The following is a 53865-nucleotide window of genomic DNA, read 5'->3' on the forward strand; positions in this document are numbered from 1 at the left end:
GAAAAGGTAAAAATGATGTCGAATAAACGCAAAAATTCAGCGATTGACATAGCTGATAAGCAGTCTGAAGCCACTTTCCGTAGCGGTGCTGCCGCGCGCTTATCGGGCGTACCTGTTGAAACTCTAAGTAAAAAGTTGAAAAGGTAAAAATGATGTCGAATAAACGCAAAAATTCAGCGATTGACATAGCTGATAAGCAGTCTGAAGCCACTTTCCGTAGCGGTGCTGCCGCGCGCTTATCGGGCGTACCTGTTGAAACTCTAAGGGTGTGGGAGCGACGCTATGGTGTCACCGATCCTCATCGCAGTGAGCAGGGGCAACGTCAATATTCTTTTGGTGACGTCCGGCGTTTGGGGTTGATTAAACAATTAGTCGATGCAGGCAATCCTATCGGGACAGTGGCTACTTTAGATGTGCCGCAATTGCTGGCCCAATTAGATGCCGCGTCTGGTTTGCCGTCAGCGCAATTGCAAGCTAGTTTGCTCGAGCAAGGAATCATCCGGATCGCTGTAGTCGGAACCTCCTTACGACATGCTTTACTCAATCTCGATCAGGGGCAGAGCAAACTTCAATTGAACGTGGTGCAGACCGCGTCCAATCTACAGCAGGCAAGCTCGCAGCTGCAGGATGCCGTGGTTGATGTTGTCGTCATTGAGTTGGGAGAGATTACCGAGCCTGCTGTGCAAATAGCACTTATCCGGCAAGTGCAGCAAAGCTGCCAGGCCAGAGCTGCGCTGGTCTTGTATCGTTTTTCTTCGAGTGATGCGATACGTCAATTACGGCAGGCTGATTGTTACGTCGCGCGTATTCCCACTGATATGCAGGAAATTGAAAGCCAGTGTCGTTCTGCCTTGGCGCAAGTGCAATTGAGCCAGTCAAAAAAAACACAGCAAGAAAAAAAATCTGTGGGGAGCGTACACGGTGGGAAGAGCAGAACGGCCAGTCAGTTGCCACCGCGATTATTAACGGATGATGCCCTAAGCCTGATCGCAAAATCGGCGGATGCTATCCATTGTGAATGTCCGCGTCACTTGGTGGACTTGCTGCAAATGCTAAGCAGTTTCGAGCGCTACAGCGCGCAATGCGAAAATCGAAACGACGACGATGCCTCACTTCATCGTGATTTGCACCACACGGCGGCGCACGCCCGTGCGTCCTTAGAGCAAGCTTTGCTGAGAGTGGCGCAGGCCGAAGGAATCATAGTGCAATAGAAACGGCTGAAGAAAAAAATGAAAATGCGTAAGAAAGCCGATCTCCCTTTTAAATTATGCAAGCGTTGTGGCCTGCAATTTATGTGGCGAAAAAAGTGGGAGAGGGTGTGGGACGAGGTGAAATATTGCTCCGCTCGTTGCCGTAAGCTTAATCCAACTCATGAATGACTAGCGAGGCCGCGATGAAGGAAAATCTAACTATGACTGCAGCAAAAACAGCAACGCTAAGATTAATTTTGGGTGACCAGTTAAATCCTGAACATAGCTGGTTTTCCCATCAGCACGACGATGTTTTATACGTCATGATGGAAGTACGGCAAGAGACCGATTATGTGTTACATCACGCCCAAAAAATCATCGCCATTTTTGCAGGAATGCGCGATCTGGCTCAGCAATTGCGCCAGGCTGGGCATCGGCTACATTATTTGTGCATTGATGACCCCGAAAATCAGCACAGCATCCCGGCGAATCTGAGTTTGCTGGCAGAGCGATACCAGGTTCAGGAGCTAGAATATCAAGCGCCCGATGAATGGCGCCTCGATCAACAATTGCATGACTACGCCAGCGTGTGTGGGCGACCATGCAGGATGGTCGATTCCGAACATTTTTATACTTCGCAGGACGAAGTCGGACGCATTTTTTCTGGCCGTAAAAAATGGTTGATGGAATACTTTTATCGCCAGATGCGTGTCAAACATCAAGTTCTGATGGGGGAGGCCAATCAACCCCTGGGCGGTGCATGGAACTACGATCATGACAATCGCAAAGCATGGCCGGGCTCTCCGTCCGAGCCATCGGATATTCGTGCAATGCATGATCACACTGCGCTCTGGCACAACATACAGATGGCTGGCATCAAGAGCTTTGGTGAACCGCAAGCGGAAAATTTTTGCTGGCCCTTGAACCGGCAAGAAGCCTTGTTGCAACTAGAGGCTTTTGTCAATGGCGTCCTGCCGCACTTTGGTGAGTTTCAAGATGCAATGAGTAGTAAGGCTTGGCGTCTATTTCATTCATTACTGTCGTTTGCGCTCAACTCCAAGATGCTCAATCCGCATGAAGTGGTGCAGCGTGTAGAGGCCGCATTTCATCAGGGTATAGCGCCATTGAGTGCGGTCGAAGGGTATGTTCGTCAAATCATTGGTTGGCGCGAATATATCCGTGGTGTGTACTGGCACCACATGCCAGGGTATGCACAAAAAAATGTGTTTGATCATCAGCGCGATTTGCCTTCCTGGTTCTGGACCGGCAAGACCAAGATGCGCTGCATGGCGCAGGCAATTGGCCAGTCTTTACAGCAAGCGCATGCACATCATATTCAACGCTTAATGGTCATAGGCAATTTTTCTTTGCTGGCCGGGCTTCATCCTGAGCGGCTACATGAGTGGTATCTCGGTGTCTACATCGATGCCTTTGAGTGGGTGGAGCTACCCAATACGCTAGGCATGAGTCAGTATGCCGATGGCGGCGTGTTAGCAACTAAACCGTATGTGTCGAGTGCCGCCTATATTGACCGTATGAGCGATTATTGTAAGGGCTGCCATTACGACAAAAAGTCACGGGTGGGAGACAAGGCATGTCCCTTCAATTCTTTGTATTGGGATTTTTTTGCGCGTAATGAAAGCACCCTGGGACATAATCCGCGAATAGGGATGGTGTACCCTCAATTACGCAAGATGACGCCAGAGGCAGTTCACTCTTTTAAAGAGCAAGCGATGTTCTATCGAAAAAATATTGAGACGATTTAATTTTATTCGCCAGACCGAATTGACCGAGATATTTGACCGAGATATAGACTATGACCCCATTGAATCCATTGAATCCACTGAACCCATTGAATCCACTGAACCCATTGAATCCCAAAAAACTGCTACTGACAAAGTGGACCTCCGTGCAGGTGACGGCGAAACAGAAGCATTTTTTGGTCAGTAAAGTGATACAACCCGATGATACTCAGGCGGCGATTGTCGAGGTGGAGATTGAAGCCATTTATTCGAAACAAAAACAGCTGATCGCATGGCGCGAATTACAAGACGCCAGCCTATGGAAACAAGGCTGGCTCTGATTAACACTGCCTGTGTTTGACTTTACTTGGGTGCCATTATGCTGAAATCATTTCCTAATCATTTTCGTGCCTGCGTGATCGGCGCTACTGGCGCAATCGGCGCCGCCTTTGTCGCACAACTACAAGCTGACCCGCGTTGCGACACCGTGCTTGCGCTGCACAGAAAATCCTCCCCACCCATCGATATGAATGATGAACGCAGTATCGAGGCAGCAGCAGAAGCGCTACAGTCAAGCGGGCCATTTCATTTAATCATTCATGCCGCGGGTGTTTTGCATAGCGACGATTTTATGCCTGAGAAGAAATTAGGCGATTTGCATTTCGCGCAGATGCAGACGACATTTATGGTCAATACTTTTGGTCCCGCGCTCGTGTTAAGGTACTTTTCAAAATTGCTAGACAAGCAACGCGGAGTGCTGGCGCTGCTTTCAGCCAAAGTGGGGAGCATAGAAGACAATCGACTGGGCGGCTGGTACAGTTATCGCGCCTCGAAAGCAGCTTTGAATATGATGATCAAAACCGCAGCGATCGAGATCAAGCGCACCCAGCCAAACAGCGTGATCGTAGCACTGCATCCCGGTACAGTGACTTCTGCTTTATCACAGCCATTTCGCGGTGCCGAAATTGGCCGGCCCGCATTGCAAGCCGCCAGCGAAATGCTGCAGGTATTGGACGCTTTGCAAGCCGAGGATACTGCCTCGTTTGTGACGTATCAAGGGCAGCGCTTGCCTTGGTGACGAGGCTAAGTTTGTAGGGCGTCTGTCTGAAGTTCTGGGTTTGGGACACCTAGTATTAGGGGCCTCAAGGTTTGGCATAGGATATGCAGATTTTTATTTGTAGCTAAAGGCCTACGCAAAATTGTTCCAGCAAACGAAGCGCAACAATGTTGCTGCACACTTGAACTTGCTTAAAATGGGACATTAATAATCGCTTTGGCCACCCAGCGGTCAGATGCAGAAGTGAGTCCGCGTCCTATTCCCAAGTTAAGATCCCATCCACGCACATTAAAGTCGACTACTGCAAATACGGTTTGACTCTGCTGATCAAGATGTCCCATATGGTGAATAGGACCAAACTCATTGTAACTCTCTAATCCTACTTCGAGATCATGATCGGTTTTATAGGCAATTTTTGAATCCAAATGGAAGCTGCTCGGGCTCTCTACCGGGCCGGAAATTTTCCAACCGATATTTGGATTGGTAGCAACGGTCCATCGATCACCTCGATACCCGAACATGCCTTTTAATTCTGCGTTCCATGGATTTTCGTCGATGCGATAAGCGACCCGGCCTATTTCCAGATTGGCACCCCAAAAAAAACCTTGATCGCTAGCCTTGGTCGCTAAGAATTTCAAACGAATTTTTTCTCCATCGACCGTGCTATTTTCGCTCGCTGCATGCGACATCAGAATGTACGCGCCTAGCTCCCAATTCGGAGTTAAACCATAAGAAAATTCTGGTGTTATTCGGAAAACTCGCCCAGGAGCTTGAGCACCGGGGTAGTCGGGAGTACGATTGCCAGACATGACGAAGTTGGTATGGATATCCAAGCCAAACTGTTTAGGGGCATTAATTTCGTCCATATACACTTGGATTTCTTCTGAGGCGGCCCATGCTTGGTTGTTGATAGCGCACAAAATTATCAGTGTTGCTGTGCAAATGTGAAGAAACTTAATCATGGTTTTGTCCTACTCTTTAGGAGAAAATTGGAGTGCCTGACGAACTCACGTCAGCCGTGGTGAGAATGTGCTTTCCAACTATTGGGTATCGTCAAGCTTGAATGCATGTACTTGTTGCGCCAGATTCTGCGCTCAGGCATCATCGGATTACCCTGATCAGAGCCACCTTCTACATAGGCGGCCGCTAGTTTTTTGCCTTGCTCGTAAAACTGTTGCCCCCGAGTTTTGATGCTCGCTAAAGCATACAGCTGAGTTTTATCGGATTTACCTTGATAATATTTTTGGAACTTGTCCAGGCCAGCCATGAAGTTATTGAAATGTGCGTCTGCTTCTTTCCAGCCGTCGTTGAGGCCATCTTTGGCACGAGTGGCCGATACATCGGTCAAAAACTGCTGCACTTGTGTGACGTCAAGCTCCATTTCTTTGGCCAGTAATGCGTACACGAGACTTTCATTTTTGACGACTTCTGTCTGACTTTTTATTGTCATCAAACTCTGCGTGAGAAACATCGCAAACCCGACAAACAGAATAATGGGAATGGCAAAGCCCAGTACGATGCGCAGTTTTACTGAGAGTTTATCTATGTGCATCTTTAGCCTCAAGCTGAACCAAGTGAGCGTTGCAAAGAATCGATGAATAAAGACAGTGAAGTGCGCTGATGAACTCAGTCAAAGAGGGGCTGAGCCGAACAAGCTATTTTTCACTGTAGCATATCTCGTTACTGCCTGTCGCGAAAATAGGGCGCCTAGTTCTAGCGATAGTTAGTCTGTGCAACGTGGCTGATCGATATGGGATGGCACGCACGTCCAAGCAATGCTGTCGTCCCTCTTTTGAATCACGGGAAAGTCCGTGCGTGTGCGGTTTGTGCCTGGGAACGGAATATTCGCGATACTTTAATTTTATATACTGGGGTAGGGTATATGATGTACGCAATAAATTGCGCACGTGGTATATGCGCTATTTGCTGGGAGAGAGCGATACTCCCTCATTAACTCTTGGTTTCGTCTTTATTCTTAGGTAATCTGACATGATTCTGTGTTGCAGTTTTCACCTGAGCGTAACTCTTGGATAGCCTCGATTTTTTGCTCTTTTGGTACCGCCGATTCGACCAATAACTGCCCTATCAGTGCACCTAGGCGCAAATCATCCAAGCGCCCAAAGTGATGAAGTCTAACCATGCCTAATCGGTCCAAAACGATCAAACTTGGCGTGCCGCGCATGCCATAGCTTTGCATCGTGATGGGAATCCCGTTCACCGCGTCCGGCGTATCGATGCCGATAGGAAAAGCAATTTTGTATTCATGGACAAATGCTCTAAGTGCATTCGCATTCATCACAGCGTGATGCTCAAACACGGTATGGATACCGATCACAGCGAGTTCTGACGGTGGAAATGCGGCGTGAATTGCACTCGCTTGCGGCAGACCGTGAGAGACACAGCCGGGACACAGCATTTGAAACGCATGTATGACAACCACGCGGCCTTTCAGTTCGGCGAGCGTGAGCGGCGCTTGGGTGTTGATCCATGCGAAAATGCTTAATTCTGGCGCTGGCGTATTCATCTTTAACATAGTGTCCTCTTGCATTGCGATGGGGGAGCGCTGCGGAGTGGGCGGTCTAGCCATACTCCGCAGACGATTGATGGATGCTGGGCTGTCGACCAAACTATTGATTTACTTTTCCCGGCAAGGAGAGATTGCCTGAGGCGACTTTGAATACATCGGCAACGCATAGCAAAGGTGCATGGACACTCGCGTTGACCCGCAAGGCAGCGGTTACGCCATCGAAATTGGCCGCAGTGACAACGCCGATGTCGTCAAAAGGGACTTTGACTTCCAGTGTGTTGCCGTTGAAAACCGGGTTCCAGCCCGGGCTATCAATCAAGATGGGCAAACCTGGCCAAGTTTTTGGCAGCTTAGGTTTGCTGCCCTCGGGTATGTCGACTACTTTTAACGTGTCTTTGCCACAGGCCGGATCGGCTTGCAGTACGACCCAATGGGAATGCCATTCGCCACCGCCACCGGCAAATAATGGCGTGTCGTTGAAATCCGGATGGGACGTGACCGTGAAGGCCAAGATGCCACTTTTTGCTTCGAAGCCGACGGCGGAAGGATCTATCGTCGTTGGCCAAACATAGGAGAACACCGTGCTACCGGCCAACTTGCCCACTTTGTTTGGTTTGCTTTTTCCTGCCTTGCCAGAGACGGCGATATGGAAAGTGGCGATATTGCCTTCTGTCGTGATCTTGGTATGAAAGATATCAAAAGCGGCCTTTACTGTTGGTGTCGCTGCTGTCGCGATGCCGCCGCTATGCTCATGCGCTGTGACTAACTGCGCTGCGGAGGCGAGAGTAAAGATTGCCGCCATCTGTGTAAATGTGTGTTTCATGTTGTGTCCTTTTTAATTGGTTGGTATTTCAAGCGTGGCTCGGGGTAGTGCGATGCGATGTATGAGCCAAAAAACATGCGCATTTAATATAGGAGTCCTAATTATTTGTCTTTTAAAAAAATGCCGAACTTGCGTTAGGCATAGCCATGCGAGTACCTATTTAAACGTCATTATCGACCTCAGTTACAGGGACATTTTTTCTAATTTCTTCCAATTTAATGTAGCCGTTGCAGGCTCTGCTGGCGCGTGCTCTTCGCAATCTAAGCGCAACAGCATGTGCGGCAGTGACGCATTGACCAAATTACAGTGGTGTGGTGCTTGGTCATTTTTATGTTTGTTGGCGACAAAATGCTGACACGTCACACAGGCGCGAATTTCGGGAAAACGTTCGCTTTGCTGAAGTTTTCCTATGTAGGCCAGCAGACCTTCAAACATGGCTTGCTGAGACGCCTCCGGTAATTCATTCACCGCATCAAAAGCGAAAGACATCGCGCTATTTATTTTTTTGGCCAGCAGTCGCCCCTCATTGGTTAGGTAGATCGCAATTGCACGTCCGTCATCCGAGGCCCGGCCTTTTTCGACCAGTTTTTTTGCCACAAGCGAAGCGACGGAATCGCTGGCGCTGGCAGCGGTGACGCCTATCTGTTGCGCTATCCAGGATAAGCGCACTCCTGCATCACGGCTCAACAGTATTTGCAAGATATCGACCTGCGTCGGATTTAAGCCTTCAGCGGTAGCAAACTGCCAGGCACCCGAACGCAGTACATTGGCGATGCGAGATATAGCGCTGACTATGCGTTCGCTGATCGCTGGTGTGGTGTCCCATGGAGATGGCGGTAGTGAGTTCATGCCGAATTGTAGCGTTCGTTAAATTATTTGTAAAGGAGTCCTAACTAAATTATTTCAAGTCTGAGTCGTGCTAAAAATTCAAATGCTGCTGCTGTGTTTGCCCGCACTATCCCTGGACTATCCTGCCTGACGACCTATCGTTAGCCCTGTTCGTCAGTGGGGGAGATAATCGCTGGCAAGGCATGGCGCATGGCGTGGATACCAAAATCATCTACATTATCTCCGGGATTATTACTGAATCTTATAGATACCAGGGGGGGTATCTGTTTTGATGCTAGGATTGCGCAGGTGGGATATGCGCAATCCTATAGGGGGGAGTGATACTCCCTCCTTTTTTATTTTTGCTTGGCTATTTCACCTAGCCATAATCTATTTTTTCGGCACACCGCCGATAGGTTTTACATCGCCACAATCAGCGGCTAGCCATTTGCCCTTGCTTTCCATATGCTGTGTCATCGGTTTACCGTGCGACATACCTTTAAAGTCGTAGCTGGAGCGTACGCTGTCGCTGCCGTTATAACTGCCCTTTACCATGCCTATGCCTTTTAGTTCAGGGCTGTCGCAAACTAGTTCCATCGAGTAATCATTGCCGCTTTGTTTCATGTTTTGCGGCGTGCATCCCGAGGCTTGTTTTTGCGCTAGCGGTGGCTGCTCTTGCTCCGCCATTTCTTTGCTGACACACACTTTTACGGCCATCCCTCCATCTTGCATGGTGGGCAGTTTGACTCCCATTTTTTTCATTTGCTCCATCTGTTCCGGCGAAATTTGCGGCATGTTTTTCATTTCATCGGATTGCATATGCATTTCCCATAATCCCGGCTTCATTTTTCCAGCGGCCTGGGCATCGCCAAAGGCGAGAGCTGCAATGAATGCCGAGAGAATAGAGAGGGGAATCATTTTGCGAGATAAGGACATGGCGAACTCCATAAAAGAAAAGGACGATGGCTTACTATAGAACGTGGCGTAGAGAAGTGTAAGGGTCTACAACAGTTTTTAAAAAAATAAGATTATTGCGTACTTGGCTGCTAGCGTGGCTGAACTGCTTATTAAACGGCTTATTAAACTGCTTGTCATTTAGTGCGGCAAGGCAAAAGCAGCGAGGCTGGGGGGGAGCTTGTGTCAGCCCCAGCCTCAGCGCGTCCTTATTGCGCGACCCAGCCGCCATCCATATTCCAGGCCACACCACGGATCTGATTGCCCGCCTCGCTGCAAAAAAATACCGCCAGCGCGCCTAGTTGTTCTGGCGTCACAAATTCTCCTGATGGCTGCTTTTCGGCAAGCAAGGATTTTTTCGCATCTTCATTGCTAATGCCTTCGGCCAGGGCGCGCGCATCGACTTGTTTTTGCACCAGTGGTGTCAATACCCAACCCGGGCAGATGGCATTGCAGGTGATGCCGGTGTGCGCGGTCTCGAGTGCAGTGCTTTTGGTAAAGCCGACCAGTCCGTGTTTGGCAGCGACATAGGCTGATTTCTGTGCTGAGGCGACCAGGCCATGCACCGAGGCTAAGTTAATAATGCGGCCCCAGTTCTTGGCCTTCATAGACGGCAGTGCCAAACGCGTCGTATGGAAGGCGGAGGTGAGATTGATGGCGATGATGGCATCCCATTTTTCAACCGGAAAATCCTCAATATTGGCAACATGTTGTATGCCAGCATTGTTGACCAGAATATCGACACCGCCGAATTCTTGCATGGCCACTTCCATCATCGCCGCGATCTGCGTAGGCTGACTCATATCGGCATTGTGGTAAGCGGTTTTGACGCCAAACTCTTTTTCTATATCGGCGCGGATCGCATTGATTTGATCGATTTCGCCAAAACCATTGAGCATGATGTTGGCGCCGGCGGCGGCCAGACTGCGGGCTATTCCCAATCCTATTCCCGAAGTAGATCCTGTAACTAATGCAGTTTTGTCTTTTAGTGTGAGAGCGGACATCGTGACTCCTGTAGAATTGTTGAAGAAATGAAAAATTTACTGCATGAAAACTGTTCCGTGATTTTAAGTCTAAGGGCCAGTAAAATGTCATATTAATAGCATATTAATAGCATATTTTTGCCCTAGTAAAACTACTAGCTTCTTTTCAACAAACCGATGAAAGCTTAACTATGCAAGCTACCCGCAAATCAGTGCAGTGTCTGTCGCCGGCAGGTTTGCACAGGATGTCGTATAAAGAATGGGGCGATCCAGCCAATTCCAAAGTCTTAATCTGCGTGCATGGGATTACCCGTGTGGCGGATGACTTTGATGTACTGGCTCCCGCCTTGGCTGACGTGTATCGCGTGATTTGTCCTGATGTGGTTGGACGCGGGCAATCAGACAGTCTGCGCAATCCTCTGCACTATCAAATCCCGCAGTACGTCAGCGATATGGTGACTTTGCTGGCGCGCGTTAATGCCGCGACGGTAGATTGGTTTGGTACCTCAATGGGCGGCTTGATCGGCATGGGTCTGGCGTCCTTGCCGGATACGCCAGTCACAAAATTGGTCTTAAATGATGTCGGGCCTGCGCTCAATTTAGAGGCGATCGTGCGGATAGGCGAGTACATAGGCCAGGATGTGCGCTTTGCTAGCTTTGATGAGGCGGCTGCCTATATTCGCGCCATTTCCCTGTCGTTTGGCCCGCATACTGAGCAGCAGTGGCATAAATTGGCGAGTGACGTGTTAAAGCAAAATGCCCAGGGCCAATGGATACGTCACTACGATCTAGGTTTGGCGATACCAGTGAAGAACACTACGCCTGAGCTGGCAGCGGCTGCACAAGCCATGCTGTGGCAGGCGTACGATGCGATACGCTGCCCGACCTTACTGGTGCGCGGTAGTGAATCTGATTTATTGACGGCCGAGGCGGCGCAGCAGATGACGCAGCGCGGCCCGCGTGCCCAATTAATCGAGTTGCCCGGGGTAGGGCATGCGCCGACTTTTGTGCAGGTCGATCAGATCGCACTGGTCAGAGAATTTTTACTAAAATAAATTAAATTTTATCGGGATAGAAATGAGTATTCAAAGGTTTCATGTAGGGGCGCGTTTGTCAGAGACCGCCATCTTTAATCGCACCGTGTATCTGGCTGGGCAGATCCCGGATGATGTGAGTCAAGACATCGTTGGTCAGACCGAACAAGTGCTGGCGCATGTGGATAGATTGCTGGCCGAGGCGGGTAGCGATAAAACGCAGATCTTGATGTGTCAGATTTTTTTGACCGACATCAATGATATAGGCGGCATGAATCAGGCATGGGATGCCTGGGTCGCGCCTGGCCATAGCCCGCCGCGTGCTACGGTGCAGGCCGCCTTGGCGAATGCCGCATGGCGCATCGAAGTGGTCGTGACGGCCGCGCAAAAATAGTCAGAAACATGCGAACATCAGCCCGGTGCTCGCCATCGTTGCAGTAGAATAATTTGCCATAATCCAGAAGTCGGGAGAGTGGCATTAGTAGGCTTAAGTAGGCCTAAGAATAGTTTGAAAAAATAATTATGGTATCGATCTCAGCGACATCCTCAGATTCTCCCTTGCTTGATGGCTTGTCCGCGCAAGAGTGTGAAAGGGTCATGACAGCCCTGGAATTTGTCACCCCTTACTACGCAAATTGCAAGGTCATCACCGAGCAAAACGCCTTACAATTTGTACAGGGCGTGGTCGCCACTCTGGCGATGCTCAAAACCGATGTCGATACCCGTATCGCCGGTCTGCTGTTTGAACTGCCCGAGCTTAATCCTCATGCTGCCGAGCAAATCGAGGCGCGCTTTGGTCACGAAATTGCCAATTTAGTCTCGAGTATTCGCCGCCTGATGCGCCTGCGTGATGCGGCGCTGACCCAGCACGAAGTCGGCAAAGGCAAAGACGCTGCCGAAAAAATGGCAACCCAAATGGAAACCCTGCGCAAGATGGTATTGGCGATGGCGACCGATATGCGGGTGGTACTGGTGCGCTTAGCTTCGCGTGTCACCACCTTGCGTTATTTTGCCGATTGCAAGCGTGAAGATGGTCTGGCCCAGCAATTTGCCAGTGAGACCATGGACTTGTATGCGCCATTGGCAAACCGCCTCGGGGTCTGGCAACTGAAATGGGAGCTGGAGGATTTATCCTTCCGTTTTCTGGAGCCGGTCCAGTACAAGCGGATTGCCAAAATGCTGGAAGAAAAACGCCTGGAGCGCGAGAGTTTCGTGGTCTCGGCGATTGCCAGACTAGAGACCGAGTTGGCAGCGGTCGGCGTCAAGGCCGAAGTCTCGGGCCGCCCCAAGCACATCTATAGTATCTGGAAAAAAATGCGCGGTAAGGATGTCAATTTTGATGAGTTGTACGATGTACGCGCGTTCCGTGTGATCGTCGATGATGTCAAGGATTGCTATGCCGTGCTGGGCATCGTGCATAACGCCTGGACCCCGATTCCGAAAGAATTTGACGACTATATTTCGCGTCCTAAAGCTAACGGCTACAAATCTCTGCATACCGTGGTGGTGGTCGAGGATGGCCGCCCGCTAGAGGTGCAAATCCGCACGCGCGAAATGCATCAGTTCGCCGAATATGGGGTGGCGGCGCATTGGCGCTATAAAGAAGCTGGTGGCTCCAACTTCTCGGCGCAAGAATACGATAGTAAGATCGCCTGGCTGCGCGAGCTATTGGCCTGGAAATCTGAAGTCGCCGATGTGGTGGTCGGGCAAGAAGAATTGCAGCGTGAATGGGTAGAGAAAATCAAGGCCGCCTCACTGGACGATCGCATTTACGTGCTAACGCCGCAGGCGCGTGTTATCGAACTGCCTAGTGGCGCGACGCCGGTCGATTTTGCCTATCATTTGCATACCGATGTCGGCCATCGTTGCCGTGGTGCGCGCGTCGATAATGTCATGGTGCCACTTAATACTGTCTTGAAAAATGGTCAGACAGTAGAGATCATCACACTCAAAGTTGGCTCGAATCAGACCGGGCCATCGCGCGATTGGATGGGACCAGATTATTCGGCCAGTAGCCGCACCCGTAGCAAAATCCGCGCATGGTTTAACCTGATCGACCAGCAAGAAACGCTAGGTAACGGCCGTGCCCTGGTCGAAAAAACCTTGCAGCGTGAGGGCAAAACCGCCGTCAATCTCGATGAGTTAGCGCGCAAACTGGCCTTTGCCAATGTCGATGATTTGTTTTTAGCGGTAGGCAAAGAAGAGTTTAGCCTGCGTCAGATAGAAAACGTCTTGCGCGATCAACCAGAGCCGGTGGTGCTCGATGAAATCAGTATCACCAATAAGAGTAAGGCATCGAGCGTAACACGGGGCGCTAAATCGGGCGTGCTGGTAGTTGGCACCGATGGCTTGATGACGCAATTGGCGCGCTGCTGTAAGCCAGCACCGCCGGACGATATCGTCGGTTTTGTGACGCGCGGTAAGGGCGTCTCTATCCACCGCTTAAATTGCAAAAATTTTGCCGAGATGCGCAATAAAGCACCGGAGCGGGTGATCCATACCACCTGGGGCGAGCACGGCAAAGAGACCGTTTATCCGGTGGATATTTTTGTGCTGGCACAAGACCGGCAGGGTTTACTCAGAGACATTTCTGAGGTGTTCTCACGTGAAAAAATCAATGTCATCGGGGTCAACACGCAAAGCGCCAAGTCGCAAGCCCGCATGTCATTTACCGCCGAAATCGGTGGTACCGCGCAACTGCAAAAAGCGCTGGCCGTGATACGTGAAGTGAGTGGGGTGCAAGAGGTTAGGCGCCAGTGATGGCTAGCTTCTTTTTGCATTGTGAGCGCCAGCGGACTGGGTTGATCACGTAGGCGCGATTAGCGCAGCGTAATCGGGCGGATTTTTCCTTGAGAGAATCTAAAATCGCAGCCTGCCAACGCGCATATGCCATGCGCTTCTTCAAGCATGCTGGCCTGCGAGGCGCGTGGGATATGCGTGTTGGCTTGGTGGTGTTTTTGTTGTCTGGTCTTGTTTTTACTTCTGTGGTTGTTGTGCGATTGCTGGCCGGTGGTAGACCGGCAACTACATACCTTTTTTGCTTCGCCAAAAAAGGTATGCCAAAAAAGGCGACGCAAAGTCGCTGTCCCTGCGGGATACCCAATTGTGCAAGTCGTAAAATGGGAAATGAAGCAAACTCGCTGCGCTCAGACAGCTTCACTTCTAATCCATTTTCCGCCCCGCACAATTGGCAGCGCCACATGCGAATTCGAGTCAAAAGCAGAGTCAAAACCAACGTCAAAATCCAAGTCAAAGGCGGAGTCAAAAACGGAGTCAAAAGCCAAGTCAAAACCCAGGTCAAACCCCAAATCAAAACCCAGGTCAAAAGCACCGGATTGCCGTAGCTCGATGTGCTTGGGCATTGCGTGTGTGGAGAGCTGAAAGTCGCACTACGGACGTGTTGACTTTCGCCCTCCGCATGTGGCGCTGCCGCTTGTGCATGGCAGAAAATGGATTAGAAATGAAGCTGTTTGAGCGTAGCGAGTTTGCTTCATTTTCCATTTTTTGACTTGCATAAGCGGGAATCCCGAAGGGACAGCGACTTTGCGCCGCCTTCTTTTGCTTCCTTTTCTTGGCGAAGCAAGAAAAGGGACTAGCCGCCGGTCTACCACCGGCCAGCAATCGCACAATAACGACAGAAGTACAAACAAGACCAGACCACAGCAAACCAAAAACAGCATGCCGCCATCACGCATATCCCATGCGGCTCGTGTAAAATCGCGCCGCATTTGGCACGGACTTACGATCTATTTGGAACGGAGTATTTAAACATATTTACGTCCTATTTGGCACTAGAACCGTTAAAGGCCGCGTCAAACGGCCTTCGATTAACGCATGATTAGAACAGACTATCCATGATGGTCGGCTCCCAGTTCATAATTACCAGCTCTTTGCTTGTTTCAGGCTGACCGTGGGTGTTTGATACGCTGTATTTGATGTCTAAGCCCATCATATGCAGACCGTTAAACGCCTCTCTGATGGCTGGATGGTCGTTGATACTGACCATAACCTTACCCTTGCAAGTACGCATGAAGTCGGCCATCTGTTGGTATTGCTCGAAACCGAAGTCGACCCCGTATCCTTCTGTCTCCCAGTATGGTGGATCGCAATAGAAGAAGGTATGCGGCCTGTCGTAGCGCTTCATACAGTCTTGCCAGCTCAGGTTTTCTACATAGGTGCCGGACAACCTTAGGTGGGCGGCGCTCAGGGCTTCTTCTATGCGGCACAGGTTGATCGGTGAGCCTGTGGTGGCGGTACCGAAGTTCTGGCCGCTGACTTTGCCGCCGAAGGCGTGCTGCTGCAAGTAATAGAATCGGGCAGCGCGCTGGATGTCGGTAAGGGTTTCCAGCGGTGTGTCTTTCTGCCACTTGAATATCTGGCGGCTGCTGATTGCCCATTTGAATTGTCTGACGAACTCTTCCAGGTGGTGCTGCACTACCCTGTATAGGTTCACCAGTTCGCCGTTGATGTCATTGATGACTTCGGTGGCCGCTTGGACGGGACGCAGGAAATATAGGGCTGCGCCACCACAGAAGACTTCTACATAGCACTCATGTTTAGGAAATAAAGGGATCAGTCTATCGGCTAAACGGCGCTTACCGCCCAGCCATGGGATGATGGGATTGGTCATTGTTAGATACTTCTATTGACGCTCCTGGGCGTTCTGGATAGGTGCTCACGGCACTCAGCTGATTGATGGTGCTGCAACGCGGGCACTTGATATTAAGCCTGCGATATTCACCTTCTGCTAATTTTTTATGACAATTGCCACATCGGATATCCTGCATTTAACGCCCCTGTGCTAAGATTCGCCGCCTCCGTACGGGGTGGCAGAGCCTTGGTTTGTGCGCAGGTCAGTCTGCAATCGAACGGCCAGGGCGATGTTGACGCATCACTTTGGTCGCTCTGTTCTTAGTTCTCAATATTTTCGCTTAGGCTCGAATTTCGAGTTTCAAGCGCAACAGGTCAGCCAGCTCACCAGGAGAGATGATCCGGCTATGTTCCTGCCAGCCTGCCTCTTCATAAATCGCAACGCAATAACCTGAACAGACAATGATTTTGCGCCAGTGAACAAAGGTTTTTAGTTTTAACAGACCAAGCAAGCCGATCATGAAAGCGGCGGCAAGACCGTATTTCACTTTGACCCGCAAGGATTCCAGGGCGGCCTTTCTGATATTCGATCTGGTTAGCTCTTGCGGCGGCAGGAACACGTCAAAATCATCTCCCTCAAGTTGTGACATGGGGATAGCATGATTTTTACCACCATTGATTTCGACCATCCATAAGCCTTCGTCTAGCCATACGGCGATGCCGTTGTGTGTGTAAATTTTACGGGTAAAGAATTGCGTCAGCTTTCCAAACAGGCTGTGGGCTGTTCGAACAGCGATGACATCGCCATCTTCGATTTGGCTGCGAGCGTCTTGATAGTTCATCGTAGCCTTATGAGAAAAACTGCTTACGCAATGCCAAGTTCTCGGCGAGCGTCGGCTGGATGGTCATCACACGTGAGGCAATTGCTGGTGTCACCTCTGGGACGATTGCAGCGATTGCAGCAACCGACTGCGCGACGATTGGCAATCTTAGATCGACCCACTTACGCACACTAAGATTGGCGCGAATCGCGACAATATCCGCATTGGTGCTTTTTAATACGGCCATCTGTGCAGAGCCAAAACGGTCATAGAATGGCCCCAGATCAAGATACCAAGTCCACTCAGGCTCGCCAGACGGTCTGCCGCTATCAACGACGATTAATTCAGGGGAGGCGCTCATTATGCGATCCTTAAATAGTTTAGAACAGGGGATGAAGCTATTAGTGCGATGCCAGTAGCAACGTAAGTCGCAGGACAAGACGCAATGAAGTTATCGATATAGGATGCAATCGCTGCATACGACGTTGCAGTGGTTGACATCGCGAATTGATACGTACCGTTTCCATAGACGCAAGGCAGTGAATTCGAGGGAGATCCCATCACGACCGATAGGGTAACGTTACGCCAATTGTTTCCGTCCACCGAGGTGGCGATCACCGCATTACTAGGGTATGCCGCAACGAATATGCCGTTTGCATACGAAATATAGACATGATTCAGCAATGTCGAGAATTGATTATTCACGCTAGCAGTCCATGTGATGCCATCGGCGGATCTGAAGCTGGTGCCGCCTGCTTGCGGAGCAGTCACAAACACACCTCCACCGAATGCGACTGGCCCTGCATTGGTTGCCAACCGCTGGAGCCACGCTACGCCATCAGTCGACGACCAGATTCCCGATGTGGTCGAAACGACGAACAGGCCTGCGCCGAATGCAATGCTATTTGGTGCAGTATTCCAACCGACAGCAGCGGCCCACGACGTGCCATTGATTGTCTTTCGTCCTATCGTGGATGCACCGCCAGAAATAGTGATCGTGCCATCTGTTGCTGCATACGTTGGATTAATAGTATCGGCGTTGGCTGCCCTGACAGTCCATGCCGTTCCGTTTGGCGATGTCCACATGCCGTGATAGCCGATGGCAATGAATACCGCCAGTACAGAACACCAAATAATGACATTGGGCGCATTCCACGTTGACCCGTTAGTGGCATCGCCTCTCGATGTCCAGGCGATCCCATCTGGCGAAGATTGAAATACATTACCCGCCAAACCGACGAAGACCCCAGCCGCGTACGCCAATGGTATGACCGCCGCCGAGCGCGTGACAGGTGTGGCTGTGCTGAAAGTAACGATAGCGGCGGTGGGGACGACAGGGTATGCCGCTTGTAACGCCAGGACACCTGTCCTTAAATAGGATCGGCCATTGATCGTGACCAGGTTGGGCGTAGTCGATGGAAAGCTAGCGATGCCACCAATTTCAACGCCGCCGCTACCGAATAATTCTGAAGCCTTCATTTAACTGCCCATCCTTTTACATTGCCTGTGTAGACGAAACGCACAGTGAGGTTTTTAATGTCCGCCACGAAGTTGGTGAGCAGAAAGTGAATCTTTAGGCCGTTGTTCAATGCCGTGAAATTTTTAGTATCAAACGTACCCGCCCAATCCGATACTTCAACCCAGTCACCCATCACAGCTACGGCAGGCAATGGAGCTGAAAATGCGCCAGCGCTGGTATCGACGTCATAGGCTGTATTGACTGCCAGCACAGTGGATGCAGTAATGGGAACACCCGCACCAGCCGTTTTAAGCAGTTGGCCTGCATTGGGTAATGTCGGCAAGCCTGCTGCTGTCTGCGCCGCCATTGCAGCACTTTGTGCGCTACTTGCGCTTGCCGCTGCATTGACTGCCTGGGCGGTGGTGGACGCCAATAGCGTTACAGCATCGACTGCCGCCTGGTAGGCGATGAGAGCGTTATTGTAGGCAACGAGGTTTGCCGCGTTTTGCTGCGGCACCATGTCCACTACATCCTGCACATGCTGATCCGCCCTGGCATTAAAATTGACGGGGTCGTTGATGGTGGGAGGTATGCCCAGTTCATCAATTGGGGTTGGTGCGACGGGTAGTGTCATTAGATTTCCTCAAGTTCTAGCGAAATTTTTGCTTTAGTCGGATGCTGTGCGTTGATGCCAAATTTTTTCCAGACACCGGCGATCAGGAACATTTCAAAATAGCCGTCATCCGAATCAACAAGACCCGCCCAAATCGCGGGGACAGCGTCAAGCAAATTCCTTACTTCACGGATTTTATTGACGTGTGATTTTTTGGCGAGCAATGTCTGCGCTGTTTTTGGCACACTACGGCGCGGCACCAGATTGGCGTCGCCCCACTTGTTGCGCTCAATCAGGCTGAAATTAAGCGGCTCGTCCTCCGCCCCATATTCAATATCGCCAATATCAACAGCTGTACCAATGACACATCCACCACATTTGACCGTGCCGGTGGTACTGACTAAGGTCACGGTGATCTGCGCTCCGGTAAAGGGTGGTAGGTCGAATAAAATCACGCTTGGTTTAGTAGAAAATTCACCAAAGTAATAGTCTGACCATGACAACGTGCGCCGGTTATCCAGATTGAGCACGCGGGTGTAGACCACGGTTGCACCCACACGCACTTCTATGGTGGCCGATGTGACTTGTGTCATGCCTGTCAAGGCCAACGAATCAACGCGCTTGCCGGGCGCTAACACTACGGTCAGCGGTGAAGCGGCCGATGTCTGGCTGTTGCGATATAAATCAAACATGGCTTTCTTGTTGCTGGCACCAATATCCTTCCAGTTGACCGGATCATCCTCAGGAGCGATCGCTCCGCCACCGGCAATGATCCGGCTGAAGGCTCTGCCGATGCTTGGCCGGATACGTTCGACATTCACTGCACAGACCTCGCCAGAGACCCATGCAGTCTCGCCAGCCCCTATATCTGGTACCGTGCTGCTAATCAACCGTGCGCTGGTAATTTCTAATGAAGGGATGACTTTCATGCCGTCACCGTTTCCAGGCGCATGCCTTCACCGTCGAGCGTGACACGCTGAACGTTGTCTTTTATTTTTCTCGTATTCTTCTCGTTTTCGACAGTGGGAGCCAGCAAAAGCGACATGGCTGCCTTTAACTCACGCACCTCTGTAATTAACGCGTTGACTAAGGCATCATTCGACCCGCCCAGCATAGATTTGGTCTGATTCGCGTTAAAGATGCGGGATGCACCTGTCGCCTCAATCTCTGGACCATGCTCACCGACAAGACGCAAGCCACCGCCAAAATCACCGCCGCTGGCAAAGCCGGGGATCTTGACACCGTACTTAGTTGTACCCTGTGCCGTTTGCTCCAGGCTCGCTGCCAGCAAGTTCCGGTTACGATTCAGTTCAGCGAGACTTCCAGCGCTTGCCTCGTACATCTTCTCCAGCGTCTGGGAAAGCTGCGGCAAGAGTTTGAATGCCTCTTGGTCACCGGCGCGTGCTTGTGCGGTGGTGATAGAAAACTGGCTCTGGGCATTGGCGAGACTCGCCGCGCTATTCCCGCCCACCAATCCACGAAGGCGATTGATCTCGCTAACCATCGAATTAACAGCAGACTGCCATGCGGAAGCAAGTTGCTGCGCCGCCTGCGCGGCCTTCTCGGCCGCTTGTGTCGATGCCTGTTGTGCTGCGAGAGCGCCTTTTTCCGCCTCTGCCTTGTCTTCCAATGCATAAATTTGCAGCTGGTAAGGGCGTAAAGAGGCATCCAAGCCATCCAACTCTTGCTTGCGCTTCATGTTTAACGCGCCAATCTTGTCGCCGCTTAACTCCATGATGCGGATCTCAAAACTTGTGCGCTGCTGTCCCAATGCTGCGGCCTTTGCGGCAGCATCCGCTTCATCGTTCAGAAGGTAGATGCGCTGTTGCAGAGGACGCAGTGATGCATCCATACCCGCCAATTCAATTGCACGCTTTGCAGTTAATGCCCCTGCCATGTTGCCCGTGAGTTCCATGATCTGGATCTCGAGATCCGCCCTTTGCTTGGCAGTACCGCTGGCGTTACTGTTGAAATCGGCGACCTCTTTAAACTGCGGGGCTAGTCCGATCAAGGTGGCATACAGTTTTGCACCGGCCTCGGTGCTCAAGTCTAAGCCCATCACGACACTCTTAAATTGATCCAGCGAGGTCACGCCAGAGAGGCCAAGATCTGCCATGACCTTGGTGACGTTATCTGAAACGGGCTTGATACGCTCTGCATCGGTCAAGAAGTTCTGTGCAAAATACTGCGTACCGGATGCCAGCTTATCGATACCGCCGACCAGCCCTATCAGGTTTTCTCGCGCTGCTACACTGGAGATGCCGACTGCGCCAAATTTCATGCCAACAGAGGTAAGAATGGCATCGACGCTGGAATAGTTGACGGCAATACGCACGACCGTCTCGGTGTAACCCTCGCCAACTTGTCTAAACTTTTCAAGCTCAGGGAAGACTGACTGCGCGACATTGTCCATCGCGCCAGAAATCACGCCGTTAATGGCGTTTTGCAGATCCGCGCCTTTTAGCCCCTGCAATGAAATTTTGGTGGTATCGATGACGAATAATTTAACGGCCTCACCCACCGCCTGACCATTGCCGCCCAAGGCCGTTGCTGCCGACGACAGGGTAGCTTGCAGGTTAGTGAAGATCGCGCTGAACTGCTGCGAGATCTCGCTTGATACTGCTTGTGTCTGAGTGCTGTTGGATGTGCTTTTCTTTAGACCAAACCAACTGCTAGTAGTGGTTGCCACATTGGCGTATTGATTGACTCCCTGCCCTTGTTGCAAGCTTCCAACAGAGCCGCCGATTTGCAAACCTCCATCTGTGATGGACTGCTTTGTACTTCCCCACACTCGCATTAATTGACCTAGAACTTTACTAATAGGATCAAAAAACATTAAGGCCCAACCTGTGGCACTGCCAGCACTGAAACCATTTTTTTCAAAGACATCGTTTCTTTTTATCGTTCCAGTCTTGATGCCCATGTTAGAGCCATCTGTCACTCCCGTAGTGCGGAAGATGATGTTTGTCAGCCCGACCATGCTACTTTCAATATTCCTCAGTGATGCTGCCATCTGCATGGTCGCCGGAACCATCAAGTCTGAATTATTGTTTAGCAGATCAAGACTTTGTTTAATTGAATCGCTTTTGGCATCCGAATCGCCAAATACCGTGCCGGTGCCTTGACGTTTCTGAACCGCTGCTGCACTCACGTCTGGGCCAGACGATCCACCGCCACCAGATACGGCGAACCCTAACGCCGCCATCGCTGCTGCCATGACTGCCATGCGTGCAAATGCTGAATAAGGGTCGCCTTGCGCCTGATTCGCAACACCTACCGCTGCCGCAGCAGTGCCTTTTGCTACAGACGCGGCGATGTCAGGCGCTATGCTGGCCGTTGTTGCCGCCGTCTCCGTGGCTTTGCTGGCGACAAACAGGCCGGTGAAGGCGGTCAATAAGCCGCTCTTGGTCAGCATGGTTTCAATCGACATCGCCAATTCAGCAGCGCGGAAAGCCTTCTCAGCGCCTTCCATAGCACGGTAGCCGGTCGAATTCTCTTTAAAGAAACCCTTGGCCGCACCGGCCATATTCGCGTAGTTTTTAATTTGTGCCTGGGCGGACTTGTCATTTAACGCGGCCATGTCTTTGGCGTACTTGGCCGGATCTGCCGATTTGGTTTTTTCGGCATTCTCGCGTTGCTTCGCGATCTCTAATTCAGAACGGCCATACTCTTGCAAACTGACGGAGAGTTTTTGTAAGGCATTGCCGGTGTTGCCCATTGCGCTGACCATCGCATCACCGAAGCTTTGCGCCTTGGACGGATCAAGGAAGGCATCGAGTTCCTTCCGTGCCTTTTGTATTTCTTCCGTATCGACCTGGACAATCACCGCCTCTTTACGCGATTCTGCCGCTGTAGTGGCTTTTTGGATCAGGCCTGGCTTGTCCGCCTCAAATGCACTCGATGCATTGATGGCCTTGATCTGCTTTCTTAATTCAAGCTCTACCTTAAACTGTTCCAGCGCGATTTTTCTTTCGCGCTCACTTTTCCCTGCCAACGTCGATTCAAGCTGTGTTTGCTCATTCAGGGCATCCATTGAAGTCACATAGTCTTCAATCGACCTGTTGATTTTGACGGTGGCTTCATACTGTTCTTTGAAGCCGTCAATGATTTTTTTGGTTCGGTTGAGTTGCTCTTTCTCAAACGCGGCCATCTGATTATTTATATCAAGCTGACCCGCCAGTGACCTGGCATAGTCTCTTTGTGCAGCGGTGGCAACAATCTTCCCTTCGCGTAGTTCAGTGTCAAACTTGATGCGCGCCTTTTGGCCTTCCGTTAAATTTTGGTCGCTAGCCAATTCAGCCTGGCTGACGGCGAGCTTTTCCTTGATGGATAAGATTAGGGTGTTATAGGCAGTGACTTCCTTGGCGGCGTTCTCATTTTTTGGCTTGAACCCTTCTTCAATTTTTTTATTGGCAATCGCGTTTGCTTCTAACGCCTGTCGATACTCTTGCGAATCCTTTGAAAATCCCTGCGTCGCTTTCTTAAACGCCTGGCCTTCTAGCTCAAGCGCTTTCGCTTTAGTCAAATGCTTATCAGAATCAAGGTATTTCGCAAGCTCGTCATTTCTTGTCTTGAGTTCTTTCTGCGCTTGACTCTGCCGTCCTGTTGCTTCAGCATCGCGATTTTTTGCGACTATCGCAGCCTCTAAACTTTTGACCAGTTTTTCCTGGTCGGCTATTTCTTTTGCCGCCCGCGAGTCAGGCGCAACATTGCCCGCAGTCTGGCGCATGCTGCCAAGCTGATTCCTCGCTACAGCCAGCTTTTCGCTATCTAATTTAACTCTACCGAACCCGAGGAAGGTATCTAGCGCAGACGCGCTTTCCTCTTTAATACCTTTCCATGCTTTCTCGATATAACCAAGATTTCCCAGCACCTCCGCATTACGTGTCTTTACCGTATCGGCATACACATTCATTGCCAATGCTGCGGCTTTTTCCACTTCGCCACGATCCTCTAATGCCTTGATTTGCTTATAGATATCAACCGTCAGGAAATTGTATTTTTCGTTCAATTCCGAGATGGCCTTGGTCGGCTCTGACTTAAGTTTCGCAAATTGAGATACTGTATCTTCAATACTCTTGCCAGTCAGATTCGAGCTAGCGACTACCGCACCGGATAGCGCTGATATTGCATTTGCCGAAAACTTGCCGGACTCTGCCAATGCAACGACCGCCTCTCGCGCCTCACCATATTTACCCGTCGCCGCGCCAACTTTCTGGGCGATAAGGTCAAGCTGGGAACCTGTGGTTCCCGCATAATTGCCCGTGGCAATAAGCGCAACCTGCATGCGCTTCGATTGCTCTGAGCCGTAATAATAAGCCGCGCCCAAACCAACTGCGGCAGCCGCCGCTACGGTGAAGGGATTAATCAATCCCATCACATAGCCGCCCAGGGCTTTGGCGGCATTGCCTGCTCCGCCAAACATATCTTTAAGCTGGCCACCTTGCTGCATGAACACTGTCAGCGGTGCCTGGCCACCTTGTAAGCTGGTGACGATATCAGTAAATTGTGCTGGCACGTTACGCATTGCTGCCGACGTAGCGGCGGCACTCATGCCGACCTTTTGCACACCTTGTTCGGCTTGCGCCAGTTTGGCGATCATGGGCGCGGCGGCATCGGCCACGCCCAGTTGTTGCGCACGCATTAAGGCCAGTTGTGAATTCGATTTTCCTATCGCATCACTTTGTTTGACCAGTCCGTCCAAAAAACGCTGCTGTGATTGCGTCAATTGTGTAGTGGAGGAGCTGGTTTGCTGATTAGCGGTGACGATTTTCTGCCCGGCCTGCTGTGAGCTGGTGCCCGCCTGTGCCATCGCTTCGCCCACATTCTTCTGGCTGATGGAGAGTTGCGCCGCGCTTTGCACCACATCTTGCTGGGCGGACGTGATCTTCTTGCTCGCACTAACGGCAGCATCCCCCGTTTTGCCGGTGGCTTGCGTGATCTGGTCAAAACCATCGACAGCGGTTTTATTGCCATCAATGTTAATCCGAATGCCTACTTCCACCATGCTGTCCGCCTTTGTTTAACGCTAATTGTTTCGACTTTGCTCAGCTTCTGCCTCGCGTTTTTCTTGCCTCGCACTACGCGCCTTGTTCATTTCCGATAGCGCTGGCCGCTCCATCCAGAGCATTTTGTCAAACAGCACGTTCCACTCACGTACCGGGATGCCATTAGTCCGGCGCAGTACGCTTTCGATGGCTGGCAAGCGCATGCCAGTGCGTATCATTTCGCCATCGGGGCTGATGACGATGTCCCACTGATTTTCCAAGGCCAGAAACAACCTGATTGCTTGGAGGTTCTCTGGCCATATGTCATAAGCGGGAGATTCAACGTCATCGGAAGTGGGGGCGTCGGCGATCTCATCACTCAATCCGAAAAATTCCATGTCGTCGACCACTTCATCGCTGACATGGGATTTTTTTTCAACGTCAGCACCGCCGAAGGAACGCCCCCATACCTCGGCAGCGCCTTCTAGTTTTTTCTTACGGCGTTGTTAATGGTCGTGAAGAAGGCTTGAACGATGGTTGGACGCGTCGGATACACGTCCAGCAAAGCCGATAAATTATCTGGGTTGAATTCTGCTTTTTGACCATGTTCATCAGCAACGTCATCCCATCCAACCATGACTTCATTGATCAAGCCAGCATCAGTTAATGTCTTTTCTTGAATGCGCTCATGAATATTGTCGAGTTCAGATTGACTCACGCGTTTAAAGATCGCCTTGAAAACATGCGTCTTGTTTTTTCCGCCGTCAGTCGGAACATCAACGCGGACAGAGGTCGAATAGGTTTGATTTGCAGAGGCAAGTTGAAACATGGTGAAACTCCTAGAATAAAATTTGAAACTTCGGGTTTGGTGGATTTTTCCAAAACACCGCATCAAAGTAGACTTTTACTTTGATGCGATGGTGTTACAGACAGCTCAACGCGATTTCGTCATTGCCATTCACCGGCAGCGGCTCTAAGGTCAGCTTATAAGCGGTCATTTCATCGATCTGGTCGTAATCAACACCAACGATGCGGGCCTTTAAATCTGTTTTGATTTTCTTGCCAGCGGCACTGCCATGGGTAGCACTCACCGGGACGGTGGTGCCCGCATCGGCCATCGCAAATGGGTTGAATACTGCGAGGTCTGGCGCAAGTACCGTGATCGACGCTTGTGGCGAGCGGTCACTGATTTCAATTCCGTACTGCGGGCCTGGCAGATCAATACGCGCAACCTTGTTGCCGATGGACCAGTCAAAAGCGGAATACGAAAGCGCAATACCATCAATCGACACGGGAGCAGTGTTTTTGCTATTGACGCCTTCTTCCAGCTTCCAGCCAGTGCGGGTGACAACCGGCATGCCGTCCGTGGCAGGCATCAGGTACAAGGCATCAAAGCTAAAACTCAGCATCGGCGCACCTTTGGCATTGACCTTGCCTTTGACTTCACCACGCATGCCGCATAATTTATGCAGGGTGCCGTCGATATTGATATAGCCGACCACGCTGGAAAATGCATTACTGACCAGGTTGTAGTTGACCGAGACACCTGGCGCGATCGTTTCAGCCATGCCACAGGCCATGATTAACGGTGCCCATTTAGGCGCGGTTCCTACTACACCCGATGGGGCAAGCGCCACATCAAAGGAGAGTTTTGCCCACTGGCCCACTACGATGCTTCCGCTATTCCCCATGTAAGGAAGAATGATATTGGTCGCCACCTTTTCAGTGTCCATCGGCGTTAAATTCACGTTGCGCGCCTCAATCCAGTTGGCCGCACCAGTCGGTGTCGCATCCACACCATAGGTAGCTTCCAACTTGATCAGAACCGCTTTATTTTTCCACTTGCGTGGTTGGGCAATAAGGTTAGCCACGGGCTTTCTCCTTGGTCGTTACTTTCTTTGTTTCTGAACCCTGCTCAGCACCATCAGCAGGCGGTGATTCTTCTGCAACTTCAACGCGCACACGCTGACCTGTTGCCGGATCAAGCACATACTGGCCACCTTTGCCCCAGTACGGGCAGGCTGTCAGGTAGGCTTCTGGTTTCTCTTCTAGCTTCATAAAACGCTCCTGTCGTAATACATCGTTATATATTGGTCTTGCCACCAGGCATGGCCATCGCGAAAGGCTAAGAGGTGACTATTGCCCCGTTCAAAAGGGTCAAGCTCGGCATTGGCTTGCCAGCCGAAGAGCTGGTCTTTTACCTTCTTGCGCAAGGCATCCAGATCAACGCGGGACGCCACACCTTTACTGTCCGTCAAATTGCGCACCACCAGCACAATGCCTACCGTGGCTCGCACCCGCTGTATCACGATGTCACCCATGTGACTGGGCGAAGGCGCTTCTTCCATCGGAATCACGAAACAGGCTGGTGTCACAGTAGGGTTGCTCTCCGCCGCATGCTGAAAGTCCGCCGCTTCTCCGACCAGCTTGATCTCTGGCACCGTGGAGAGAATGCGTGCCTTGATCGCATCTATCATGGCCGCCCCGCACGCTTAAACACGGCGGCACTGGTCTCAATCAGCACCATCGATTCGGGCGCATTGCCCGGCACCGGTGCGGCCGCTTGCAGCTGTACCCGGCCAGTGGAAACATCTTTGAGCCACGCCAGCGCATCTTCATAATCCTTACGCGCACGTTCGGTAGCCGCATCACCCATCAAGTTGTAACGCGCAATCGCACACGCCACTTGCGGCAGGTTGGGCGGCATGGCTGTCAACGGCAAGCTGTAACGGCTCGCCAGATAACCGTTAATAAAAGCATCGGCGTCCAGCAGCGACTGTTCCACCGCGCCAGGCGGCAAAGCCGATTCACGCTGGGCAATTTCATCTTGCCCATAGCGTTGTTCCAGGTTGGTGCGCGTGGCGTAACTCATGGAGTGCAATGTCCTGAATTAAATAATGACTGGCTTGAGGTTCAGCATTGGCTCGGTCAGCAAGGCCACATACTGTTCGTCAGTGAGGTCGGCCAACAGAATGCGGGTGGCCTCTCTACTCCAGATCAGGCCTGCACGCCGAAAGCCATCTTGTTTCGATGTCACTTCGAGGCCATTTGTGTTTCCAGTCACGTCGCTGTTCTCGCTGGCAGTGGTCGTGTCTGACTTGCCGGTAGAACCTTGACCATCCGTAACGACGGCTTTTTTTTCGTCATCAGTGACAGGCTTTGCTGCTGGTGCCTTCACTGCCGGTGCTTTCGCGCTCTTCTTCGTCATGCTGTGCTCCAATGGTGTTTTTACCTACCCCTCTTGAAAAAGAGGGTCAGGGAAGATGAGGTTTAGACCGTGCCGTTGGAACCGTAAGCCAACTGCCAGAAACCATAGCCGCCTGCCGCCCGTGCTTCGGCACCGAACTTAAATTTCTTGCGGCTAAACACATCGTCGGCTTGCGGGTCGATCTGCTGCACAAATACCGGGGCTTTACGTTCCTGGTAAATGAAGGGTTTGACCGGTTTGGTGGTGTCGAGCAAAAACCAGGCGGTATTCGATGTCAGACGGCCATCGACCACGACTTCATACGTGCCCTTGTATGGATTCGGCTTGCCCACTTCCAACTGATCCGCCGTCATCAAGGTATTGGCTGTGGCCTTTAAGGCAGGTGGCACCAGCAAGATATTGGGCTTGACATTCAAAGGACGGCCTTCGTCGTCTTTAAATTGCATCATGACCACTTCAGCTGCGCCCAGCGATCCTTGTGCAAGCGCTAAGCTGGCACAAGACAAGACCGCTGTGCCTTTGTTGCTGACCGAGACAATGGTGCCGTCCAATTGCTTGACCGGATGATCGACATCAATAAAGTATTGGCCGTCATAGCAATTCGTGATCATGGCATTGTTGACCAGGCCAAAGACGATCTCATCGGGCAACTGCTTGGCCGACTCGCCCGCCATCTGCGCTTGTGGACCATAGATGCCTAAGTTGTCATCTTCCATGTCGTTACGGTCTACCTCTACCGTCGCTTCAAAGTCATCATTGACGACGGAGTATTTAAAGGCTTCCAGAGACTTGACATTCTTTTCGCCGACCCACTTGCGCATACGCGGGAACTTGGACAGCCATGCATAATCATTCTGGCCAGTGGTCGAGGGCACTTTCATGGCCAGCTTTTCCCACACGCTGGGCGCGGCGGCAAATGCATTGTTAAAGGTGGTCTTTAGGCTGATAAACAGATTACCGACCGATTCTTTGTTAATCAGCATACCTGCTGCAAGGAAGCTGCCGCTGTTTTCAGGCTGGATCAGGTTAGATGGCAGCAGTGCCGCCAGCGCCGGAACAAATGGCAGAGCGCAGAGCGCTATACCGATCATTCCAATGACGCCAAAGAGAGAAAGAGAGCGTTTCATAAAATTCCTATGCGTTGATTAATATGGATGGGTGCTGCTATTTGGTACTTGTGGTGGAAACTTTTTACTACCTTCTGTTACTTAGGACTATTCGATCCAGACACCGTCTGCATCAATACCCAGTACGCGACCTGCCAAAGAACGGGTAGCGCCGCCGCTGGTTTTAGCGACGGTCTGGTCATCGACGACATACACGGTCTTGCCCATATCGGCCTGTGTGACCAGGTCTGCGGCCAGATTGGCAAACTTAAACATTTTCTTGCGGCGCACTAAAACACACTTGGCAGCATCGGCACCGCCCGTGTTATCTACCGTTTCTTCTGCACGGCCCAGATAAGTGAGCGTCGTGGCGGTAGCGCCTGGCACGGCAAAGCCAGTGGCATTGGCGCATACGATTGATCCGCCAAATATCTTGGCATTGGCGGCAACGAAGACGCCAACAACTTCGGCATCCTTGAAAGGGGTATTACGGCCTGCGGTTAATGCTGTCATGGAGTTCTCCTATGAGAGGTGATCAAATGGTTTGTGATTGGTTTTGTGTTACATCAGCGAGCTGATTAACGCTATCCGGTGACGGTTTCGGCCTTCTGTGTCTTAAGAAAATCTGTTTCAGAAATGCCCATCACTGCGCACAAGGCGACCTGATTTGCGGACAACATAGCGCCGCCTGCCACTGGGGCGATGCCACCGCTTTGCATACCCGCCAGCAGCGCAATCGGCGGCGCGTTGTCAAGGTAGCTCGATAGCGCCGCCAAATCTTTCGCACCCCATTCCAGCGCCCAGGCTTCCTGCGCCGGTAACAGCTTCTTGCCCATGGCCGCAGCAACAACAGCCTGCACGCGTCCGCCGTTGAGTTCGGCAGAAAGGCTGGCCACTTGCGTTTGCAGGCTCTGCATCACACTTATGCCCACGTATTTGGCCGGGTCGGGTGTTTGCGTACTTAAACTAACAATCGCTGTGCGCTGGGCGGCGATAAAGCCAGCCAGGTCAAACGAGGCGGCCGCCGTGGCGGTTGGGTCTTCCTTAATCAGGCCAATCAGCTTTTGCAGTTGTGCCTGGATCTCTTCCGAGGTACTGCCGACTGGCAGGTTAAGCATCCAGCGTAGTTGTTCGAGTAATTCTTCCATGGGGTTCTCCGTTGTAAGTGGTGTTGCGGTTGAAGTCGGTGGGAATTTAAAATGCAGCGCGGCGGCAGACAGCAGCACTTCGTCCATGCCGTCGATGGCGGGGTTATTCGTGATGGCCGCCATGAACAAGGCATTCACCGCGCCGCTGGTCTTGTCGTAGCCCAGCACCGGGCTGATAAATTTATATTCGCCGGAAGCGATCCAGGAGAGCGCACGCTCCGTCCAGCTCACATCCACCGCAAACAGGCCAAGTCCTTCGCGCCATTCCAGGCTCTTGAACCAGCCAGCGGCCGGAGCCGGTTGGCCGTTGGTCTTGGTGAGCATGGTCTGATGTTCGTAATCAATCACGAAAGGCGTGCTGCGGTCATTGGCCTGGGCGATTAAGGCAGTGGCCAAGCTGGCATCGACAAACCAGCCTGAAAGTCCTTGCGGCCGACCATCGCGCGCAGTGAAGCGGCCAGCGGGCAGCAATTGCAATTCGTTGGTGCCGGTAAGCGCCATCGAGCAAGCCGCTACCGCTAGCAGCGATGTGTTCTGTTGAATTGGATGTGGGGCAGATGGCTTTGTCATGTCGCCATGTTGCCAAGGCGAAGACCACAACATCAGACTGACGCGTGTCAGCAGTGGGTACTGATTGGTAAAACGAAGGGGGGAGACTTAATTCAAGGACTGCATTATGTGTAGTGTAAGCCCAAATCCGCAAGCAGATAAAAGGCCGCACCCGGCTATTTCTGCCAATTTGTTACTTGCCGACCAAGCTTTTCAATCGGCAATGCCATTTAAAGCGATTTTAACGGGGGTGTAACGGGGGGTGTCCCATCAAAGACGAGGGAATTTGCCTACCGTGGATTTTAAACGCCTTAAAAGCCCGCTAATGCAAAAACCGCTTTTTTTAAACCGTACTACGGTTCGGCCAGGTAACGGCGCAAGGTATCCACGATCAGGCGCTCTTCTTCAGGGTAGAAAGTTCCGGCCGCTGTAATGGGCAGGAAAGGCCTTGCCGGAATGTCGCCCCATAAATTAGGGAACTGGCTCTTCTTGCCGCCAAATTGCTGCATGGCGGCGTATTTCATGGTGGAGCCAACCGTCACGCTACTCGCATCGCTACTCACATGGAATTGTCCGGCCAGGCTGCCGCTCTCGCCTATCAATGGGCGTTTGCTCATGGCCAGCCCTTTGCCCTTTGCACTGATCTTTCCGCTCTTGGCTGAAAAAACCTTCCCTGGAGACTTCTTTTCGTTCTTGTTCAGATACCGCATCAAGGTGGCCTGGCTATTTGCTGCCCACGGTGTGCCGTCCGGTGCCGTGCCCGTCGAGAAGCGTTGCTTGGTGCGTTCCATGATGTCTTCGCCGATAGCGGAGAGAATAGGCTGCATGTTGCCGGTGCGCTGCTGCAAGCTCGTTAATAGCGCCGTCAGTGCCGTGCTGTTAATTGTGATCACGCTAGTCATGTGCTATCCTTTCTATAGAGCGGTTGTTTCCAATGGGAATGGTTAGGCATCTTAGTCATAAGACCCCTATGATCCGGTTCGAATCCGGCACCGCTCGCTTACTTATTCAATTTGATAAAACGTTCTTCTTTATCAAGATGCCTTTGATCAAAAACGCCTCCAGTGCGTATGAAATTAGATTTAATTCGATCACGCACACCATCAAACCGCGCTTTCTCTTTATAGTTCACACGCACTACCACTTTACCCAAACCATCTGGTACTTCAAACACATAAATTAATGCCTGGTCTTCTGTATCAAGATAGGGCGTTGCTTCGTCTAAATACGTTCTTAGGTTCTGCCAAACTTCTATTGGCAAGCTGACGCCACGTGCATCTTTATAATCACGCAAGGCATGTAACAGTTCATCGTCACGCAGCCATACGGCCGCATTGTCCAATTTGACGCCAGCTTCAGCTAAACTTTTAACGGTCTCTGCTTCGACTACGTGCGCAAGCCTTGCCTCACCCGTCGCCTTCAAGGTGGTGCTGACCCGATCCACCATGGCTTGCCACGCTAAGGCCTGCTCTTTTTCCAGCACTGCTTGCAAGCCTGCCCATAAGCGTGAACCTATCGGTGCACTGAGTTTAATCAGCTTGGCATCAATAAAATCCTTGAGCGGTCGGTGCGCATTCGCTCCTGGTGCGTAATCAAAACCCCGATCAATCCCCACAGGCGCGCCGGTGCGCGGGCTAGGCGCTTGCCAGCCTGCGGGCGGTTCGCTACGTCCTTTTGCTTGCGCCTTGGCGTATTCCTGCGCATCCACCGGCGTCACCCGGCAATGGCACATCCAGCCATTGGGCGGGTAATGGGTGTCCCAAAACGGGTGCTCATGATGTAAGACGAGGCCGTTCCAGGAAACGTGCAGCGGCCGGGGGTGCGCCACGCCATCGGCATGCACGTACTTCCAGTACGGCCGTAAAGCCAACAGGTCTGGGTGTTTCAGTTGCTTCCAGCGCCCGGCGGCGTAACTGGTGGACATATTGGTCTGATAGATGATGCGGGTGCGCCAGGCGCGTCCGGCTTCGCTAGACTCACCCGTCCAGCCCGTCCAGCCATGCTTTTGCACTAGAGCGTCAAAGTCTTGGCGAAAGACTTCCAGCCCGCCACCGTCAGCAATGGCTTTGGTGATCGCGGCATTTAAGTCCTGCATCAAATCAGCCGTGCCCGCACCGGCGACGATGAGGGCACGGTCATGCGCCGATTTAAAGATGTCGTCCCAGCGCTCACTCGGCAAATTCAGCTTTTGCCGGAAGAACTCCAGCTGTTCTTTAAACGGGTTCGATACCTGATTACCGGCAGCGTCTTTGCCGGGGAAGCCTAAATTGACTGGCATCTTAGGTTCCACTCCTAGCCTCATCCATGACGTCACTGATGCCTTTCAGTTCTGCCAAGGCAAAGGCTGCCGCCATCAGACTGACCAGGGCTTCTTGCGGTTGGTCACCAAAGGCGTTAATCATGTCCGTTTGCAGGGCGGAGAGGCTGGTACTGCTGTCCACCAGGCTCTTGAGTTGATCGAGCTGGCTAGCCCAGGCTGGGGCGGTATGCTGCGACAACTGATCGACCAGTGGCAAGGTGGGGTCAAGCGGATCAACCGGCTCTGAAGCAGGCTGAGCGGACAGTGCCGCCGTTAATACCGCCGTTGGGGTAACAGACGTAACAGGAGCCATAGGGACGGCCACTGGCAAACTTAACACCTCTTCGTCCTTTTGCGCCAGCGGAATATGCAGCTTCTCCTGCGCCCAGGCACGCGGGATCTGAAAGCCCACGCCGACCAGCTTGGGCAAGGCATCGGCATATTGCGCCATGTCGTCCGTCTCAGCGACATCGAGCACAAAGCGCGGGCAACGTGCCAGACCATCCAAGCCAGGACGGTTCAGCGCTACCAGCGGATAGATCAGGTCGCGGGTTAAGGTGGCCGCGATCTGGCGGGCATCACCACGCATGATGTCATGCCGCACCTCGTTATGCACTTTACCCAGGGCAAAGCTGCCGCCGCCCTTGCTGCCGGTATCGGCGGACAGCGTCTGCCCCAGGATGCCTTTGGACTCGGCTTTTTCTGCCCAGGTGACCATCGCCAGGTGCGCAGAATCACCGCCCTTGGCGCTGGCCTCATTTATTTCCAGCGTCATTCCGGCAGGCATGATGGCGCGGGCATCATGGCCAAGCGCCGTCACGGCACGCATCAGGCTGGCTTTCTCATCGGCGGATGCACCAGCAAAATACTTGCCGACAATGATAGGCAAACCGTAGGTTTCCAAGAATTCGGCGAAGTCGCCCAGGGCGTATGCCTTGTACAAGAATGGCCAGACCAAGGTGCGATACAGACCCATGCGCCCCTGATAACCGCTTTTCGCCTTGCCGTGCGTATGCATGACCCAAGAAAACGGGTTTAACGCAGTGCCGTCGATAGAGGCGTCGATCAGGGTCAAGGCGCTGCGCGTGCTGTTCAGGCGGAACCACTCCTGTGGCCGTGGATGAAACGAGGGTAGCAACTCACGCCCCTGCTGTCGCCATTCCAGCTCTACTGCGGCAAAACCATGCCCAGGGCCTTCCATCAAGGCCAGCAGCATGTCTTCTATCGGGTCTATCGCGTCTTGCAGCACCTCGCGCACCCACTCGGTAGTAGCTAGCTCTGCGCTACTCGGGTTGCGCGGTGGCACGATGTCCCAGGGCAGGCTGGCGACAGCGTTCTTGCGTTTATCCATCTCGGCACGCAAATGGGCGTCGCGCTCTTCCATGTCAGAGAATAGCCGGTGCTGTTCGACCAGGTTGCCGTTGTCAGCCTCTTGCAGGGTGCGCGCCAGGCGTGCCGGTGTCAGGCCGCCTAGCATCGGCGTCAGATAGGTATTTTGCAGGGTGTTGATGCGTGCGGTCTGCGGCTCAGCCAACAGACCGCTGTCGATAGGCTGGCCATATTGGTCTAGTATTTTGGTTGTTTTTGTGTTGTTACTCATAGCATGCTCCTGGAGCTGGAATAGTCATTGTCATTGCGGCCTGAATCTTCAGTGCTCCCTCTACGGGCGACTGATTCAAAGCCGTCACAGACACCGGCAGGCGTCATTTGGTAGACCGCATAAGTCGCCATTGCCAGCGCCACGGCGGCATCGCCATGACGGTCACGGCCATCGCTGCCACGGGTGTGGGCGGTATCGGGCACCTTGGCGACCCCGCGCTCGATGCGTACGGCGCGTAAGTCGCCCAGCACGTCGGCGTCTTCCGGTATCACCAGCACCTTGTCTTCAAACGCCGCCTTAAAGCGCGGCATATTCTCGCGGTACCATTCCACCGACAGCATCACCTGGCCGATACGGGCCGCGCTGTACTTCTGCATCGCGACTTCGGCGAGGTACTGGCCATTGCCGCGTGCATCCATTGCACCCGCCTGAAAACGCGGCAAGCGGTCAATCATGTAGAACAAGATTTGCTTTTGCTGCTCAAACGGCACGTTGCGCAGTTCCACCACAAACGGGGTGATCAGGCGCAGGCTGCGGCTTTGCGCCAAAGGCCAGAACACGGTCAAATCGCCTGAACGGGCAAAATCTTCACCAAAGTAATGGTCAAGGTTAGGGTCAAGTTTCTTTAGCAGCGGTAACAGGTGCTCATTGCACCAGTCCGCCGTCTCTGCCTCACGCAGATGGGCTGGCATCAGGGTAAAGGCATCCGTCAAGGCCAGGCGCAATATCGGGATACCCGCTTGCATACAGGCCTCAATCACGGCACGCGGTAGATACGTGCCTGCGCCAGATCCGGGGATCACGTCCAGCTCTTCACCGGCACTGCTGCCGTAGAAGGCGCGCATGGAGGCGACCCAGTCAGCCTCGGCCTGCTCTGTCCATTGCCGTTTAGTCGATAGACAAATGCGCTGAAACAGCCCTTCCTTCACCGCCTTGTCAAATTCGATGCGGTGCACCGAGTACGGCAGCTTTTTGGCGCGGCAGTCCTGGATCAGTTCGTTAAAGGCATTGGTGTCGCCGTTATGGGTAGAGATGATGCGTACTTTGCCGCCCCACATCAACAGCGCCATGGCCGCCTTGAGCAATCCCGGCAAATCGTTATGGAATGCAGCCTCATCAATAATCACGCGACCTTGCTTACCGCGCAAATTGGACGGGCGGCTAGACAAGGCGGTGACCCGAAAGCCTGAGGCAAAGCTAATCGCAAAGGTCAGGATGGACTTGTCTTCATCGACAAACACCGCCTCTTCCATCTCGCCAGCCGCCAGCTGGTAATGCTTGGCCCAGAAGGCGACATCGCGGATAAACTCTTTGGCCATGTCCTGGTTGTAGCCGATGTACCAGGAATCATCGCCACCGGCCGTGGTACTGGCGGCAGCAGTTAATGCCGCATCGGCCGCTTCCGCCCAGGACAGACCGACCCGGCGCGACTTCTCGCAGACCTTGACGGCGGCGGTGTCGGCAATCCAGGCTTGCTGATACGGCAGCAGCACCGTTGGGGCGAGCAACTGGCTCATCCGGCTATGCCCAAGATCTCACGGCGAATCTGGTCTATCGCTTCACCAGACAAACCGGCTTTTTTAACAACCTGGCTGATCGCCTCGGCCGCTGATTGCGCCCTGGTCTTGACTTCGGCTGCGTACTTCTTATTGGTAATGGAGGCGCGTGACAGATCGGCGATGGCGCGGGTGACACTGGCTAAATTCAACTTTTCCGGGTCCACTTGCAGGTCAAGCACCACGTTAAACAGCTTCTCTTGCGTCATCCTGATTAACGCCTGGCTGACGGCATCCTCTTCATCTGGGCTGCCATCGATCATGGCTTTAGCCTGCTCGCTGACTAGTTTTAAGGATTTGAGTTTGTCTTCAAAGCCGCTGCCATAGCGGTGGATGCTGCTCTTGCCGATGGTAAAGCCAGCGCCCGCCTCACGCAGGCGGGTGTTGACTTCCTGCTCCAGCAGCTCGTAACCGGCAAAGCTGCCATCGACTAGCTGGGCATCGAGCCATTGTTTGATCGCCTTGGGTAGTTGCTCTACTTTAGAACGCGGTGGCATCTCAGCCCCAGGTCTTGACAGGCCGGGCAATGCCAGGCTCACAGGCAACGGTGTACTCGGCAATATCGATGCCGGTACGGCTCAATTGCGAGAACCAGCGGCCGCTGGCCTCTTTATGGATGTCGATCAGCTCACGCGTCTCGAGATAATTGGTCTCGCGGCGGATCTCCAGCGCTGTCACATCGGGGTAAATCCCGCTGATGGTCGAGAGCAAGACCTCTTCATAGCAGCCCACCGGTTGCGCGTTGTACAGCGTCAGCAGTAAATACCAGCGCATCGCCTCGCGCCTTACCTTGGTGTGATCAATCATTTATTGCCTCTCAGTTGAATAATTTCTAGTTTCTGCCACAGGCCGTCTAGCTTGGATTCGATAATCGTCTGGTTGCGGATATAGTCTTCACGCCGCACATACTGCATAGGCAGCTCGGCGCGCCAGGTCAGGAAGTCACGCTCCAAGGCCTGCATCTGTATCAGCGCCTTACCTTCTTCCAACAGGTGGCGGTTTAAGGCGTCATGAATGGTCTTGTTTGCCGCTAGCGCCGCGTTCTCTTGCGCCACAAAGCGCACCGCCAGCGTCTTCTCAAACTGGGCAAACAGCATCTTGCCACCGGCGCCAACCGCGCCAAAGAAGGCGACCAGCAGCAAGATGAGATGCCATAGTTCTAGTTGGACTGTCATGCGATACCCCTGTTGCAGTGCTTGCCGCTGTAGTTCACCGCACGCTCCAGCTCACCCTGGCAGCTGACGCAGGTCTGCACGCCCGGCAGCGCTACGCGGCGTGCCTCTGGCAGTTCTTCGTCGCAGACTACGCACTCGCTGGCCGAGTCCAGCACGGTCTTGCCAGCCAGGCCGGACTGGCGTAGCTGCCGGTTTATTGCGTCTTGCCTGGCATTGGCCTCATGCTCTGAGGCGCGATCAAAAATATCAGTCATGCGGGTTTTCTTCTGGTGAGGTGATAGGGAAGTGCCAGTCGATCAAGGTGTCTAACCTGGCGCGGCAGACGTTGTATTGGGCTTTGGCTTCGTTGATCCATTGGGCGACGTCGGTATCGGTGGCAATGGCGGCATCCGCTTCAACAGGCTTGCTGGCGGGCGTGGGCAGGGTTGCAGCTGGACTTCCTGCGGCCTGATCGTTGAGCAGGCGCACAGTAGCGTTGTTAAGGCAAGCGCGGCCAGTAGTCGACATTTTGATTGCATGTTGCTTCTCCAGTTTGGACGTGATTAAGTCTTTTTCGGTTTGGTCCAGGGCGATTTGCAAGCTGTCTGCTCGCTCATTGGCCGTCACGATGCGCTTGAGGGCGGCAGTAGCCGTCTGCGCTACCTGTTCTTTATGCTCCGCTTTGAGCGTGGCATTGTCGCCCTTGGCAATCGCTAGTTCGCCAGCGTTAAACCAGCCGGTGACAAAGCAGCCAAGCAATATGCCAAGCGCCAGCGTCACCAGCTGCGACCAATAGGTTTTAATGAACAGGTCGATCATGTTGGCACCACGACTCTGCCCCAGGCCGCATAGCGCGGCTGGATGCGGTTAAGGATGCGGTCTGGGTAAGCGAGGTTTTCAGCGCAATGGCTCACATGGCGGCTGGCGCGGCCACAGGCGGCATCGATGGCGATCCGGTTAAATCCGGCATTGGCGATGGTCGCTTCTTTTTGCCAATGACCTAGCCCGCCGTTATAGCTGCGCAGCATCGCCCAGGCACGGTCAAACTCTGTATTGCCTTTGACACGCTGATATAGCCAGCGGTCATAACCCACCAGTGAGCGCATGGCCCAGACCGGATTGTTTGGCTGGCATTCAATGGCTGACAGTTTGTTTAAGGCACACCACCACTGAGCAGTGGCTGGCATAAACTGCGCCATGCCTGTGGCACCGACCCGCGAAACAGCCTGCGGGTTCCAGCCAGATTCTTGTTGCACCTGCGCGGCGAATAGCGGCACTGGTGCATCTAAGCCCCAGTCCGCGTGTGCAATACGCGTTAAAGCGGTACGGTGTTGTAACGATGCGCGGGGTGTCTCTTGCGCGTGGACAGGGCTGGCGCAAGTGGCGAGCACCACGGCACTACCGATCTGGACAGCCCAAAATGCCATCACGCCTAAGGCAATCTTGACGACGAGTGTGCTTGAGTGCGATTTTGGGTGACCCTGCATTACGCCCCCAGCCCAACCGCGATCATGCTGGCCGCCACGATGATGGCGCGGCGGATCTGTGCGGTGGCAAACAGCACATTGCTCTGCACCGCGACTTCCAGATCAAAGTCCAGGCTACCACCGTCAACACTAGTGTCGTGCGGTGTCTCAGCAAACAGAAAGCTATCCGGGCGTGCATACGGAAACAGCGAACGATCCAGCCAATAGCCGACCACGCCCGCCATGGCGATCAGGTTAATTTTGTACAGGCTGACGGGAATCTGGTTCGGTGCCAGGGCAAAGATTAAGGCTGACAGTGCCAAGGCAAAGATCAGCCAGCCTGCCATGCGAAATTTGAGCAGTTTCATTGTGCGACCCCACATTAAAGTATTTGGAAAGACTGATCGATGTCAGCAAATGCCAATGTACGGGACGCGCGGGCGCGACTACAGACTGACGCATGTCAGCAGTTGTTGAATATTTGGGAGGGGAAACGTCAAAGTAGCAAGGGTAAGCTTGCGACATTAACATGTACTGATGGAAAAGCTTTTTATGAAACGTTATAGTACAGAAGTTAGGTTAATTGATGAACTTAATCCGCAATCACCATTGCGACCTTAGCTTTCTTAAATGGAGACACCATGAAGTTATACATTTTTTTTCTCACTGTCATAATTTGCACAAATACAAACGCGGCGGATATAAAAAAGAAGCGGATCGATTGCTTAAACTTGTCTCAAGTAGAGCTTAGAAACATGGAGGATAAATCCGATTGCATTCCAATAAAAAAGTCAGAGGATTACCCTGCGCAACCTGCGCGACCTCAACCAAGAATCGGAATGTCGAGCAAAGCAGTATTAAATACAGGTTGGGGAGAGCCAAGAAAAATTAATACGACAATCACGGCGAGCGGCAGCAAAGAACAATGGGTCTATGGCGATAACAGTTATTTGTATTTCACCAACGGAAAACTGACAGCAATACAATATTAAATCACATAAAAAAACCGCTAGGCATCACTGCCTAGCGGTTTTTATTTGTATACCGCTGTCAAATCAGTTAGCGCTCAAATCAAGCTCATCTGGCGCGGGTCGACTTCTTTGGTTTCCGTGCCGGTGGTTTTGAGGATGCGCCACACCTGGCGTTCATGCAGATGCAGGCGGCGCGTGATGCGCAGCACGCTGGCCCGTGCCGACAAACCTTCGCGCAGGGTCAGTTGGTCAAACTCGGCCAATATCCCCGCGTTGCGAAACAGCCTGATAGCACGATGGCAGTTGGGCACCGTGAACGGGTCGTTGCCGAAAAATTTTAGCAGCGTCGCGGCAGCGTCCCGCCCGACTGTCTTGCTCATGCGTTCCAGACTGGTTTCGCTATGGTATAAATTAACGATGGTGCCGCCATGCGCATCGATCAGGCGTAAGGTCGGCATGAGGCCGATCAAGGCGATCAGCTTTTGCGCACTCTCTGGCAAATTGGCCAGTGGTGGCACATCAGGCACAGACTGATCGATGTTCAGGCAATTCATCCCAGGTTTCTCCCGTTGCGCTGGGCGTCTTTCATCAAAGCGGCGATGATCTTGGACAGGTCGTCACCATCGCAAAACGCAATGTCACTGCGCCCCAGGTTTTCTATCATCGGCTTAAGATACGCCCAAGGCCTGCCAGCCTCGGCCAGTAGCGCCTCTATCTTGCGCATGCGCGGCATGCGCTCAGCTGCCACATTCGGCAAGCTGCGCCCGGCTGTCTTGGCCTTAACCTTGAAGCCGCACTTTTTAAAATGATCCAGCAAGGCCTTACGTTCTTGCCACGTCAGATCCTTGCTAGAGGTTTTTCCGGTGACTTGCAGCAGGATGGCGCGGTAGGCGTCATCTTCCAAGGCCAATTGTTTTTTGGCGATATGGATCTGCGCCATTTCAGCAGTGCGCAACTGGGTAGCGTTTTTTAATGGTTTCATGCTTGAAAACCAATCGATACCAATTCAAGGCTTTGATTGTTTTTTTCAAAGTGGCGGCGCATGGTTTTAACGTTGCTCCAATGTGGCATGAGTATCGTTGTTTTCTTGTTTAACTCTTCCAGTTTCGCCTTCGGGCAACGTTTACCACCCCAGATCTTAATCAATTCGGCACGGTGTTTAGCTGACAGCACAAAGGATGACTTAGTGCAAAAAAATCGCTTACCTTCCTCGCTGTCTGCAATCATCCATTTGCCACAAAATTGGCCATTGACGTAGGTCATGATGGTGTACTTCAGCAATTTAACGCGCTCAACGTGCAAGTTAACTTTAAAACCATCTATCAGCATTTCAACATGCCCCCATGATCCTGATAGTTCGGTCTCGACCTGCGTCCATTGTTCTTTTGTGATTGACATATTTTCCTCGGCTGCTCATCAGTACCGGACAACCGCGTCCGGCAGACCCGAGAGTGACCTCGGGTTTCGCTTAAGGTCTAACAGCGTCCGATTGCATCTTTCAACACCTTGGCGGCGCTGAATTTCGGTACCGTCTTTGCAGCGATGTCGATCTCGGCACCAGTCGCAGGGTTGCGGCCTTTACGCGCTGCGCGCTCTTCTGCACTGAATTTGCCTATGCCGGGCAAGGCGACTTCTTCACCCTGAGCCAATGCGACGTTAATGACATCGGCCAAAGAGTCCAATACGGCTTCGACTGAATTTCTTTGCACGCCAGAGTCTTTGTAATGGATGGCGCGTGCTTGAATTGCTGCGATCAGTTCTTGCTTGTTCATGTGTTACTCCGTTAAATAAATAGGTTTTAAATAAAGTGACCAGTCTCGTGGGTCATTCGGCACATTCACAGAGGGAAAGGTTGAACCCCTGCATGGGCTGGTGCTGTTACCGGAAATATGGTGAAGATGTGCGCCACCTGCACCCGGGCGCTGAAATACCTATTAAGCTTCCTGCTCAAACGGCTCGATTACAAAATCTTCCACGCCCGTCACTACAGAAATTCCCGCTACCCCAGCTACGCCCGCCGGTTCATTGAGGATGGCTTCCTTGTTGACTTCATCCTTGGTGCGGATGAAGCGGGTCAGGCCGAGGCGTTTCAAGGTATCGATCACGGCATCGGCACCGCGCACCGAGCAGCTCGGCGGCCTTTGACGCCACATGACTGATCCAGTGATGAAGCTATAGCTCTTGACGCGGCCAGCGTTGGTCAGCGTGTCGCGGTTGGATTCGCACCATGTCTGCACACCGGACTGCATTTCTTTCAAGCGTTCTTGCTGGGGCGTGATCAGTGCCTGGTATTTATGGGTAATGGCCGCGATTTCGTCATTCATGTCGGCAGTGAAGCGGGCGACAATCCGGCTGGTTTCACCGATCTGACGGATGGTGGCGGCTGCGTCGTCCTGGGATTGGGCAACCCAGACCTGGGCTGCTGCTTTAATGCGTTGTTTTTGGGCGGTTGCCATATTGCTGTTCTCCTGGTGTTAAGTTAAACATCGGTAGGGCCGATGGGGGTACGTTGCTGCGGTGGTTTTTTCTCTTGCGGTTCTGGCGGTGGCCAGGGTTCGTTTGGTTCAAAGTGATTCATTAGTGCACCTCGTTGGAATGCTGCCGACCAACCCTGACATTCTTCTCAATAAAGCAAGCCAGGATGTCGGTGACCGCCACGGTGTCGCTACAAAGTTGCGCTGTCACCAGAGAAGACATCCAATTGATCAGATCCTCAGCAGCGCGCTTGTGAAAATTCCTCTCACGCAGCGCTTGTTCCAGCGCGGCTTCGATTTCGCTATAGCTGGGCGTTTCGCCATGGCTGAGCAGTACTTCAATGTTTTTAATGGCGTTCATCTCAATTGCCTCCCAAGTCACGCATGTCGGCACGGATAACAACACGACGAATTAGTAAGGCAACACGGGCGCGCTCTGCATCGACTTGATTCACTTGCAGCTCCTGGACATAATCGCCGAGGGCACGATACTGGCTATCAATCCACCAGATCTGCCATTGCTTCAGCATGCGCTTCGCGCTGGCAATTAAGGTATTCAGTACGACGTGCTGTGCCACGGCATTTAATTTTGCGGTTTTCATGCGGCTTCCCCCTGCGTCTCTTTGATGGCTGGCGTATCGATGACATGACCAGCAGCTGTTAAGGCTTCTTCCAAATACTGGTAGGCCATCTGTTCGCTCAGTTCGACCATGCCGTTACTCTTGATGACACTGGCGGCAAAAATGGCAGCGTCGATCAGTTCAGGCACAGCGGCAAATTTCTTTGCAAATGCCTCTCTGGGAATGCGTGCGGCGACCACGTAATCTTTCGCTCCGGTGACGGCACACACCAATGCGTAACCCTTGCCATCAGGCCTGATATGTAAGATTGATTTACTCATGCTGCCTCCTTTACTTTATCGAATGATGGTTCGGGTTGATGCGGGCAAGACTGACAACAAGTCCAGTACGCCAGGCGGGCATTGCCGCCAAACGGCTTGGGGCTTCTGGCGCGGCTGTGGCATTCATTCGGCGTGATCTCGATCTGGGTATGCGGACACACCCTGCGGTCAAAATGCTCGGCGATGCGTTTTTCTATATCCTTGACGCCGTCCAAATCGTTGTTCAGATAGCGCGATAGGTACGGCCTGGAGACATCGATAGCCAACGCCACCTTGGTGGTGCTGCCCAGGCGCGCCACCGCCTCTTGCGCCAGAGCGACTATGCGCGGGTCACGTGGATCAAGTTGCTCACTCATCGCCATCCTCACTCGGCTTGACCAAGGCAAACACGGTATCGGTGTTAGGGTCGTATAGCTCTTTGCTGATCGTGCGATATACCGGCGCTTTCGGGCCGTTATTAATCACCAGGCGGTAACGATAAGACTTGCGCCCGCCTTGCGTGCCCACTGCCGCCAATTTGGCATCGACGTGCAGCACGCCGTAACGCATCAAGCAATTGACATATTTCGCCAGATTGCTGCTGCTATTCGTTTCTGTGCCATCCGTGACGATGGAGAGCAACTCGGGGACGGTGAACACGATGCGGCGGCGCATCACCCACCAGCTGCGCTGGCGCAGGCCGCCGCTCGCGACTCTTTTATATGGCCTCATTTGCCTTGTCCCCGCTTCAAGGCTTTCATGGCGTCTTCGCACAAGGCGATCTTGCTGATGTCCGACGCCGTCAGGCTGGCCTTGCCTAACTTGCCGGCAATCGCCTCCAGGGTGCGGCCTGCATTGGCCATCAGTCGGTAGCGGCCGGATGATTGCTCAAACACCTGCTGTGCCACGCCGGTATCGACCTGCACCTCGCACAACTCGTTCAGGTAAATCACGCAGTCGGCCACCGTGGCGGCGCGTAACTGCGGGGCATCAGAGATACGGGTGGCGATGTGGGCCAGTTTTTCTTCTGAGAAGCGGTGCCGTTCCGAGGTATGGCAGACCAGTACCAGGATCACGTTGGCTTGCTCGGCAATGCGGCGCAGGTATTCGATACACTCGGCCTTATTCGCCAGGCCGTGGTGCGCCTCGTCCAAAATGATGGGCTGGCCACTACGGCTAAAATGTTCCACCATCGCCTTATACTGAGCAAACTTGCTGCCCTGTGGCACACCGGTCTGGTCGGACAGGTAGTCACGCACAAAGGTAATGCTCATGCCTGGCATGCCTTCCAGATAGATCGCGTCGCGCTCACTGCCCCAATGATCAACGGTAGTACTCTTGCCAGTGCCAGGGTTGCCCGTCAGCAGCAAAATGCAGGCTTCAGGGCTGCCGCGATTCTCGACGGCAGTGACACCTGCCATAAAGCGTTGGTGATTCGTAGTTTTGACGTAGTGACGTTTCATGTAAAATCCTTCTTTGTAGTTAGTGGTAGTGTTGTTAGTAGTGGTGGTGCCGTTGCTTAATCTCTAGTTAAGCAGCGGCATTTTCTTGCGCTGCCTCGTCTTTGCCCTCCTGTAGCCACATCATCGTGTCGTTAAAACTCATCATTTTTTCTGCCTCTTTCTTTTCCGGTAAAAAATCCAGGATATTCAGTTTTGCCTCGGCGGCCTGGTGCGGCACCACATCGATAAAATCGGCAATCGTCTGAAGGCGGGGCGTTTTGCTATCTTCAATAAAGTCACCCTCGTTTTCAATCACGGTGCCAGGGATGCGGGAGCGGATGTTTTCAGCTTTCTTATTGATGCGCGCTATCTGTGCCAGGCTGCGTTTTTCTACAGCGGCTTCAAGCGCCGTCTGGCTGGCATACGGTGTTGCTTTCACCGCCAGTGCTTCGCAGATGATCGTGCCCTGGTTGTCTTTTACCCAGACGTGTTCGCTGTTGTTCTCATCAAAGGCCACGGTGACTAATTTGCCTTCCCAGTTGGCCAGGTCGCCATGGGTGAATTTCATCTTGCCGTAAGGCTGTACCGTGGCGCGGATCACTTTGCGCTGGGTGTGCTGCCAGAACATGTCCACCAGATGCAGCTCGTCAATCATTACTGGTTGCCAGCCTGCGGCCTTCGCGGCGTCAAGCGCTTCTTGTGGGCTTTGGTGGCGGCGCTTTCCGCTCTTGGCATCACGTATCTGTTCTAGTGCGCTATGCGGCTTGTGATTAAACGCAATACGCTTCTCTTCCAGCCAGGCCAGCGCCTCGGCATAGCTATCAAACACCTTGCCTTTGCCCATGCGCTCGGCTTCGCGTTTGAGCTGGGCGCGTTCAGCCAAGTCACCTTTGTTGCTGGCCACCACCATCTTGGCCGTGATCTTTTTAACGCGCTTGAGCGTCAGGCTATCCATATCCTTGGACTGGTAGGTCGCTAGTTCACGGCTACAGCGATCCAGGTACTTATTAAAATTTTCGGCTATCCCGTTGGCCTGGCTGTTACCCACTTCTACTGGGTGGATGATGGTAAAACCGGCGCGGTCTGCCAAGCTGGTGGCGCTATTGGTTTTCAGGCGCTCACTGTTCTTGATGACCCCTGTCGAATCCGTTTGTAATAGGGCAAACACACCGCCGAAGCGCATCGCGTTTTCTATGCACGATGAAATGACTTCAAAGTTTTCTGTCAGGCCGATACCATATGGCGGCACATAGCGCGTAGCCACATCGTGTGCATGCCAGACTTCATAGGTTACATACTCGCCGCTGACCGGGTGTGGTGCCGTAAAGTGGGTATTCCAGCCATCGGCATGCACAATCTCCCATGGCGACAAACCGGCATTGCTGCGTGGGGTAGAAGCCATATGCGAGCGCATGGCAGAGCCGGTATGGCGTCCCTTCAGCTGATCCAGTGCTGAAAACTTCTCATTAAAAAAATAGGACACCGCCCGCACAGTCGGTGGCGCATCGCCCCAGGACTCTTGCCATTGCTCGGCAATCTGCTCAGCGATCCAGACCATCATTGACCCCTGCGGCCTTTGCTTAAGCGAGATAGCCAGCACATGCCAGGGCAATATCGTCATGTCTTTGGCAGGCTTCTTGGGCGCACAGCGGCCAAATTCCTTCTTTTGCGCCAGCCAGTTGTAATACGTCTTGGCCGTTAATGTCTGGCCAGCCCGTGGTTTGTCCCAGGCATTGGCCAGCGCCCACACCATAGTGCCAGCCAGCGTACCAGCGGCTTTTTCAGTATTGAGCCAGGCTACGGCGGCCTTGGCACCTTGCGGGTGGCCTTGGATAAAAGCCACAATCCGCTCCCGTGCTTGCTCTACCGTCAGCTGACGTGAACTCAGGCTATGCGCATCCACCGGCGTGACGACTGCCACTGCCGTGGTTGCTGGTGTGACGAGCGCTGGGGCGGCGTGCTGGGTCGCTTTCTGATAGATCGCCGTCATCACTTCGGCTGGTGGTGCATATTCGCGGCGCAGGCCGCCACGGCCTTTGACTTCGTTGAATGTCCAGCCGTCGCGCTCGCCTTTTGCAATCATGCTACTAACAACCGTAGGCAAGCCCGGCAAGCGCATGGCCGCCAACTCTGCCGCGCTGTAATGGGTTTTAATAATTACCTGGCTCATGCCAAGGCTCCTGATAAGGTGAGAGGTAGTCTCGTTCCAGTAAAATGGCTAGGCAGGCTCAACTGCAATACATTCACTTTCACAGGACACCCCTCATGGAAAAATTAGAAGAATTTATGCTTGTTACAAATCTTCGGTTCCAACAACTACAAGATCAGATCGACACTCAAACGATGGTCATCGCATGGTTACTAAGCAATCTGGACGAAACAGAACATTTTCATCCATCTAAGAATCGTGATTTTCTGATTGGTCAGTCAGCTGCACTGACTGGGGAAAAACATGACGAAGCTGTAGCAATCTTCGCTGCTCTCTTAGATGATTCCGATAACTACACGTTGCTTCGACATAATCTTGGCTAGCAACAACCGCCACTTGCTTACTAATTTCCACAGTAGATGTAGGGAGTGGTGGCGGTGGTGGAATAAGACATTCAGCCATTACATTTCTCCAAAAAGTTCAAGTTCTGGCTGCGCCGCCTTGAGCACGTTGCAGCGCTGATACGCCAGTTGTGACAGGGTGGTGGTAATCGCCGCCACGGTTTCTTCCACCGCGTCGCCGTGCTGATAAAAGCGTGCCAGCAAAACAATTACTCCCGCAAAATTACCTTGCACCTCAGCCAGGTCGGTTACATGCGCCTTTTTTCCCATGGGGATATCCACCACCACCTTATCGCCCTGTGCCATACACAAATATTCACTGATGAAAGTCGCGCCACAAAAGGTTTCAAACTGCCGTACCTTGTTCAGTGGCATCGATGTTTCCGCCAACCAGCGGTACAGGGTTTTTAGCTCTACGCCCATCAAATCGGCCAGCACCTTGGTCGGACGGCGTTGCTCGGCGGCATAATCTACGCACATCTCTACCGCCTCAGACAGGCTGGTGGCACGGCGCGACTTCCAGCTTCTTTTTCTTAACACCATGGTTTTCACTCCGGGAAACAACTTAGTAGAAGTTTTTAAAATAATTAATTAATATGCAGTCATCGCAACAGACTTAAGCAGCAACGGCGTTAAGTGGTTCGGAAACTGGTATGACATTCCGCGAAGTGTTTTGAGTGTTTCGCAATGAAAGGGGTAAAACGGGCGTAAAATTGCGCTTTGCGTAACGTTCAGGCCAGATGACTTCGGGAGCAATACCGATAGCGGCGGCAATGATTTTTTCCGCCCTGAGGTAAGGTTTGTCCAAAGCAGTGCCCAGTGTTTGGGCTTTGTATCCGCTTTGCATCGACAGCTTTCGCATTGACCAGCCCGCCATATGAAGTTCTGCGATGACTTGCGCCCGATGCCAATCGCCTTGTGCGGTTTTTTTTACGCCATTTAATGCATTCATTTCTTACCCCTGTTTGGTTAGTCAGTGAATGCATATTAAGTCTTAGGAAGTCTTCTGTAAAGATCTTTTTAATCAGAAGACTTAAATTTTTGTATCGCCTCGCCAAATGCATTAACAAGTCATTGATTTATATATGAATATTTTGCTTTTTTGGATTTAAAAATAACCGACGGAAACGCAACAGTTAGAAGAGAGGAAGTCTTGTGTCGAGAAAAATGTATGCCGCGTCAGAAATCGCAAAGTTGAAATTGCCAGAGTTACCTACAACGATTCCAAGCATTCACGCACGAGCGCAAAAAGAAGGGTGGCACTACGAGACCAAGATTGGCCTGGGTGGTATGCGCAAGATGTATGAGATACCCGAGCGTTATTTGCCGACGTCTGAGGCGATGCCGCGTCAGGCAGTCCCGACTACGCCGCAAGCACAGTCTGCCCCAGTAGCGGGGGCGATCATGAATGGGGCGATTGTCAATTCCAGGCAGCTAGCATCCGCCATGCGCGCCCTGGACGAATATCTGAAGGAGAATGGCCTGGTGATCGATGAGCCAGAGGTGAAGGCGGAAATTGTTGCCATCCTTTATAAGTACTTGCAAAAGGATGCCTCGGGCGAGGACTTGCAAGAGCTGCTACGGGTGGTGATGCGTTAAAGCCGATAAAATTAACGCTCTTTGAATTTCGCGCTTGATCTGAATTAACTGTAAAGCACTTTTACTTCAAATCAACCCTTAAAGTTGTTATCCAATCTGATAATATTGCATTTCGGCAAAATGTTGAAATGCATGCAGTTTGATGGGGGATGATGAAGAAGTTACGAGGCTGAAGGGCTTGCTAGCAAAGGCTCAAAAGGCGACAGGCGATGAATTTATGGCGGTCTATAAATTCGGAAAGACAGGTGCCCAAGCAACCCCAGCAGCAAACGACTCAAGTTATCCACAAGCTTTTACTACTTTGCGCAAACGCCATTTTGGCCTGGCAATTGCCTTAACCTTCCTTTTATTGAGTTCCAAATGGAACGTAAGCACCAGCGTTAAAATAGAAATCAGTGCCAAATACGAAGTAACGGTAAATCAAGCCGATTTTCCACCTCTTCCCAGTACAGCCGGGCTTATCCCACTACCAGTTCCAAATCAAGCGGAGTGCCAAGTACCCTGTCGTTTCACACTCGCAGGCCTATGTGCATGAAGAAGCGCATGGATTATGCGCAGTAGCGCTACCTGTTTTGGAAATTCAATGTGGCGCAATACGCTTGTGGCGATGGAAGACCTAAGTAAAGATTACGGATTATTAGATTTAAATGCTTCCTAGAGAATATTTCAATTTAATCTATATAATTGGTACAATAGAAATAAAATATGTTGACGGGTTTTACGTTTTTTTTAATGGTCTTGAAAACCAAGTGAGACTCTCCAAAGCTAGTCTGCTAGCGGGTTTCGAGAGTTTCTTTTTAATGGTTTATGCTTCACTCGTCCGATTCGCCCGTCACGGTGACGGACATATCTATTAACTCTCAAGGAAAGTTCTATGCGTGACCGTATTCCTACCGCTTTTATTTCCTTTGCTGCCACTGAGATGACAAGCAGCGGTCTCACTGGTTCAAAGCTCGTTGAAATTACGTCCGCTTATGCTGCTGACTTTGGGGTCGATATTCCGCATGCGCGCTATCCTTTTGAATCGCCAAATAAACGAACAGCCCTTTTAGATAACTTGCTTTGCTTCGCTCCAAAGCAGCAATATCAAATTATTCGCGAACTCTGTGATCGTCTGAATCCTGATGGATGTATCGCTTCACTTGTAACGCTTAAAGTAAAGCTGTTCTCTGAGTACAATGAATTCGCCGATCAAGATAATAGTGAAGCAATTCATAGAACTCTCATAGTCGAAACCCAACACTGGCTTTCAGATCACCCTGAAGTCAAAAAGCTATTCGATGAGGCACTTCAGAAACACGACCACGGTGTCTTTAGGCGCAATACTCTTGATGATTTACGTTTGGCACTCGAATTATTGGTTCGGCGGTTATTTAATAACCAAAAGTCGCTTGAGAATCAAATCTCTCTGCTAGGGCAATACGTTAAAGACCGAGGAGGGTCATCGCAATTGGCGAATATGTTTGAGAGACTTGTCGACTATTACACCAAGTATCAAAATACCTATGTCAAACACGACGATGCAGTTATCACGGCTGAGATCGAATTTGTATTTGAACTTACTTGCTCTTTTATGAAACACTTTCTTCGTTTAAAAAGTGTCCAGAGTTAACAGGACGATGGACAGGGAATCGCAAATGATGACTTCACATACTTTTAAATTTACGAAGGCGATCCCTTCATCTTTGCGTTAGGACACAATGAAAATCTGGATTTCTGCTATTGCAGCGGTTACTGTTCAGCCGCTGCTGCTTCTCTTGCGAATTTTGCCCGACTATCTCTCGTCTCCCCAGTCGCATTACGGTATTGGTTTCGTGCTGTTCGCGGTGGTGGCTGTCAGTGCGACGCTAGTACTGATACTTGGTGTTCCTGCATTTCTAGCGCTACGAAAACTTCGTCGCGATAGTTGGCGTTCACTTGCCATAGTCGGTTTTGTGCTTGGTGCCTTATCCGCTGCGTCCTCTTGGCCTAGTCGTCTTGATGGCTACTCGGCCGGGCAGAACTGGCATGGCAAGTACGTCGAAACTTATGTCAATGGTGCTCCGACTGCGTACGCGTGGTTCACCTATGCAGAGGGGGTGGCGATCTTTGCGCTTCATGGCTTGGTTGGTGCATTAGTTTTTTATGGCGTTTGGCGGTGGCGCCAGTACCCTAAGCAGTCATTCCAGTCGCGCAGCTCCGACGGCGGCTAAATTCCAAGGTCTAAGTTCCAACTCAAGCCCCTCATTACCGCTACGCCCTTTTGCTAGATTCTGGCCTGCGCTGCTAAGCCATACTCCTGCCAGTATCAGCAAATTCATGGTGATTCGCGCATGCCAGATGGGCGCTCTTAAAAATACTCCCTGGATTTTCTTAATTGCATCAAGCTAGGCTAAGAGTGGGTATCGCCAGTCCAGACGGTATCGACACGGCCACTTTGCGCTGCTTGCGCTACTAGGGCGCGCGGACTTTTGTTTGAACTGGGGGCTTTAGTTGTGTAGAACAAATCTAAAGCGACCTCTGCCAACGCGCATACCCCATGTGCTTCTTCAAGCATGCTGGCCTGCGAGCCGCATGGGATATGCGCGCTGGCAGCATGTTTGTTTTAGGTTTCACTGGCTGACGCGGCTAAAACGGCGGGTTTTTAAGCCAGGTAGGGTGGGCACGTTTTTGTGCCCAAGTAGAGATGAATCGACATCGATGCATGGAGGTTTTGGTTTGCTGGGCTTAACGTGTTGTTGCTTGAGCCTTAAGCGTGGGCACGATGATGCGGTCCAACCTACGCGCTGGACTCGAGGTTAAATCCCCTGCGCCACCTTTCAGCGCCGCTACTTCTTTATGCTAGTTTCTGACCTGTGCTGCTTAGTCATACTCCTGCCAGTATCAGCAAATTCATGGTGATTTGCGCATATTAGATAAGCGCTCTTAAAAATACTCCCTGGATTTTCTTAATTGCGTCAAGCTAGGCTAAGAGTGGGTATCGCCAGTCCAGAAAGTAACGACACGGCGCACTTTGCGCTGGTCGCGCTACTAAGGCGCGCAGATTTTTATTTGAGCGGGAGGCTGGAACATGTGTCGATCAAATCCAAAAGCTAGCCCTGCCAGCGCGCATATCCCATGCGCTTCTTCAAGCACATAGGCCTGCAGCCCGCATGGGATATGCGCGCTGGCAGCATGCTAGGTTTGTTTTTTTGGATTAGGTTCCAGCGGTTGACGCGGATACGGGCGGCGGGTTTTTAAGCCTGCCGTTTTTACTTCTGCAATTGCTGATGCAATTGGCTAGCGGCTTGCTTGCCGCCGCGTACTGCGGCTTCTAAGGTGGCGGGATAGTCGCCGGCAGTGTAGTCGCCCGCGATGAACAGTGTGCTGATACTGGTTTTATTCTCTGGCCGGACGAGTCCCGGGGTGCAGGAGTAAGTGGCGCGCTTTTCGGAGATGACTTTATGCCAGAGCGGGGTCGCCAAATCGGCGCGTTGAAAATTGGTTGCCAGTTGCTTGGCAATGGCGGTGGCCAGCTCATCGTGGCTGTGTTCTATCGCGGCGCCCGAGGCACTGACTACTACCGCAAGTAAGCCTTGCTGGCTTGCATGTAACTGGCCGCGGTCGAATACAAACTGGCCCCAGTGCTGTCGTTCTGGCGCGTCTTCCAACGCATAAAAGGCGCGTGGCAATTGCAGGCTGGTCTGGTATTGCAGATAGCAGGTGGTAATCGGTTCGTAGCTGAAATTGGTGCTGATGCTGGGTGCTGGTAACTCTTTACTGTTGACAGTCGCCAGCAAGCGTTTTGCATGTTCGGCATCGGTGGCGACGATGATGCCATCCCAGGGGTGTGCAAATGCAGGATCGCTCTGGCTGCCCTCACATTGCCAGCGCTGATCGGCAGCTAGCGTCAAACTCTTGACGGCATTGCCTAGCAAGACTTTACCGCCGTTTTGCTGTATCTGTCTGGCCGCCGCCTCGGGTAATAAGCTAGATAAATCCAGGCGTGGAATCAGCATGTCGGAAGCGGCGCGTTTGGCGCCCAGGCTATCGCGCAAGACATTTAAAAATACTTGCGCTGAGGCCCGTTCTGGCGGAGTATTTAAGGCCGCAATGCACAGTGGCACCCACATCAGGCGGCAGAGTTTTTCGGTTTGATCGAAACGCTGCAAGAGTTCGCTGACGCTGCAATCCTGATGGAGCTGCCAGTCCATCCAGCGCGCCGTAGTGGAGAATCTGGCCAGTGATAATTTATCTGCGCGGCTAAGGCCCTTGGCCTTGAGTAAGGCGATCAGCAAATGCAGTGGGGCCGGTAGTTTGGGCGCGATAAATTCCATGCCGCTCGCGGTATCCGGGTAGCACATTTGCAGAGGCAAAGTCAGTAAGGCGCTGGCGCTGTCTATGCCCAGGGCTTTCATCAGCGCAAGAGTCTCGCTGTAGGCACCAAGTAAGATGTGCTGGCCGTTATCGAGTGCGTAATCGTGCAACTCTACGCGCCTGGCGCGCCCACCCAGAGTACGTGCCGCTTCTATCAGGGTGACATTATGTCCGAGTTCGGTGAGGCGAGTGGCGGCGCTGCAACCAGCCCAACCGGCACCGATCACGGCAATCTTTTTTCCTTGCGTATTTTTAGCCACGAACGTAAGTCTTCCAGGCCAGCCATAGTTTGCGCAGGGGCGTGAGTGAAATGCGTTGATTCAATACATGAAAACCATCGTGCTCAATTTCCACCAGCAGGGCGCGGTAGATCGCTGCCATGATCAGGCCGGTACGCTGGGCTCTGCGGTCTTCTGGTGGCAAGGCGAGTAGGGCGTCGTCGTACAGAGTTTGCGCGCGCGCATACTGAAACTGCATCAGTGCTTCAAATTCTTTGCTGTGGCGGTTGTTGAGGATGTCATTGGCCGGAACATTAAATTGTTGCAGCTCATTGACCGGCAGATAGATGCGACCTTTACGTGCATCTTCGCCGACATCGCGAATGATATTGGTCATCTGCAATGCCAGGCCTAGCTTCTCGGCAAATTCTTTGGTGCGCGCATTTTTTATGCCGAAAATACTCGCAGAAAGTATCCCGACCACGCCCGCCACGTGCCAGCAATATTTTTGCAGGGCGATGAAGTCGAGGTATCGGTTTTGATTCAGATCCATTTCCATACCGTCGATGATCGCCAGCAGATGCGCGCCATCGAGCGCGTAGGCGCTCATGTGCGGCAACAGTGCTTTGGTTACCGGATGAGTGGGCTGATCCGCCAGCATGGCTTTAATTTCTTTGCGCCACCAGTTGAGCTTGGTACGGG

68 protein-coding genes and 1 other RNA gene (1 of these 69 only partly in view) are annotated in these 53865 nt (G+C 52.2%); 15 read left to right on the forward strand and 54 right to left on the reverse strand.

Features of this window, described 5'->3' with window-relative positions; all coding sequences use genetic code 11:
- Positions 1-152: 152 nt before the first annotated feature.
- From ACO0K8_RS00325 to ACO0K8_RS00345, 5 genes are read left to right on the forward strand one after another with little or no spacing between them, the layout of a single operon-like run.
- Positions 153-1211 carry a MerR family transcriptional regulator gene (locus ACO0K8_RS00325; protein WP_422944635.1) on the forward strand — a complete coding sequence of 353 codons (1059 nt, stop codon included), beginning with the start codon at positions 153-155 and terminating at the stop codon, positions 1209-1211.
- A 24-nt stretch (positions 1212-1235) separates the two neighbouring features.
- A complete protein-coding gene (locus tag ACO0K8_RS00330; protein WP_422944636.1) occupies positions 1236-1379 on the forward strand; it encodes a DUF2256 domain-containing protein in 144 nt (47 codons plus the stop codon).
- 32 nt (positions 1380-1411) lie between these two features.
- Positions 1412-2956 carry a cryptochrome/photolyase family protein gene (locus ACO0K8_RS00335; protein WP_422944637.1) on the forward strand — a complete coding sequence of 515 codons (1545 nt, stop codon included), beginning with the start codon at positions 1412-1414 and terminating at the stop codon, positions 2954-2956.
- A 50-nt stretch (positions 2957-3006) separates the two neighbouring features.
- Positions 3007-3273, forward strand: a complete 267-nt coding sequence (locus ACO0K8_RS00340) for a TIGR02450 family Trp-rich protein (RefSeq protein ID WP_422944638.1) — start codon at positions 3007-3009, stop codon at positions 3271-3273.
- Positions 3274-3311: 38 nt separating this feature from the next.
- Positions 3312-4010 (forward strand): SDR family NAD(P)-dependent oxidoreductase, encoded by a 699-nt coding sequence (locus tag ACO0K8_RS00345; RefSeq protein ID WP_422944639.1) that lies wholly within the window; start codon positions 3312-3314, stop codon positions 4008-4010.
- 170 nt (positions 4011-4180) lie between these two features.
- Here the strand turns inward: ACO0K8_RS00345 and ACO0K8_RS00350 are convergent, their stop codons facing one another.
- From ACO0K8_RS00350 to ACO0K8_RS00380, 7 genes are all read right to left on the reverse strand, one after another.
- Entirely contained in the window at positions 4181-4951 is a 771-nt protein-coding gene (locus ACO0K8_RS00350; protein WP_422944640.1) for a hypothetical protein, read from the reverse strand.
- 50 nt (positions 4952-5001) lie between these two features.
- On the reverse strand, positions 5002-5541 hold the full coding sequence (locus tag ACO0K8_RS00355; protein ID WP_422944641.1) for a hypothetical protein: 540 nt from the start codon (positions 5539-5541) through the stop codon (positions 5002-5004).
- Between the two features lie 423 nt (positions 5542-5964).
- Positions 5965-6522, reverse strand: coding sequence for a redoxin domain-containing protein (locus ACO0K8_RS00360; RefSeq protein ID WP_422944642.1), 558 nt, complete (start codon positions 6520-6522; stop codon positions 5965-5967).
- Positions 6523-6616: 94 nt separating this feature from the next.
- A complete protein-coding gene (locus ACO0K8_RS00365) occupies positions 6617-7339 on the reverse strand; it encodes a hypothetical protein (RefSeq protein ID WP_422944643.1) in 723 nt (240 codons plus the stop codon).
- Positions 7340-7522: 183 nt separating this feature from the next.
- On the reverse strand, positions 7523-8188 hold the full coding sequence (locus tag ACO0K8_RS00370) for a MarR family winged helix-turn-helix transcriptional regulator (protein ID WP_422944644.1): 666 nt from the start codon (positions 8186-8188) through the stop codon (positions 7523-7525).
- Between the two features lie 369 nt (positions 8189-8557).
- A complete protein-coding gene (locus tag ACO0K8_RS00375) occupies positions 8558-9103 on the reverse strand; it encodes a DUF3617 domain-containing protein (RefSeq protein WP_422944645.1) in 546 nt (181 codons plus the stop codon).
- A 227-nt stretch (positions 9104-9330) separates the two neighbouring features.
- The gene (locus ACO0K8_RS00380; RefSeq protein WP_422944646.1) at positions 9331-10125 is read right to left on the reverse strand and encodes a 3-hydroxybutyrate dehydrogenase; all 795 of its coding nucleotides are present in this window, start codon (positions 10123-10125) and stop codon (positions 9331-9333) included.
- A gap of 170 nt (positions 10126-10295) precedes the next feature.
- Here ACO0K8_RS00380 and ACO0K8_RS00385 point away from each other — a divergent pair, with 170 nt between their 5' ends.
- From ACO0K8_RS00385 to ACO0K8_RS00400, 4 genes are all read left to right on the forward strand, one after another.
- Positions 10296-11159 (forward strand): alpha/beta fold hydrolase, encoded by an 864-nt coding sequence (locus ACO0K8_RS00385; RefSeq protein WP_422944647.1) that lies wholly within the window; start codon positions 10296-10298, stop codon positions 11157-11159.
- A 22-nt stretch (positions 11160-11181) separates the two neighbouring features.
- Entirely contained in the window at positions 11182-11532 is a 351-nt protein-coding gene (locus tag ACO0K8_RS00390; protein ID WP_422944648.1) for a RidA family protein, read from the forward strand.
- A 128-nt stretch (positions 11533-11660) separates the two neighbouring features.
- Positions 11661-13898: a RelA/SpoT family protein gene (locus ACO0K8_RS00395; RefSeq protein WP_422944649.1), complete on the forward strand. Its 2238-nt coding sequence runs from the start codon at positions 11661-11663 to the stop codon at positions 13896-13898.
- An 89-nt stretch (positions 13899-13987) separates the two neighbouring features.
- Positions 13988-14482 carry a hypothetical protein gene (locus ACO0K8_RS00400; RefSeq protein WP_422944650.1) on the forward strand — a complete coding sequence of 165 codons (495 nt, stop codon included), beginning with the start codon at positions 13988-13990 and terminating at the stop codon, positions 14480-14482.
- A gap of 494 nt (positions 14483-14976) precedes the next feature.
- Here ACO0K8_RS00400 and ACO0K8_RS00405 read toward each other — a convergent pair whose 3' ends face one another.
- The 29 genes from ACO0K8_RS00405 to ACO0K8_RS00545 all read right to left on the reverse strand — a co-directional run bounded on the left by ACO0K8_RS00405 (position 14977) and on the right by ACO0K8_RS00545 (position 39062).
- Complete coding sequence (locus tag ACO0K8_RS00405) at positions 14977-15768, reverse strand: DNA adenine methylase (protein ID WP_422944651.1); 792 nt, start codon at positions 15766-15768, stop codon at positions 14977-14979.
- Positions 15734-15925 (reverse strand): Com family DNA-binding transcriptional regulator, encoded by a 192-nt coding sequence (locus tag ACO0K8_RS00410; protein ID WP_422944652.1) that lies wholly within the window; start codon positions 15923-15925, stop codon positions 15734-15736. The genes ACO0K8_RS00405 and ACO0K8_RS00410 overlap by 35 nt, the downstream gene beginning before the upstream one ends.
- 144 nt (positions 15926-16069) lie before the next feature.
- The gene (locus ACO0K8_RS00415; RefSeq protein ID WP_422944653.1) at positions 16070-16570 is read right to left on the reverse strand and encodes a hypothetical protein; all 501 of its coding nucleotides are present in this window, start codon (positions 16568-16570) and stop codon (positions 16070-16072) included.
- A 7-nt stretch (positions 16571-16577) separates the two neighbouring features.
- On the reverse strand, positions 16578-16910 hold the full coding sequence (locus ACO0K8_RS00420) for a hypothetical protein (RefSeq protein WP_422944654.1): 333 nt from the start codon (positions 16908-16910) through the stop codon (positions 16578-16580).
- On the reverse strand, positions 16910-18028 hold the full coding sequence (locus ACO0K8_RS00425; protein ID WP_422944655.1) for a hypothetical protein: 1119 nt from the start codon (positions 18026-18028) through the stop codon (positions 16910-16912). The genes ACO0K8_RS00420 and ACO0K8_RS00425 overlap by 1 nt, the downstream gene beginning before the upstream one ends.
- A complete protein-coding gene (locus ACO0K8_RS00430) occupies positions 18025-18642 on the reverse strand; it encodes a hypothetical protein (protein WP_422944656.1) in 618 nt (205 codons plus the stop codon). Before ACO0K8_RS00430 ends, ACO0K8_RS00425 begins: the two co-directional genes overlap by 4 nt.
- Positions 18642-19550, reverse strand: coding sequence for a hypothetical protein (locus tag ACO0K8_RS00435; RefSeq protein WP_422944657.1), 909 nt, complete (start codon positions 19548-19550; stop codon positions 18642-18644). The genes ACO0K8_RS00430 and ACO0K8_RS00435 overlap by 1 nt, the downstream gene beginning before the upstream one ends.
- Positions 19547-24628: a phage tail length tape measure family protein gene (locus tag ACO0K8_RS00440; RefSeq protein ID WP_422944658.1), complete on the reverse strand. Its 5082-nt coding sequence runs from the start codon at positions 24626-24628 to the stop codon at positions 19547-19549. Before ACO0K8_RS00440 ends, ACO0K8_RS00435 begins: the two co-directional genes overlap by 4 nt.
- Before the next feature lie 21 nt (positions 24629-24649).
- Positions 24650-25006: a DUF1799 domain-containing protein gene (locus ACO0K8_RS00445; RefSeq protein ID WP_422944659.1), complete on the reverse strand. Its 357-nt coding sequence runs from the start codon at positions 25004-25006 to the stop codon at positions 24650-24652.
- Between the two features lie 86 nt (positions 25007-25092).
- Positions 25093-25437, reverse strand: a complete 345-nt coding sequence (locus ACO0K8_RS00450; RefSeq protein ID WP_422944660.1) for a phage tail assembly chaperone — start codon at positions 25435-25437, stop codon at positions 25093-25095.
- A gap of 94 nt (positions 25438-25531) precedes the next feature.
- Entirely contained in the window at positions 25532-26479 is a 948-nt protein-coding gene (locus tag ACO0K8_RS00455; RefSeq protein WP_422944661.1) for a phage tail tube protein, read from the reverse strand.
- Positions 26472-26666, reverse strand: a complete 195-nt coding sequence (locus ACO0K8_RS00460) for a hypothetical protein (protein WP_422944662.1) — start codon at positions 26664-26666, stop codon at positions 26472-26474. The genes ACO0K8_RS00455 and ACO0K8_RS00460 overlap by 8 nt, the downstream gene beginning before the upstream one ends.
- Positions 26663-27085: a phage tail terminator protein gene (locus tag ACO0K8_RS00465; RefSeq protein ID WP_422944663.1), complete on the reverse strand. Its 423-nt coding sequence runs from the start codon at positions 27083-27085 to the stop codon at positions 26663-26665. The genes ACO0K8_RS00460 and ACO0K8_RS00465 overlap by 4 nt, the downstream gene beginning before the upstream one ends.
- On the reverse strand, positions 27082-27480 hold the full coding sequence (locus ACO0K8_RS00470; RefSeq protein ID WP_422944664.1) for a gp436 family protein: 399 nt from the start codon (positions 27478-27480) through the stop codon (positions 27082-27084). The genes ACO0K8_RS00465 and ACO0K8_RS00470 overlap by 4 nt, the downstream gene beginning before the upstream one ends.
- Before the next feature lie 18 nt (positions 27481-27498).
- Positions 27499-27816, reverse strand: a complete 318-nt coding sequence (locus ACO0K8_RS00475; RefSeq protein WP_422944665.1) for a hypothetical protein — start codon at positions 27814-27816, stop codon at positions 27499-27501.
- 62 nt (positions 27817-27878) lie between these two features.
- Positions 27879-28943: a Mu-like prophage major head subunit gpT family protein gene (locus ACO0K8_RS00480; RefSeq protein WP_422944666.1), complete on the reverse strand. Its 1065-nt coding sequence runs from the start codon at positions 28941-28943 to the stop codon at positions 27879-27881.
- Positions 28944-29030: 87 nt separating this feature from the next.
- The gene (locus tag ACO0K8_RS00485) at positions 29031-29435 is read right to left on the reverse strand and encodes a hypothetical protein (RefSeq protein WP_422944667.1); all 405 of its coding nucleotides are present in this window, start codon (positions 29433-29435) and stop codon (positions 29031-29033) included.
- 71 nt (positions 29436-29506) lie between these two features.
- Complete coding sequence (locus tag ACO0K8_RS00490; RefSeq protein ID WP_422944668.1) at positions 29507-30640, reverse strand: phage protease; 1134 nt, start codon at positions 30638-30640, stop codon at positions 29507-29509.
- Positions 30641-30972: 332 nt separating this feature from the next.
- Positions 30973-31521 (reverse strand): phage virion morphogenesis protein, encoded by a 549-nt coding sequence (locus tag ACO0K8_RS00495; protein ID WP_422944669.1) that lies wholly within the window; start codon positions 31519-31521, stop codon positions 30973-30975.
- Positions 31522-31619: 98 nt separating this feature from the next.
- Positions 31620-32897 (reverse strand): phage minor head protein, encoded by a 1278-nt coding sequence (locus tag ACO0K8_RS00500; RefSeq protein WP_422944670.1) that lies wholly within the window; start codon positions 32895-32897, stop codon positions 31620-31622.
- Between the two features lies 1 nt (position 32898).
- Positions 32899-34518 (reverse strand): DUF935 domain-containing protein, encoded by a 1620-nt coding sequence (locus tag ACO0K8_RS00505; RefSeq protein WP_422944671.1) that lies wholly within the window; start codon positions 34516-34518, stop codon positions 32899-32901.
- A complete protein-coding gene (locus tag ACO0K8_RS00510; RefSeq protein WP_422944672.1) occupies positions 34515-36035 on the reverse strand; it encodes a hypothetical protein in 1521 nt (506 codons plus the stop codon). Before ACO0K8_RS00510 ends, ACO0K8_RS00505 begins: the two co-directional genes overlap by 4 nt.
- Positions 36032-36571: a DUF3486 family protein gene (locus tag ACO0K8_RS00515; RefSeq protein ID WP_422944673.1), complete on the reverse strand. Its 540-nt coding sequence runs from the start codon at positions 36569-36571 to the stop codon at positions 36032-36034. The genes ACO0K8_RS00510 and ACO0K8_RS00515 overlap by 4 nt, the downstream gene beginning before the upstream one ends.
- Before the next feature lies 1 nt (position 36572).
- Positions 36573-36881: a hypothetical protein gene (locus ACO0K8_RS00520; protein WP_422944674.1), complete on the reverse strand. Its 309-nt coding sequence runs from the start codon at positions 36879-36881 to the stop codon at positions 36573-36575.
- Positions 36878-37249, reverse strand: a complete 372-nt coding sequence (locus ACO0K8_RS00525) for a hypothetical protein (RefSeq protein ID WP_422944675.1) — start codon at positions 37247-37249, stop codon at positions 36878-36880. The genes ACO0K8_RS00520 and ACO0K8_RS00525 overlap by 4 nt, the downstream gene beginning before the upstream one ends.
- Complete coding sequence (locus tag ACO0K8_RS00530; protein WP_422944676.1) at positions 37246-37503, reverse strand: TraR/DksA C4-type zinc finger protein; 258 nt, start codon at positions 37501-37503, stop codon at positions 37246-37248. The genes ACO0K8_RS00525 and ACO0K8_RS00530 overlap by 4 nt, the downstream gene beginning before the upstream one ends.
- On the reverse strand, positions 37496-38047 hold the full coding sequence (locus tag ACO0K8_RS00535; protein WP_422944677.1) for a hypothetical protein: 552 nt from the start codon (positions 38045-38047) through the stop codon (positions 37496-37498). The genes ACO0K8_RS00530 and ACO0K8_RS00535 overlap by 8 nt, the downstream gene beginning before the upstream one ends.
- Positions 38044-38715, reverse strand: coding sequence for a transglycosylase SLT domain-containing protein (locus ACO0K8_RS00540; protein ID WP_422944678.1), 672 nt, complete (start codon positions 38713-38715; stop codon positions 38044-38046). Before ACO0K8_RS00540 ends, ACO0K8_RS00535 begins: the two co-directional genes overlap by 4 nt.
- Positions 38715-39062, reverse strand: coding sequence for a putative holin (locus tag ACO0K8_RS00545; RefSeq protein ID WP_422944679.1), 348 nt, complete (start codon positions 39060-39062; stop codon positions 38715-38717). The genes ACO0K8_RS00540 and ACO0K8_RS00545 overlap by 1 nt, the downstream gene beginning before the upstream one ends.
- Before the next feature lie 273 nt (positions 39063-39335).
- Here ACO0K8_RS00545 and ACO0K8_RS00550 point away from each other — a divergent pair, with 273 nt between their 5' ends.
- A complete protein-coding gene (locus tag ACO0K8_RS00550; protein ID WP_422944680.1) occupies positions 39336-39686 on the forward strand; it encodes a hypothetical protein in 351 nt (116 codons plus the stop codon).
- Positions 39687-39760: 74 nt separating this feature from the next.
- Here ACO0K8_RS00550 and ACO0K8_RS00555 read toward each other — a convergent pair whose 3' ends face one another.
- The 13 genes from ACO0K8_RS00555 to ACO0K8_RS00615 form a co-directional block, all read right to left on the reverse strand.
- Positions 39761-40219 (reverse strand): hypothetical protein, encoded by a 459-nt coding sequence (locus ACO0K8_RS00555; RefSeq protein ID WP_422944681.1) that lies wholly within the window; start codon positions 40217-40219, stop codon positions 39761-39763.
- Positions 40216-40647 (reverse strand): gp16 family protein, encoded by a 432-nt coding sequence (locus ACO0K8_RS00560; RefSeq protein ID WP_422944682.1) that lies wholly within the window; start codon positions 40645-40647, stop codon positions 40216-40218. The genes ACO0K8_RS00555 and ACO0K8_RS00560 overlap by 4 nt, the downstream gene beginning before the upstream one ends.
- Complete coding sequence (locus ACO0K8_RS00565; protein ID WP_422944683.1) at positions 40644-41063, reverse strand: hypothetical protein; 420 nt, start codon at positions 41061-41063, stop codon at positions 40644-40646. The genes ACO0K8_RS00560 and ACO0K8_RS00565 overlap by 4 nt, the downstream gene beginning before the upstream one ends.
- Positions 41064-41068: 5 nt before the next feature.
- Positions 41069-41135: hammerhead ribozyme type II (locus tag ACO0K8_RS00570), an RNA gene on the reverse strand.
- 5 nt (positions 41136-41140) lie between these two features.
- Positions 41141-41437 (reverse strand): HU family DNA-binding protein, encoded by a 297-nt coding sequence (locus ACO0K8_RS00575; RefSeq protein WP_422944684.1) that lies wholly within the window; start codon positions 41435-41437, stop codon positions 41141-41143.
- A gap of 162 nt (positions 41438-41599) precedes the next feature.
- Entirely contained in the window at positions 41600-42121 is a 522-nt protein-coding gene (locus ACO0K8_RS00580; RefSeq protein WP_422944685.1) for a host-nuclease inhibitor Gam family protein, read from the reverse strand.
- 121 nt (positions 42122-42242) lie between these two features.
- Complete coding sequence (locus tag ACO0K8_RS00585; RefSeq protein ID WP_422944686.1) at positions 42243-42500, reverse strand: hypothetical protein; 258 nt, start codon at positions 42498-42500, stop codon at positions 42243-42245.
- A 1-nt stretch (position 42501) separates the two neighbouring features.
- Positions 42502-42741 carry a hypothetical protein gene (locus tag ACO0K8_RS00590; RefSeq protein ID WP_422944687.1) on the reverse strand — a complete coding sequence of 80 codons (240 nt, stop codon included), beginning with the start codon at positions 42739-42741 and terminating at the stop codon, positions 42502-42504.
- Positions 42738-43040, reverse strand: a complete 303-nt coding sequence (locus ACO0K8_RS00595) for a hypothetical protein (protein ID WP_422944688.1) — start codon at positions 43038-43040, stop codon at positions 42738-42740. Before ACO0K8_RS00595 ends, ACO0K8_RS00590 begins: the two co-directional genes overlap by 4 nt.
- Entirely contained in the window at positions 43037-43396 is a 360-nt protein-coding gene (locus ACO0K8_RS00600) for a hypothetical protein (RefSeq protein WP_422944689.1), read from the reverse strand. The genes ACO0K8_RS00595 and ACO0K8_RS00600 overlap by 4 nt, the downstream gene beginning before the upstream one ends.
- Positions 43389-43751: a hypothetical protein gene (locus ACO0K8_RS00605; RefSeq protein ID WP_422944690.1), complete on the reverse strand. Its 363-nt coding sequence runs from the start codon at positions 43749-43751 to the stop codon at positions 43389-43391. The genes ACO0K8_RS00600 and ACO0K8_RS00605 overlap by 8 nt, the downstream gene beginning before the upstream one ends.
- Positions 43748-44482, reverse strand: a complete 735-nt coding sequence (locus tag ACO0K8_RS00610) for an AAA family ATPase (RefSeq protein ID WP_422944691.1) — start codon at positions 44480-44482, stop codon at positions 43748-43750. Before ACO0K8_RS00610 ends, ACO0K8_RS00605 begins: the two co-directional genes overlap by 4 nt.
- Positions 44483-44549: 67 nt before the next feature.
- Positions 44550-46631 carry a Mu transposase C-terminal domain-containing protein gene (locus ACO0K8_RS00615; protein WP_422944692.1) on the reverse strand — a complete coding sequence of 694 codons (2082 nt, stop codon included), beginning with the start codon at positions 46629-46631 and terminating at the stop codon, positions 44550-44552.
- A 95-nt stretch (positions 46632-46726) separates the two neighbouring features.
- Between ACO0K8_RS00615 and ACO0K8_RS00620 the strand changes: the two genes are divergently transcribed.
- Positions 46727-46993, forward strand: a complete 267-nt coding sequence (locus ACO0K8_RS00620; protein WP_422944693.1) for a hypothetical protein — start codon at positions 46727-46729, stop codon at positions 46991-46993.
- Between the two features lie 78 nt (positions 46994-47071).
- Here ACO0K8_RS00620 and ACO0K8_RS00625 read toward each other — a convergent pair whose 3' ends face one another.
- On the reverse strand, positions 47072-47554 hold the full coding sequence (locus ACO0K8_RS00625; RefSeq protein ID WP_422944694.1) for a hypothetical protein: 483 nt from the start codon (positions 47552-47554) through the stop codon (positions 47072-47074).
- Between the two features lie 73 nt (positions 47555-47627).
- The gene (locus ACO0K8_RS00630; protein ID WP_422944695.1) at positions 47628-47963 is read right to left on the reverse strand and encodes a helix-turn-helix domain-containing protein; all 336 of its coding nucleotides are present in this window, start codon (positions 47961-47963) and stop codon (positions 47628-47630) included.
- 203 nt (positions 47964-48166) lie between these two features.
- On the opposite strand from ACO0K8_RS00630, the gene ACO0K8_RS00635 reads away from it, so the two are divergent.
- The 4 genes from ACO0K8_RS00635 to ACO0K8_RS00650 all read left to right on the forward strand — a co-directional run bounded on the left by ACO0K8_RS00635 (position 48167) and on the right by ACO0K8_RS00650 (position 50802).
- Positions 48167-48610, forward strand: a complete 444-nt coding sequence (locus ACO0K8_RS00635) for a hypothetical protein (protein ID WP_422944696.1) — start codon at positions 48167-48169, stop codon at positions 48608-48610.
- Positions 48611-48752: 142 nt separating this feature from the next.
- Complete coding sequence (locus tag ACO0K8_RS00640) at positions 48753-49145, forward strand: hypothetical protein (RefSeq protein ID WP_422944697.1); 393 nt, start codon at positions 48753-48755, stop codon at positions 49143-49145.
- A 339-nt stretch (positions 49146-49484) separates the two neighbouring features.
- Positions 49485-50222, forward strand: coding sequence for a hypothetical protein (locus ACO0K8_RS00645; protein WP_422944698.1), 738 nt, complete (start codon positions 49485-49487; stop codon positions 50220-50222).
- 88 nt (positions 50223-50310) lie between these two features.
- Positions 50311-50802, forward strand: a complete 492-nt coding sequence (locus ACO0K8_RS00650; protein WP_422944699.1) for a hypothetical protein — start codon at positions 50311-50313, stop codon at positions 50800-50802.
- Between the two features lie 179 nt (positions 50803-50981).
- On the opposite strand, the gene ACO0K8_RS00655 is transcribed toward ACO0K8_RS00650, so the two are convergent.
- The 3 genes from ACO0K8_RS00655 to hpnD form a co-directional block, all read right to left on the reverse strand.
- On the reverse strand, positions 50982-51146 hold the full coding sequence (locus ACO0K8_RS00655) for a hypothetical protein (protein WP_422944700.1): 165 nt from the start codon (positions 51144-51146) through the stop codon (positions 50982-50984).
- Positions 51147-51840: 694 nt separating this feature from the next.
- Complete coding sequence (gene hpnE / locus ACO0K8_RS00660) at positions 51841-53205, reverse strand: hydroxysqualene dehydroxylase HpnE (RefSeq protein ID WP_422944701.1); 1365 nt, start codon at positions 53203-53205, stop codon at positions 51841-51843.
- Positions 53198-53865 carry the 3' portion of a presqualene diphosphate synthase HpnD gene (gene hpnD / locus ACO0K8_RS00665; protein WP_422944702.1) on the reverse strand. 166 nt of this gene lie beyond the right edge of the window, so only the last 668 of its 834 coding nucleotides appear in the window; its start codon lies beyond the right edge, outside the window; the stop codon is at positions 53198-53200. The genes hpnE and hpnD overlap by 8 nt, the downstream gene beginning before the upstream one ends.

Source organism: Undibacterium sp. Ren11W (assembly GCF_049340485.1).
Lineage (GTDB): Bacteria > Pseudomonadota > Gammaproteobacteria > Burkholderiales > Burkholderiaceae_D > Undibacterium.

Bases quoted from the DNA above. Each gene is read 5' to 3' on its own strand.
- ACO0K8_RS00450 (WP_422944660.1), bottom strand. From the start codon at position 25,437: ATGTTTCAACTTGCCTCTGCAAATCAAACCTATTCGACCTCTGTCCGC.
- ACO0K8_RS00495 (WP_422944669.1), bottom strand. From the start codon at position 31,521: ATGACTAGCGTGATCACAATTAACAGCACGGCACTGACGGCGCTATTA.
- ACO0K8_RS00565 (WP_422944683.1), bottom strand. From the start codon at position 41,063: ATGTCAATCACAAAAGAACAATGGACGCAGGTCGAGACCGAACTATCA.
- ACO0K8_RS00430 (WP_422944656.1), bottom strand. From the start codon at position 18,642: ATGACACTACCCGTCGCACCAACCCCAATTGATGAACTGGGCATACCT.
- ACO0K8_RS00555 (WP_422944681.1), bottom strand. From the start codon at position 40,219: ATGAATTGCCTGAACATCGATCAGTCTGTGCCTGATGTGCCACCACTG.
- ACO0K8_RS00355 (WP_422944641.1), bottom strand. From the start codon at position 5,541: ATGCACATAGATAAACTCTCAGTAAAACTGCGCATCGTACTGGGCTTT.
- ACO0K8_RS00500 (WP_422944670.1), bottom strand. From the start codon at position 32,897: ATGCCAGTCAATTTAGGCTTCCCCGGCAAAGACGCTGCCGGTAATCAG.
- ACO0K8_RS00375 (WP_422944645.1), bottom strand. From the start codon at position 9,103: ATGTCCTTATCTCGCAAAATGATTCCCCTCTCTATTCTCTCGGCATTC.
- ACO0K8_RS00615 (WP_422944692.1), bottom strand. From the start codon at position 46,631: ATGAGCCAGGTAATTATTAAAACCCATTACAGCGCGGCAGAGTTGGCG.
- ACO0K8_RS00420 (WP_422944654.1), bottom strand. From the start codon at position 16,910: ATGAGCGCCTCCCCTGAATTAATCGTCGTTGATAGCGGCAGACCGTCT.
- ACO0K8_RS00550 (WP_422944680.1), top strand. From the start codon at position 39,336: ATGAAGTTATACATTTTTTTTCTCACTGTCATAATTTGCACAAATACA.
- ACO0K8_RS00440 (WP_422944658.1), bottom strand. From the start codon at position 24,628: ATGGTGGAAGTAGGCATTCGGATTAACATTGATGGCAATAAAACCGCT.
- ACO0K8_RS00625 (WP_422944694.1), bottom strand. From the start codon at position 47,554: ATGGTGTTAAGAAAAAGAAGCTGGAAGTCGCGCCGTGCCACCAGCCTG.
- ACO0K8_RS00595 (WP_422944688.1), bottom strand. From the start codon at position 43,040: ATGAGTAAATCAATCTTACATATCAGGCCTGATGGCAAGGGTTACGCA.
- ACO0K8_RS00510 (WP_422944672.1), bottom strand. From the start codon at position 36,035: ATGAGCCAGTTGCTCGCCCCAACGGTGCTGCTGCCGTATCAGCAAGCC.
- ACO0K8_RS00395 (WP_422944649.1), top strand. From the start codon at position 11,661: ATGGTATCGATCTCAGCGACATCCTCAGATTCTCCCTTGCTTGATGGC.
- ACO0K8_RS00645 (WP_422944698.1), top strand. From the start codon at position 49,485: ATGCGTGACCGTATTCCTACCGCTTTTATTTCCTTTGCTGCCACTGAG.
- ACO0K8_RS00575 (WP_422944684.1), bottom strand. From the start codon at position 41,437: ATGAACAAGCAAGAACTGATCGCAGCAATTCAAGCACGCGCCATCCAT.
- ACO0K8_RS00540 (WP_422944678.1), bottom strand. From the start codon at position 38,715: ATGCAGGGTCACCCAAAATCGCACTCAAGCACACTCGTCGTCAAGATT.
- ACO0K8_RS00535 (WP_422944677.1), bottom strand. From the start codon at position 38,047: ATGATCGACCTGTTCATTAAAACCTATTGGTCGCAGCTGGTGACGCTG.
- ACO0K8_RS00485 (WP_422944667.1), bottom strand. From the start codon at position 29,435: ATGACAGCATTAACCGCAGGCCGTAATACCCCTTTCAAGGATGCCGAA.
- ACO0K8_RS00380 (WP_422944646.1), bottom strand. From the start codon at position 10,125: ATGTCCGCTCTCACACTAAAAGACAAAACTGCATTAGTTACAGGATCT.
- ACO0K8_RS00585 (WP_422944686.1), bottom strand. From the start codon at position 42,500: ATGAACGCCATTAAAAACATTGAAGTACTGCTCAGCCATGGCGAAACG.
- ACO0K8_RS00425 (WP_422944655.1), bottom strand. From the start codon at position 18,028: ATGAAGGCTTCAGAATTATTCGGTAGCGGCGGCGTTGAAATTGGTGGC.
- ACO0K8_RS00445 (WP_422944659.1), bottom strand. From the start codon at position 25,006: ATGGAATTTTTCGGATTGAGTGATGAGATCGCCGACGCCCCCACTTCC.
- ACO0K8_RS00480 (WP_422944666.1), bottom strand. From the start codon at position 28,943: ATGAAACGCTCTCTTTCTCTCTTTGGCGTCATTGGAATGATCGGTATA.
- ACO0K8_RS00545 (WP_422944679.1), bottom strand. From the start codon at position 39,062: ATGAAACTGCTCAAATTTCGCATGGCAGGCTGGCTGATCTTTGCCTTG.
- ACO0K8_RS00605 (WP_422944690.1), bottom strand. From the start codon at position 43,751: ATGAGGCCATATAAAAGAGTCGCGAGCGGCGGCCTGCGCCAGCGCAGC.
- ACO0K8_RS00460 (WP_422944662.1), bottom strand. From the start codon at position 26,666: ATGAAGCTAGAAGAGAAACCAGAAGCCTACCTGACAGCCTGCCCGTAC.
- ACO0K8_RS00465 (WP_422944663.1), bottom strand. From the start codon at position 27,085: ATGATAGATGCGATCAAGGCACGCATTCTCTCCACGGTGCCAGAGATC.
- ACO0K8_RS00515 (WP_422944673.1), bottom strand. From the start codon at position 36,571: ATGCCACCGCGTTCTAAAGTAGAGCAACTACCCAAGGCGATCAAACAA.
- ACO0K8_RS00505 (WP_422944671.1), bottom strand. From the start codon at position 34,518: ATGAGTAACAACACAAAAACAACCAAAATACTAGACCAATATGGCCAG.
- ACO0K8_RS00415 (WP_422944653.1), bottom strand. From the start codon at position 16,570: ATGAACTATCAAGACGCTCGCAGCCAAATCGAAGATGGCGATGTCATC.
- ACO0K8_RS00590 (WP_422944687.1), bottom strand. From the start codon at position 42,741: ATGAAAACCGCAAAATTAAATGCCGTGGCACAGCACGTCGTACTGAAT.
- ACO0K8_RS00525 (WP_422944675.1), bottom strand. From the start codon at position 37,249: ATGACAGTCCAACTAGAACTATGGCATCTCATCTTGCTGCTGGTCGCC.
- ACO0K8_RS00580 (WP_422944685.1), bottom strand. From the start codon at position 42,121: ATGGCAACCGCCCAAAAACAACGCATTAAAGCAGCAGCCCAGGTCTGG.
- ACO0K8_RS00610 (WP_422944691.1), bottom strand. From the start codon at position 44,482: ATGAAACGTCACTACGTCAAAACTACGAATCACCAACGCTTTATGGCA.
- ACO0K8_RS00530 (WP_422944676.1), bottom strand. From the start codon at position 37,503: ATGACTGATATTTTTGATCGCGCCTCAGAGCATGAGGCCAATGCCAGG.
- ACO0K8_RS00385 (WP_422944647.1), top strand. From the start codon at position 10,296: ATGCAAGCTACCCGCAAATCAGTGCAGTGTCTGTCGCCGGCAGGTTTG.
- ACO0K8_RS00365 (WP_422944643.1), bottom strand. From the start codon at position 7,339: ATGAAACACACATTTACACAGATGGCGGCAATCTTTACTCTCGCCTCC.
- ACO0K8_RS00600 (WP_422944689.1), bottom strand. From the start codon at position 43,396: ATGAGTGAGCAACTTGATCCACGTGACCCGCGCATAGTCGCTCTGGCG.
- ACO0K8_RS00630 (WP_422944695.1), bottom strand. From the start codon at position 47,963: ATGAATGCATTAAATGGCGTAAAAAAAACCGCACAAGGCGATTGGCAT.
- ACO0K8_RS00390 (WP_422944648.1), top strand. From the start codon at position 11,182: ATGAGTATTCAAAGGTTTCATGTAGGGGCGCGTTTGTCAGAGACCGCC.
- ACO0K8_RS00325 (WP_422944635.1), top strand. From the start codon at position 153: ATGTCGAATAAACGCAAAAATTCAGCGATTGACATAGCTGATAAGCAG.
- ACO0K8_RS00560 (WP_422944682.1), bottom strand. From the start codon at position 40,647: ATGAAACCATTAAAAAACGCTACCCAGTTGCGCACTGCTGAAATGGCG.
- ACO0K8_RS00345 (WP_422944639.1), top strand. From the start codon at position 3,312: ATGCTGAAATCATTTCCTAATCATTTTCGTGCCTGCGTGATCGGCGCT.
- ACO0K8_RS00350 (WP_422944640.1), bottom strand. From the start codon at position 4,951: ATGATTAAGTTTCTTCACATTTGCACAGCAACACTGATAATTTTGTGC.
- ACO0K8_RS00650 (WP_422944699.1), top strand. From the start codon at position 50,311: ATGAAAATCTGGATTTCTGCTATTGCAGCGGTTACTGTTCAGCCGCTG.
- ACO0K8_RS00360 (WP_422944642.1), bottom strand. From the start codon at position 6,522: ATGTTAAAGATGAATACGCCAGCGCCAGAATTAAGCATTTTCGCATGG.
- ACO0K8_RS00435 (WP_422944657.1), bottom strand. From the start codon at position 19,550: ATGAAAGTCATCCCTTCATTAGAAATTACCAGCGCACGGTTGATTAGC.
- ACO0K8_RS00410 (WP_422944652.1), bottom strand. From the start codon at position 15,925: ATGCAGGATATCCGATGTGGCAATTGTCATAAAAAATTAGCAGAAGGT.
- ACO0K8_RS00475 (WP_422944665.1), bottom strand. From the start codon at position 27,816: ATGACGAAGAAGAGCGCGAAAGCACCGGCAGTGAAGGCACCAGCAGCA.
- ACO0K8_RS00330 (WP_422944636.1), top strand. From the start codon at position 1,236: ATGCGTAAGAAAGCCGATCTCCCTTTTAAATTATGCAAGCGTTGTGGC.
- ACO0K8_RS00620 (WP_422944693.1), top strand. From the start codon at position 46,727: ATGGAAAAATTAGAAGAATTTATGCTTGTTACAAATCTTCGGTTCCAA.
- ACO0K8_RS00405 (WP_422944651.1), bottom strand. From the start codon at position 15,768: ATGACCAATCCCATCATCCCATGGCTGGGCGGTAAGCGCCGTTTAGCC.
- ACO0K8_RS00640 (WP_422944697.1), top strand. From the start codon at position 48,753: ATGGGGGATGATGAAGAAGTTACGAGGCTGAAGGGCTTGCTAGCAAAG.
- ACO0K8_RS00470 (WP_422944664.1), bottom strand. From the start codon at position 27,480: ATGAGTTACGCCACGCGCACCAACCTGGAACAACGCTATGGGCAAGAT.
- ACO0K8_RS00340 (WP_422944638.1), top strand. From the start codon at position 3,007: ATGACCCCATTGAATCCATTGAATCCACTGAACCCATTGAATCCACTG.
- ACO0K8_RS00335 (WP_422944637.1), top strand. From the start codon at position 1,412: ATGACTGCAGCAAAAACAGCAACGCTAAGATTAATTTTGGGTGACCAG.
- ACO0K8_RS00655 (WP_422944700.1), bottom strand. From the start codon at position 51,146: ATGCTTGAAGAAGCACATGGGGTATGCGCGTTGGCAGAGGTCGCTTTA.
- ACO0K8_RS00520 (WP_422944674.1), bottom strand. From the start codon at position 36,881: ATGATTGATCACACCAAGGTAAGGCGCGAGGCGATGCGCTGGTATTTA.
- ACO0K8_RS00490 (WP_422944668.1), bottom strand. From the start codon at position 30,640: ATGACAAAGCCATCTGCCCCACATCCAATTCAACAGAACACATCGCTG.
- ACO0K8_RS00370 (WP_422944644.1), bottom strand. From the start codon at position 8,188: ATGAACTCACTACCGCCATCTCCATGGGACACCACACCAGCGATCAGC.